Annotated in this window: 55 protein-coding genes, 2 pseudogenes and 1 riboswitch (1 of these 58 running past the window's edge); of the genes and pseudogenes, 35 read left to right on the top strand and 22 right to left on the bottom strand. The window is 41.6% G+C overall.

Annotated elements, in window-relative coordinates; translation table 11 throughout:
* From J7J00_RS03735 to J7J00_RS03710, 5 genes and pseudogenes are all read left to right on the top strand, one after another.
* Window positions 1–14, top strand: the final stretch of a protein-coding gene (locus J7J00_RS03735) for a DUF1700 domain-containing protein (protein ID WP_214787557.1). Its footprint begins 541 nt before the window's first position; 14 of the gene's 555 nt are visible here — the last part of the coding sequence; its start codon lies off the left edge, out of view; the stop codon is at window positions 12–14.
* Entirely contained in the window at window positions 7–801 is a 795-nt protein-coding gene (locus tag J7J00_RS03730; RefSeq protein ID WP_214787555.1) for a DUF4097 family beta strand repeat-containing protein, read from the top strand. The genes J7J00_RS03735 and J7J00_RS03730 overlap by 8 nt, the downstream gene beginning before the upstream one ends.
* 371 nt (window positions 802–1,172) lie before the next feature.
* A pseudogene (locus tag J7J00_RS27855) lies at window positions 1,173–2,173 on the top strand (sensor domain-containing diguanylate cyclase).
* A 329-nt stretch (window positions 2,174–2,502) separates the two neighbouring features.
* Window positions 2,503–3,708 carry an MFS transporter gene (locus J7J00_RS03715; protein WP_214787541.1) on the top strand — a complete coding sequence of 402 codons (1,206 nt, stop codon included), beginning with the start codon at window positions 2,503–2,505 and terminating at the stop codon, window positions 3,706–3,708.
* Window positions 3,709–3,881: 173 nt separating this feature from the next.
* Window positions 3,882–8,552 carry a hypothetical protein gene (locus J7J00_RS03710; protein WP_214787540.1) on the top strand — a complete coding sequence of 1,557 codons (4,671 nt, stop codon included), beginning with the start codon at window positions 3,882–3,884 and terminating at the stop codon, window positions 8,550–8,552.
* Window positions 8,553–8,745: 193 nt separating this feature from the next.
* Here J7J00_RS03710 and J7J00_RS03705 read toward each other — a convergent pair whose 3' ends face one another.
* Window positions 8,746–9,672, bottom strand: a complete 927-nt coding sequence (locus J7J00_RS03705; RefSeq protein WP_214787539.1) for a glycine-rich domain-containing protein — start codon at window positions 9,670–9,672, stop codon at window positions 8,746–8,748.
* Window positions 9,673–9,922: 250 nt separating this feature from the next.
* Here J7J00_RS03705 and J7J00_RS03700 point away from each other — a divergent pair, with 250 nt between their 5' ends.
* From J7J00_RS03700 to J7J00_RS03680, 5 genes are all read left to right on the top strand, one after another.
* Window positions 9,923–10,153 (top strand): excisionase family DNA-binding protein, encoded by a 231-nt coding sequence (locus J7J00_RS03700; RefSeq protein WP_048687214.1) that lies wholly within the window; start codon window positions 9,923–9,925, stop codon window positions 10,151–10,153.
* 220 nt (window positions 10,154–10,373) lie between these two features.
* Complete coding sequence (locus J7J00_RS03695; protein WP_309487131.1) at window positions 10,374–11,393, top strand: AI-2E family transporter; 1,020 nt, start codon at window positions 10,374–10,376, stop codon at window positions 11,391–11,393.
* A 339-nt stretch (window positions 11,394–11,732) separates the two neighbouring features.
* Window positions 11,733–12,554: a basic amino acid ABC transporter substrate-binding protein gene (locus J7J00_RS03690; protein ID WP_214787538.1), complete on the top strand. Its 822-nt coding sequence runs from the start codon at window positions 11,733–11,735 to the stop codon at window positions 12,552–12,554.
* Window positions 12,555–12,632: 78 nt separating this feature from the next.
* Window positions 12,633–13,289, top strand: coding sequence for an amino acid ABC transporter permease (locus J7J00_RS03685; protein WP_214787537.1), 657 nt, complete (start codon window positions 12,633–12,635; stop codon window positions 13,287–13,289).
* The gene (locus J7J00_RS03680) at window positions 13,286–14,008 is read left to right on the top strand and encodes an amino acid ABC transporter ATP-binding protein (protein ID WP_214787535.1); all 723 of its coding nucleotides are present in this window, start codon (window positions 13,286–13,288) and stop codon (window positions 14,006–14,008) included. The genes J7J00_RS03685 and J7J00_RS03680 overlap by 4 nt, the downstream gene beginning before the upstream one ends.
* A 63-nt stretch (window positions 14,009–14,071) precedes the next feature.
* Here the strand turns inward: J7J00_RS03680 and J7J00_RS03675 are convergent, their stop codons facing one another.
* The 3 genes from J7J00_RS03675 to J7J00_RS03665 form a co-directional block, all read right to left on the bottom strand.
* Window positions 14,072–14,443, bottom strand: coding sequence for a hypothetical protein (locus J7J00_RS03675; RefSeq protein ID WP_214787533.1), 372 nt, complete (start codon window positions 14,441–14,443; stop codon window positions 14,072–14,074).
* A 162-nt stretch (window positions 14,444–14,605) separates the two neighbouring features.
* Window positions 14,606–15,487, bottom strand: a complete 882-nt coding sequence (cidR, locus tag J7J00_RS03670) for a cidABC operon transcriptional activator CidR (RefSeq protein WP_214788237.1) — start codon at window positions 15,485–15,487, stop codon at window positions 14,606–14,608.
* Window positions 15,488–15,650: 163 nt separating this feature from the next.
* Window positions 15,651–16,076 (bottom strand): universal stress protein, encoded by a 426-nt coding sequence (locus J7J00_RS03665; protein WP_214787531.1) that lies wholly within the window; start codon window positions 16,074–16,076, stop codon window positions 15,651–15,653.
* A gap of 165 nt (window positions 16,077–16,241) precedes the next feature.
* On the opposite strand from J7J00_RS03665, the gene J7J00_RS03660 reads away from it, so the two are divergent.
* From J7J00_RS03660 to J7J00_RS03640, 5 genes are all read left to right on the top strand, one after another.
* Window positions 16,242–16,637, top strand: coding sequence for a MerR family transcriptional regulator (locus J7J00_RS03660; protein WP_098370602.1), 396 nt, complete (start codon window positions 16,242–16,244; stop codon window positions 16,635–16,637).
* A gap of 74 nt (window positions 16,638–16,711) precedes the next feature.
* Entirely contained in the window at window positions 16,712–17,479 is a 768-nt protein-coding gene (locus J7J00_RS03655) for a 3-hydroxyacyl-CoA dehydrogenase (RefSeq protein ID WP_214787529.1), read from the top strand.
* A 79-nt stretch (window positions 17,480–17,558) separates the two neighbouring features.
* Window positions 17,559–18,704 carry an acyl-CoA dehydrogenase family protein gene (locus tag J7J00_RS03650; protein WP_214787527.1) on the top strand — a complete coding sequence of 382 codons (1,146 nt, stop codon included), beginning with the start codon at window positions 17,559–17,561 and terminating at the stop codon, window positions 18,702–18,704.
* 27 nt (window positions 18,705–18,731) lie between these two features.
* Window positions 18,732–19,883 (top strand): thiolase family protein, encoded by a 1,152-nt coding sequence (locus J7J00_RS03645; RefSeq protein WP_214787525.1) that lies wholly within the window; start codon window positions 18,732–18,734, stop codon window positions 19,881–19,883.
* A 132-nt stretch (window positions 19,884–20,015) separates the two neighbouring features.
* On the top strand, window positions 20,016–21,596 hold the full coding sequence (locus J7J00_RS03640; protein WP_214787523.1) for a fatty acid--CoA ligase: 1,581 nt from the start codon (window positions 20,016–20,018) through the stop codon (window positions 21,594–21,596).
* Window positions 21,597–22,005: 409 nt separating this feature from the next.
* Here J7J00_RS03640 and J7J00_RS03635 read toward each other — a convergent pair whose 3' ends face one another.
* From J7J00_RS03635 to J7J00_RS03625, 3 genes are all read right to left on the bottom strand, one after another.
* A complete protein-coding gene (locus J7J00_RS03635) occupies window positions 22,006–22,188 on the bottom strand; it encodes a YfhD family protein (protein WP_214787521.1) in 183 nt (60 codons plus the stop codon).
* A 103-nt stretch (window positions 22,189–22,291) separates the two neighbouring features.
* Window positions 22,292–22,414, bottom strand: coding sequence for a YfhE family protein (locus J7J00_RS03630; RefSeq protein ID WP_214787519.1), 123 nt, complete (start codon window positions 22,412–22,414; stop codon window positions 22,292–22,294).
* Window positions 22,415–22,467: 53 nt separating this feature from the next.
* Window positions 22,468–23,388, bottom strand: coding sequence for a TIGR01777 family oxidoreductase (locus tag J7J00_RS03625; protein ID WP_214788234.1), 921 nt, complete (start codon window positions 23,386–23,388; stop codon window positions 22,468–22,470).
* 125 nt (window positions 23,389–23,513) lie between these two features.
* Between J7J00_RS03625 and recX the strand changes: the two genes are divergently transcribed.
* Window positions 23,514–24,311: a recombination regulator RecX gene (recX, locus tag J7J00_RS03620; RefSeq protein WP_141994498.1), complete on the top strand. Its 798-nt coding sequence runs from the start codon at window positions 23,514–23,516 to the stop codon at window positions 24,309–24,311.
* 75 nt (window positions 24,312–24,386) lie between these two features.
* A complete protein-coding gene (locus J7J00_RS03615; protein WP_034305394.1) occupies window positions 24,387–24,698 on the top strand; it encodes a YfhH family protein in 312 nt (103 codons plus the stop codon).
* A gap of 42 nt (window positions 24,699–24,740) precedes the next feature.
* Here J7J00_RS03615 and J7J00_RS03610 read toward each other — a convergent pair whose 3' ends face one another.
* Window positions 24,741–24,896, bottom strand: coding sequence for a small, acid-soluble spore protein K (locus J7J00_RS03610; protein ID WP_034305387.1), 156 nt, complete (start codon window positions 24,894–24,896; stop codon window positions 24,741–24,743).
* Between the two features lie 113 nt (window positions 24,897–25,009).
* Here J7J00_RS03610 and J7J00_RS03605 point away from each other — a divergent pair, with 113 nt between their 5' ends.
* The gene (locus J7J00_RS03605) at window positions 25,010–25,276 is read left to right on the top strand and encodes a YfhJ family protein (RefSeq protein ID WP_214787517.1); all 267 of its coding nucleotides are present in this window, start codon (window positions 25,010–25,012) and stop codon (window positions 25,274–25,276) included.
* A gap of 55 nt (window positions 25,277–25,331) precedes the next feature.
* On the opposite strand, the gene J7J00_RS03600 is transcribed toward J7J00_RS03605, so the two are convergent.
* Complete coding sequence (locus tag J7J00_RS03600) at window positions 25,332–26,309, bottom strand: metal-dependent hydrolase (RefSeq protein ID WP_076371135.1); 978 nt, start codon at window positions 26,307–26,309, stop codon at window positions 25,332–25,334.
* Between the two features lie 206 nt (window positions 26,310–26,515).
* On the opposite strand from J7J00_RS03600, the gene mutY reads away from it, so the two are divergent.
* The gene (gene mutY / locus J7J00_RS03595; RefSeq protein ID WP_214787515.1) at window positions 26,516–27,634 is read left to right on the top strand and encodes an A/G-specific adenine glycosylase; all 1,119 of its coding nucleotides are present in this window, start codon (window positions 26,516–26,518) and stop codon (window positions 27,632–27,634) included.
* Between the two features lie 33 nt (window positions 27,635–27,667).
* Window positions 27,668–27,937, top strand: a complete 270-nt coding sequence (locus J7J00_RS03590; protein WP_214787513.1) for a hypothetical protein — start codon at window positions 27,668–27,670, stop codon at window positions 27,935–27,937.
* An 81-nt stretch (window positions 27,938–28,018) separates the two neighbouring features.
* Here J7J00_RS03590 and J7J00_RS03585 read toward each other — a convergent pair whose 3' ends face one another.
* Entirely contained in the window at window positions 28,019–28,243 is a 225-nt protein-coding gene (locus tag J7J00_RS03585) for a hypothetical protein (protein ID WP_214787511.1), read from the bottom strand.
* A 66-nt stretch (window positions 28,244–28,309) separates the two neighbouring features.
* Here J7J00_RS03585 and fabL point away from each other — a divergent pair, with 66 nt between their 5' ends.
* The 5 genes from fabL (at window position 28,310) to J7J00_RS03560 (ending at window position 32,600) form a co-directional block, all read left to right on the top strand.
* Window positions 28,310–29,059 carry an enoyl-[acyl-carrier-protein] reductase FabL gene (gene fabL, locus J7J00_RS03580; protein WP_214787509.1) on the top strand — a complete coding sequence of 250 codons (750 nt, stop codon included), beginning with the start codon at window positions 28,310–28,312 and terminating at the stop codon, window positions 29,057–29,059.
* Between the two features lie 81 nt (window positions 29,060–29,140).
* Window positions 29,141–29,416, top strand: coding sequence for a gamma-type small acid-soluble spore protein (locus J7J00_RS03575; RefSeq protein WP_214787507.1), 276 nt, complete (start codon window positions 29,141–29,143; stop codon window positions 29,414–29,416).
* 161 nt (window positions 29,417–29,577) lie between these two features.
* Window positions 29,578–29,832 carry a YgaB family protein gene (locus tag J7J00_RS03570; protein WP_098370614.1) on the top strand — a complete coding sequence of 85 codons (255 nt, stop codon included), beginning with the start codon at window positions 29,578–29,580 and terminating at the stop codon, window positions 29,830–29,832.
* Window positions 29,833–30,066: 234 nt separating this feature from the next.
* Entirely contained in the window at window positions 30,067–30,597 is a 531-nt protein-coding gene (gene ntdP / locus J7J00_RS03565; RefSeq protein ID WP_063234823.1) for a nucleoside tri-diphosphate phosphatase, read from the top strand.
* A gap of 254 nt (window positions 30,598–30,851) precedes the next feature.
* Entirely contained in the window at window positions 30,852–32,600 is a 1,749-nt protein-coding gene (locus J7J00_RS03560) for an ABC transporter ATP-binding protein (protein WP_309487130.1), read from the top strand.
* A gap of 88 nt (window positions 32,601–32,688) precedes the next feature.
* Here J7J00_RS03560 and J7J00_RS03555 read toward each other — a convergent pair whose 3' ends face one another.
* The 5 genes from J7J00_RS03555 to J7J00_RS03535 form a co-directional block, all read right to left on the bottom strand.
* Window positions 32,689–33,609: an EamA family transporter gene (locus J7J00_RS03555; protein ID WP_214787503.1), complete on the bottom strand. Its 921-nt coding sequence runs from the start codon at window positions 33,607–33,609 to the stop codon at window positions 32,689–32,691.
* A gap of 283 nt (window positions 33,610–33,892) precedes the next feature.
* On the bottom strand, window positions 33,893–34,237 hold the full coding sequence (locus J7J00_RS03550; protein ID WP_214787501.1) for a hypothetical protein: 345 nt from the start codon (window positions 34,235–34,237) through the stop codon (window positions 33,893–33,895).
* Between the two features lie 13 nt (window positions 34,238–34,250).
* Entirely contained in the window at window positions 34,251–34,781 is a 531-nt protein-coding gene (locus J7J00_RS03545; RefSeq protein ID WP_214787499.1) for an NAD(P)H-dependent oxidoreductase, read from the bottom strand.
* An 18-nt stretch (window positions 34,782–34,799) separates the two neighbouring features.
* A complete protein-coding gene (locus tag J7J00_RS03540) occupies window positions 34,800–36,419 on the bottom strand; it encodes a DHA2 family efflux MFS transporter permease subunit (protein ID WP_214787497.1) in 1,620 nt (539 codons plus the stop codon).
* Between the two features lie 39 nt (window positions 36,420–36,458).
* Window positions 36,459–37,097, bottom strand: coding sequence for a biotin/lipoyl-containing protein (locus J7J00_RS03535; RefSeq protein WP_214787495.1), 639 nt, complete (start codon window positions 37,095–37,097; stop codon window positions 36,459–36,461).
* Window positions 37,098–37,474: 377 nt separating this feature from the next.
* Between J7J00_RS03535 and J7J00_RS03530 the strand changes: the two genes are divergently transcribed.
* A complete protein-coding gene (locus J7J00_RS03530; protein WP_076371209.1) occupies window positions 37,475–37,888 on the top strand; it encodes a MarR family winged helix-turn-helix transcriptional regulator in 414 nt (137 codons plus the stop codon).
* 57 nt (window positions 37,889–37,945) lie between these two features.
* Here J7J00_RS03530 and J7J00_RS03525 read toward each other — a convergent pair whose 3' ends face one another.
* The 4 genes from J7J00_RS03525 to J7J00_RS03510 all read right to left on the bottom strand — a co-directional run bounded on the left by J7J00_RS03525 (window position 37,946) and on the right by J7J00_RS03510 (window position 45,923).
* On the bottom strand, window positions 37,946–39,037 hold the full coding sequence (locus J7J00_RS03525; RefSeq protein ID WP_144527982.1) for an FUSC family protein: 1,092 nt from the start codon (window positions 39,035–39,037) through the stop codon (window positions 37,946–37,948).
* A gap of 330 nt (window positions 39,038–39,367) precedes the next feature.
* Window positions 39,368–43,840 carry a glutamate synthase-related protein gene (locus tag J7J00_RS03520; RefSeq protein WP_214787493.1) on the bottom strand — a complete coding sequence of 1,491 codons (4,473 nt, stop codon included), beginning with the start codon at window positions 43,838–43,840 and terminating at the stop codon, window positions 39,368–39,370.
* A 329-nt stretch (window positions 43,841–44,169) separates the two neighbouring features.
* On the bottom strand, window positions 44,170–45,459 hold the full coding sequence (locus J7J00_RS03515) for a glutamate-1-semialdehyde 2,1-aminomutase (RefSeq protein WP_214787491.1): 1,290 nt from the start codon (window positions 45,457–45,459) through the stop codon (window positions 44,170–44,172).
* Between the two features lie 143 nt (window positions 45,460–45,602).
* Entirely contained in the window at window positions 45,603–45,923 is a 321-nt protein-coding gene (locus J7J00_RS03510) for a hypothetical protein (protein ID WP_214787489.1), read from the bottom strand.
* Between the two features lie 151 nt (window positions 45,924–46,074).
* Here J7J00_RS03510 and J7J00_RS03505 point away from each other — a divergent pair, with 151 nt between their 5' ends.
* Genes J7J00_RS03505 through J7J00_RS03495 form a run of 3 tightly spaced genes read left to right on the top strand, consistent with a single transcriptional unit; the run spans window position 46,075 to window position 48,712 of the window.
* Complete coding sequence (locus J7J00_RS03505; RefSeq protein ID WP_214787487.1) at window positions 46,075–47,082, top strand: ABC transporter ATP-binding protein; 1,008 nt, start codon at window positions 46,075–46,077, stop codon at window positions 47,080–47,082.
* 48 nt (window positions 47,083–47,130) lie between these two features.
* A complete protein-coding gene (locus J7J00_RS03500) occupies window positions 47,131–47,922 on the top strand; it encodes an ABC transporter permease (RefSeq protein ID WP_214787485.1) in 792 nt (263 codons plus the stop codon).
* A gap of 4 nt (window positions 47,923–47,926) precedes the next feature.
* Window positions 47,927–48,712 carry an ABC transporter permease gene (locus J7J00_RS03495; RefSeq protein ID WP_048678294.1) on the top strand — a complete coding sequence of 262 codons (786 nt, stop codon included), beginning with the start codon at window positions 47,927–47,929 and terminating at the stop codon, window positions 48,710–48,712.
* Window positions 48,713–48,753: 41 nt separating this feature from the next.
* Here J7J00_RS03495 and J7J00_RS03490 read toward each other — a convergent pair.
* Together J7J00_RS03490 and metE are read right to left on the bottom strand one after the other, a co-directional pair.
* Window positions 48,754–49,206 (bottom strand): annotated as a pseudogene (locus J7J00_RS03490) (acyl-CoA thioesterase); the annotation flags it as partial.
* Window positions 49,207–49,225: 19 nt separating this feature from the next.
* Entirely contained in the window at window positions 49,226–51,532 is a 2,307-nt protein-coding gene (gene metE, locus J7J00_RS03485) for a 5-methyltetrahydropteroyltriglutamate--homocysteine S-methyltransferase (RefSeq protein WP_214787483.1), read from the bottom strand.
* Window positions 51,533–51,677: 145 nt separating this feature from the next.
* A riboswitch (cobalamin riboswitch) is annotated at window positions 51,678–51,870 on the bottom strand.
* A 245-nt stretch (window positions 51,871–52,115) separates the two neighbouring features.
* Between metE and J7J00_RS03480 the strand changes: the two genes are divergently transcribed.
* From J7J00_RS03480 to perR, 5 genes are all read left to right on the top strand, one after another.
* Window positions 52,116–52,535 carry a potassium channel family protein gene (locus tag J7J00_RS03480; RefSeq protein WP_034305333.1) on the top strand — a complete coding sequence of 140 codons (420 nt, stop codon included), beginning with the start codon at window positions 52,116–52,118 and terminating at the stop codon, window positions 52,533–52,535.
* Between the two features lie 62 nt (window positions 52,536–52,597).
* Complete coding sequence (gene bcp, locus J7J00_RS03475) at window positions 52,598–53,068, top strand: thioredoxin-dependent thiol peroxidase (protein WP_191929754.1); 471 nt, start codon at window positions 52,598–52,600, stop codon at window positions 53,066–53,068.
* Between the two features lie 11 nt (window positions 53,069–53,079).
* Window positions 53,080–54,189, top strand: coding sequence for an aminopeptidase (locus J7J00_RS03470; RefSeq protein ID WP_214787481.1), 1,110 nt, complete (start codon window positions 53,080–53,082; stop codon window positions 54,187–54,189).
* Between the two features lie 148 nt (window positions 54,190–54,337).
* Window positions 54,338–55,282, top strand: a complete 945-nt coding sequence (locus J7J00_RS03465) for a D-2-hydroxyacid dehydrogenase (RefSeq protein ID WP_214787479.1) — start codon at window positions 54,338–54,340, stop codon at window positions 55,280–55,282.
* Between the two features lie 156 nt (window positions 55,283–55,438).
* Window positions 55,439–55,882: a peroxide-responsive transcriptional repressor PerR gene (gene perR, locus J7J00_RS03460; RefSeq protein WP_076371177.1), complete on the top strand. Its 444-nt coding sequence runs from the start codon at window positions 55,439–55,441 to the stop codon at window positions 55,880–55,882.
* Window positions 55,883–55,980: 98 nt separating this feature from the next.
* Here the strand turns inward: perR and J7J00_RS03455 are convergent, their stop codons facing one another.
* Window positions 55,981–56,334: a YgzB family protein gene (locus J7J00_RS03455; protein ID WP_214787476.1), complete on the bottom strand. Its 354-nt coding sequence runs from the start codon at window positions 56,332–56,334 to the stop codon at window positions 55,981–55,983.
* A 175-nt stretch (window positions 56,335–56,509) separates the two neighbouring features.
* On the opposite strand from J7J00_RS03455, the gene J7J00_RS03450 reads away from it, so the two are divergent.
* The gene (locus J7J00_RS03450; protein WP_141994507.1) at window positions 56,510–57,385 is read left to right on the top strand and encodes a nucleotidyltransferase-like protein; all 876 of its coding nucleotides are present in this window, start codon (window positions 56,510–56,512) and stop codon (window positions 57,383–57,385) included.
* The last annotated feature ends 286 nt before the right edge of the window (window positions 57,386–57,671 follow it).

The raw sequence follows: 57,671 nt of genomic DNA, 5'->3' as shown, positions 1-57,671 counted from the left end.
TGAAAAATGATTAATGTAAAAAAATTATCGATCATTGCACTTATATTGTTACTGGTCGGAGTAATAGGAAGTCTGTTTACGTTTTCCCAAGTGACGAATAAGGAAACGACTACAAAGGAAAAAACGATTTCGGAGATTGTGACGGACATTCAGATCGACACTGACAATGCAGCTGTAGAAATTGTTCCAACGAAGGATAAGGAGACCAGGATAGAATTGGTTTCAAAAGGGATGGATGTTTCCAAGTTGGATTTCACTGCCGATGTGGAAGGAAAGCAGCTTTCGGTACAATTAAAAGATCGACGTACCTTTAGCTTTGGTTTTCATATTCAATCCATACATTTAAAGGTGTATGTGCCTGATGAATCTTATAAATCCTTTGTCGTCGAATCCGATAATGGGAAATTGCAATTATCAGGACTAAAAAGTGAAAATCTGAATGTGAAATCTCAAAATGGCCGGGTAGAATTAAATGATATAATAACCGAAAAAGTTGATGTGAAATCTGCTAATGGAAAAGTGGATCTTAATAATGTGGAGGGAAAACTGGTTGGGTCATCGAATAACGGTAAAATTACATTGGTCACGAAAGACTTGGATAGGGAGATCGACTTCGAAAGTAATAATGGTAAAATCATGATCAAAACGGAGAATGAACCGACAAATACAACTTTCGATGTTCATGTTGACAATGGGAGAGTGGATATCCTCGGTAAGTATGAGGGCGATACTGTCATTGGCAAAGGTGAAAACTTAGTTAAATTGGAAGCGAATAATGGGAAAATCGAGATAACGAAATAGTCGTGAAGCATGAAAAAGCCGATCCAATTGTGATCGGCTTTTTTCAATTATGAGGCCATTTCATCTTCATGAGCAACAGGTGTTTAATAATAATGCCAATTTAGAAATGAGCCATAAACAGAAGCCAATATTTGTTGGAACAAAGGACTGACCGGCTGGAGAGGAATAGACGAGTTTCCGATAATAGAGAAGATGCCAGTGGTTCTTCTGTTTTTCATTTTATCATGGTAAATCGGTGGAAGTGGTCCGCTTTCTATGAAAATATATTTATAGTTTTTCCTTTTAGTTGTTTAGAATTATAATATGGAAAGGATAATTATGTTAATAGTAATGAGTGTAAGTCCGCCATCAAATCTAAGGAAAAGATTTTAATGAAAATGACTTCAAAGTATGGGGGCTGTAGAATGAAATTCAATAAGTTGTCATTAGATATATTTAAATGTATGATCTTCACTCGCAAGAAAAGGGAAAAGGACTATCTGAAGAAAGGATTCGAAGAGCAAAAAAAGGTTTTTAATATAGTGGAAAGTTCTAAGGATATTATCTACTGCTACGAATCAATCCCGAGTTCCAAGTTCAGGTATCTAAGTCCGTCCATCAATACACTTCTAGGTCAAGGCGTCTTGGAAGAAGCATACAATGACCCTTCCTCGCCTTTTGAAAGGATTCATCCTGAGGATTTTGATATCCTAAATGAAAAGGTATACGTTGGGATTGATTATACTAAGCCGGTCATTCAACGCTGGAGAGATATCGAGGGGAATTATTGGTGGTTCGAGGAATATGCTACACCTATATATGAAAAAGAGCAATTGGTAGCCGTTCAAGGAATCATTCGGAATATTGATGAAAGAGTGAGATTCATACAGGATATTGAGTATCAAATGTCCCATGACCCATTAACGAATATCCATAATCGACAGTTTTTCGATAAAATATCTGCCAAATCCAATCTTGATTTTGACACTCCGGTTGCCATGATATTGTGTGATCTAGATGAGCTGAAATTTATGAATGATGCGTATGGTCATAAGAAAGGGGATGAATTGATTAAGAAGCGGCCAATCTATTGAAACGGACTTTCTCAGACATCGCTGTTGTAGCGAGAGTGGGTGGAGATGAGTTTGCCATTCTGCTGATTGATAGAAGCAAGCGAGAAGTAGAATCCCTTTGTGAATTATTAAAGGAAGAAATCCTTCTGCAAAACTCCCTAAAAAAAGGCCCTCACATCAGTATGTCATTCGGGCATGCTTACCGTTCGCATTCCAAAGGGAATATGGATAGCTTATTCAAGGAAGCGGATCAAAAAATGTTTCAAGATAAACGGCAAGAAAAGAACAGAAACTGGTTCGGGCGGGTAGATGAAACATAGGGAATACAATAAGCTAGGGCAAGGGCAATACCACCATTCCTCACTAGCAGAATGGGTGATACCTGGGTGGTTTAATGGAATTTTGAACTAAAACAATTCGCTGTAAGAATGATGAATAGAAAGCCTGGCAAACATAAATCGTTAGTTTGCATAAGGAAGGTAAGTGGACGGAAACGAACATATTGCATTTCGTTATGAAGGGGGAGCCAAGTGTCATACTGGGCTTTTATTTATATATATATATTTAGGTATACGAAATAAATCATTCGCTTATTTTAACCAATTTTAGTAAACTGGCAATGACTATTTTAATTAGAAGGTGAAGGGATATGAGGGAAAGCTTAGTGGATGAACGGGTAAGAGGCACTGATAAAATCTGGACACGTGATTTCATCATGATCTGTTTGGCAAATATGTGCATCTTCATGGGGTTTCAAATGACGATGCCGACCCTCCCGCTGTTTGTTGAGAAGCTTGGCGGTGATGACCGCCTGGTGGGGGCTGTCCTTGGAATCTTCACTTTTTCGGCCTTGCTTGTTCGGCCAATTGCCGGCAGATTATTGGAGACGAAGGGAAGACGCATCGTTTTTTCTGCCGGGTTAGCCATTTTTGCATTGTCCGTGGGTTCATTCGGGTTTATGGGGAGCATCGGTCTGTTATTCATGATGCGGATTGTACAGGGCGTCGGATGGGGATTTTCTTCAACGGCATCAGGAACGATTGCTTCCGATATAATCCCTGCGAAACGGCGTGGCGAGGGGATGGGGTATTATGGATTATCGGGTAACTTAGCACTGGCATTCGGGCCATCATTGGGTCTTTTTCTAGTTACCGTCATTCCGTTTCAAGAGTTGTTTTTGATCAGCTCATTATTAGGTGTGTTTGCCATCATTGCAGCATCACTTATTCGGTATCAAAAAGTGGAAAGTGATCCTTCGGCGGCTGTCAGAGCCAAAAGGTTTGATATATATGAAAAAAGTGCCCTTCAGCCATCTTTGCTCATTTTCTTCATCTCCGTTACATTCGGTGGAATTGCAACCTTCCTTCCCCTATATACAGCGGAAAAAGGTGTAGATGGCATTCAGTGGTACTTTTTAATATATGCAATGGCCCTCATGGTCACGAGATTATTCGCGGGTCGATTATATGACCGAAGAGGACATCGAGCCATATTCGTGCCCTCAACATTACTCATCATGGCTGGGATGCTGTTGCTTGCGTGGATGCCGAGTGAAGCGGTCCTTTACATTGCGGCAGCGCTTTATGGATTTGGATTCGGTTCTGTCCAGCCGGCGCTGCAGGCATGGTCAATTGAAAAAACGGCACCCAATCGGAAGGCGATGGCGAATGCAACATACTTTTCATTTTTCGATCTTGGCGTGGGCATAGGTGCCATCGTGTTCGGGCAAATAGGCTTCCTCTTCGGCTATAGGAGCATCTATATCACGGCAGCCGCCTCGATTTTCATTTCAATGATCGTTTATTTGTGCATCATCAGGAGCGAGGATAAAGTAAAATCAATGGAAAGACGTTGAATGGCTTCAATAGAAGTCATTCTTTTTTTTGAGTCAGGAGGAACACCACTGGCTTCCTTGTTTCATTAGCGTATCATCCTTAATGTATAAAAAATGGAAAAACTTTGTTATTATCGAAAAGAGAATATACATAAGATGATAGAAGGTCTATTTGAAGGAAGGGGAATCTAGGGATGAATGATTCTTCAAACGAAGAAATGACATTAGAAAGAAGAAAGCGTATTTTCCAACAAGAGCTGGATGTTTTATGGGAAAGGCGGCTCATCCCTAAATCAGAATATATCCGGATTAGCAGGGCATATAATCGGCATTTCCAATTAGCCCTCCATAAACAAAAGCGCTTAGAGCATGAAAAAAAGAAATCCACCCAAGGACATGAAACGATTATCGGTAAAAGTGCCGAGGTGAGGGTACACGATAGCCTGATTGAAGAATCTTCATTGAAATTACGTGAATCTAGTGGAGTGAACGAAACGATAACGAAAGATGAGAAGACCTCGTATGAAACTAAGAAATCAGCTTTTGAGGAAAGTCTTGAACCGGTCAAGGAGATCACTGACAGGACACCTGTTATTCAAAAGCAGGCCATCAAGCGGGAGAAACAGGTAAAACCGGCAAAGCCGAAGAAAACACCTGAGCAAATCAGGGAACGGAATATCTCAGTCATCCTGCTCACCGGGGTCATATTGCTTCTGTTCGGCGGGTTGATTTTAGCAACTTCCTCATGGGGGGATCTAAATGCGGTCCTGAAAGTTTTCTTCATTGGAATGGTATCCGTCATTTTTGCAGGGATGGCCTTCATCGCTTCGAAGCTGAAAATTGAACAAACAGCTTTTGCATTCCTGACGCTAGCGGGTTTATTCATTCCGATTACGATTTTATCAGCTTCATATTATCGGATTTTTGGAGAGTACCTTTCACTTAATGGTGGGGGGCGGGGGCTACTGGGGTTTCTTGGGGGATTACTTTGTTTAGCGATTTATTGTAAGATTGCTGACTACTTTAAGTCGAAAATATTCATTTTCATTTCGATATTCACGTTCGGCATTACCTGCTATTTCGGATTGGCCTTTGTGACGCCGACTATCGAGTGGATGTTTTTGGCGATTGGAATTCTTAATTTAATACTATTATGGAATATCGAGCAATTGAAAAATCAAAAAGCATTAACGTTATTCAAACCATTCATTTTTCAATTCATTCAGTTTAAGATCATCGTGGAAGCATTTGTGATCCTGACGTTATTTTCAAGTAACTTGGTGTACTCGCTAACGTTGATGGTCTTTTCTGTGTTGTTTTTAATTTTTTCGGTCAAGTTCCAAAAAAAATATTATGAAATGGCTTTTAGCGCCGTTTTCACGTATGGATATATCCATTTTGTTTTTAACTCATTTTTAAGTGAATACATGGTCATTGCTTTTGCACTTGTACCAATCATTTTTACTATGCTATCGAAATATCTGGCTAAATCCAAAGTGACTAAGCTTTCCAAGAACTTCATGTTCACCAGTTTGATTGAGAGCGGGATCGTTTTTTTATATAGTAACGCGATGGTGTACCAGGAGAACTATGCTCAAATATTCATCGCGCTCATGATAATATCCGCTCAGCTTGTCCATGTTTCCCTTCATTCGAGAAATCCAAGCTTCACGTACCCGGCTGTTGTTGTTTTCGACTTAGCGTTCCTGTATCTTTTCTTTGCCATGCCAGTCTCTTTTTCTACCATTTTAAATCTGTTTTTCGTTCTTCAGGTCATTCAATATGTTGGAGTATATTTATATAACCGTCACCCAAGGTACAGCCTATTTAAGAAGAGTAACTTACTTATCTCCCCAATGATCATGTTAGTGATACTGACCATTAAATTCAGCGAAATGGATTGGCTTGCAGTTAGTGCCGCGCTCGCCATGATCTCGGGGCTATTCTTCATCACATATATAAAAGACGAATCAAAGCATATGAAGGAAAACGCCATATACGGGTTTCCAATCACCTTCGTACTGGCTTTGGTTGCTTTCTATCCATATTTGTTGGAGAGTTTAGGGTGGGTCCGGTCAAATATAACGCTCAGCGTCTATTTAATGGGGGTTTCACTGATTTCCATCGGTGCAGCTTACACATTTAAAAAGGGATATCATAAATTTTTTCCTGTTTTTGCATATAGCGCACAGATACTCTCCTTCCTTTCCTTGGTATCGATTCCAATCGATTCACTGAAGCCTTTGGAGGAAAGCGGAGTCATTGCGATAGCTACGGCAATAAACGGCTGGTCCGTCCATATACATCGGAAGCACATATTCTGGGTTCCTGTCGTGATTACAAGTGCAGGCCTATATGCTTCACTCTACGATGTTTTTGATTTGAGTTCAATGGTGTTGAAGATTGCGTTTGTGCTGCTAGGTCCTATTATCTTTTTCCTTTTAGGAGAATGGCTTGGGAAATATTCGGAAAAAGCGAAATTGTACTTCCAATATACAAGTCACCTTGCCAATTTGCTGGCGATTCCCGTTGGATATTTGCTCATTGTTAATACGGAAAGTTCACCGTTCCTATATGCTGCACAACTGTTGATTTATTTTTTGAGTGTTTTAAGGGCACATGTGAAATGGGAAAAATACGTCTTTACCTACCTAGGGTTTTCGAACCTTTTCCTGCAGGTCCATTTATTTTTTGCAAACGTGGGCCAAATAGAGTTCATTACCTCAATATCCATGATGATAACAGCAGGACTCATAACCATTTTGTGGTCGGTTACCAATAAGAATTGGAAAGGCATCATGGAGTATTATCTTATTCCATTCATTCATTTAGGGATAAGCATATCCATATTGGAAACGGCAATCCGGGATTTTCCGCTTAACAGGGAACTGGTCTGGGTAGGAGTGATGACCGTACAGTTCTTGTTTGCCTGGTATCTGCTCATGAAAAGGAATTGGCGGAACTATGTTGTCGTTCCTCTAAGCCTGGCGTTCATCTTCTATAATATGTATGTAAATACATTACCTTTGGTTATGGCGATTATCGTATTGCTTGTATGCATGACTGTGATGGTGATCGCTAGCAGACGCCATTTCAAAGGATTGGTCAACCAAGAGGGAACGAAGAGAGTCATTGATTATTATCGGATTTTTGGCTTGTTATATCTGTGCACTCTGAATCTGGAAGTGTTTATGAGCGATACAGGTTCTGCAATTTTGGGGATTTTTGTTTCCCTGCTGTTGCCTGGCTACTTCATCCTTATGGAAAGATTCACGATCCATTCGAAAGAAAAAAGCATTTATTCGGGAATAGCGGCCATCATCGGACTTTTCCCGTTCATCAATATCATGGACTTTGCCCATGCACTCCCAATCATCACGAGTTTGGCCGTTCTTTTTGGCTGTATGGCAGGAATGCTATTGTTAAGCAGGCTGTATTCCAGCCGGTTACTCAAGAAAAACGGATCAGGCATCGTCAGCTTTGATCCTTTCAGGATCTATGGTTTATTCTTTTTGATCGATATGAATGTGGAGGTTTTTAATGATACTAAACATCAGTTACTCCAAGTCTTTGTATCGCTACTGTTAACCGCTTATTTCATTGTCCTGAGAGGCTTGACAGCGGAAAAACCAGAAAGGAAAATCTATTCCAATATTGCTGCACTAGTCAGTCTGTATCCCTTCCTAGTCATCGTCGGCTATGCCGACAGCCTATCGGTTGTAATGGGAATGATGTTCCTTTTCGGCTGTATGTCAGCGATGCTGCTTTTAAGCCGGCGTTATTTCGATGGTTTAATCAAAAAGGAAGAAACAGGTATAACCATCGATGCATACAGGATATATGGCCTGCTGTTTTTACTTGCCATGAATAGGGGAATTCCAGTAACTGAAACATCAAGCCAGTTACTCGAGGTTTTCGTCTCGCTCTTGATCACGGTTTACTTCATCTTGATTGGAAGTTTCACAAAGGATGTAAAAGAAAAGGGCATCTACGTTTGGCTGACGGGAATTCTCAGTTTGTATCCGTATTGGACCATCATCATGTACGCGGGCACATTACAGCCTTTCGTTGGAGCGGCAGTCCTTTTTGGGTGTGCGTCCATAATGGTACTGCTAAGCAGGAAATTCTTTAAAGGCTTGCTGTATAAAGGCGGGGCAGGACTTCAATTGGATTTTTACAGAGTCTATGGTCTGCTGTTTCTACTTGCCATGAACATGGATGTTTTGACGGGGGGACCAGCACATTTCATTTTGGAAATCTTCGTGGCACTTCTGATTCCGGCCTATTTCATTTTGATGAGAAGCACGACTACAGGGATACTTGAAAGAAAATCCCAGTTGGCTGCAGCGATATTGTTCAGTTTATATCCGTATTGGGTCATTGTCGATCAGCTCACGATACCTCCTGTACTTGAGGAGGAGGTGAATATTCTGCCGCTGTTCATTGTCAGCACCACTCTGCTGAGGAAAATCTTTGTTAAAGGCAAAATCACACAATATATCGAAAGTGGTATTGTTTTCCTCTTGTTTTCAGCCTTGATCATTGATGCAATGGCAGGAAACACCTTATATGATGCGCTCATTATCGGCACGGTGTCATTAGCAGCAATGCTCTTTGGATTCATGATGAAATACAAATCCTATTTCATCGCTGGAACAGGGACCATTTTATTCAATGTCTATATGAATACCAATTCGATGTGGGGCGAGATGCCATGGTGGCTGTATTTAATCATCGGCGGAGGGCTGCTTATCGGAATTGCATCTTTCTTTGAATGGAAAAAACAAAAAGACAACCGGACATCGAAGGAGGTACTTGAGAAAAATAAACAAAGGATAAAGAATTGGTTCAATCGGTGGAATTAATGAAGAAGGAATGAAATGCGTCATACCCAATCTCTTAACCTTGGACGAAAATTCAAAGGAAATCTCAAAAAAGGGTTCGGAATTTATAAATTCCGAACCCTTTTTGTCTACAAACTGAGAGCACTTACTTAGCTTCAACAATCCATTATCAAGTCTATATGCTTGTGGATACAGACTGTAACGCTTTAGAATCTCAAGACGAACAAGAACTGCATGAAGAACAGCTTGAAGAGGAATCAGAACTGCTGTCATGGGAACCGTTATGACCACCATGATCGGCATGGCCGGATCCAGAGGAAACTGTGTTCGATTCATTCCCGAAAATATCTTTAAATTCGCTATCAAAATCATCGGCGCTTGCATAAGTGAAATAAGCAGGAGCTGCGTAGTCCGTCTGGTCGTACGTTTTCCGCCAATTCAATTCTGTCATGGGGCGATTTTCTTTAAATTGGGATGTGAAAGATTCAAAGGTCCGTTCCGCTTGCATACTTGTCGGTTTCCGCATATATTTCTCTTTTAACTGCTCCAGCTCCAACGTTTCAAAATCGCGGAGAAGCGTTTGCCCTTTATCATGTTTGAAAAATTTGCCCCATTTTTGAATGGAATGGGAATCCACGGTAAATAGCTGTACATAGTAAAAGTCAAAAAGAGTGCGCTCATCGGGTTTGAAAACAGGTTCTGAATGAGGATGGTGCTGAATGGTCCTCCCGATGAAAGCCTGGCAAAACACATCATATTCCCGTCTATATTTCAGCATGATATGCCACAACTCATCGATGACTGGATTAAACATTTCAACTTTTCCAAACACTGCAGCCATAATCAAGTAGCGTTTCAATTCACGCCAAGCCTGATTGACCTTTATCTGTGAGTACCGTGGATGCTTCAGGCGGAATTCAGCATTGACCTTTTCCATATAATTGAAATCTAGTGCTTTATTAAGCTTTTCTATCAATGCTTCTGAAACGATTTCCGTTGCATGCAGATTTAAAGCTTCAGCATGGTATTTACGGAATTCATTTTGATAGCGTTCTAATTTAGCCGGTTCACTTAGCCCTTTAACGAAATTGACCAGTAAAACAGCAAAAATTGCCGCAAGAATGACATAAAAGAAAGTCATTTTTGTCCACTCCTCTAAATACATCGATACATTACTTTAACATTATCTTACATGTTCTTGGAAGGGATTGTGAGTTCTTTTGACCAAAATGTTCCATTGATGGAAATCGATTAAGCTGTTGAGGCTGCATGTCAAAACCCTGAAATGGTTTCATCCTTTGCTTGTCGTGCAAGTGATTTTCAATCAAAAACCAAGCACTTCAAATAATGCCTCATATCTAGTATAGTTAGAGAGGAAAAGGGGTGAAGGCATGTACTTGACAGTAAAAGAGACTGCGGAATATCTATCGATGCCGGAATCTTATATAGAAAGTTTGATCGTTCAAAATAAAATTCGTACCGTTCATGATGGTGAGCAGCATTTGATTTTTAAAGATCAGTTTAATATGCATCTTGAACAGATGGAGAAGTATAAGAAGGATTTAGCGGATTATTATAACGAACCCATCCCCGAAGATATCGATGTGAAGGATGAAGATTAGCATCTGCCGATTTGGCAGATGTTTTTTCATGCAGAAATGGCTTGGGGTAAGAGATCGAATTTTCTGAAAAGGTCTTAGCGGCGTCTCCATCATGGGTTTTACTGATCATTCAAATAATTTTGTTGTCAATGGAAGGTAATTGTAGTAGAATTCCTCAATTACGTGTAAAATAAAAGGTAAAGGAATTATCACGGCAGAATGGTAGTTAGGAGATAGGTAAGTGGTAAAAGAGTATTTGCAAAGCGAAGGTTTTTCAAGGTTAATTACATTAATTGTGTTAGTCCTCTTTTTAATTAGCATCGGTAGTATGGTTAATATCGTGTTATTCACATTTGTTTTCACTTTCTTGATGGGAAGGGTGGAGCAAATTATCATGATTCGGCTGAATAAAGTGATGCATATCAACTCCAAGGTTGTTATAAGCTTTTTATATGCAGTCGTCATTTCTTGTTTAGCCATCGTTCTTTATAAATATCTACCGGTCATTACGCTGCAATTCACGGAATTAGTGACACAGATCGTTTTCTTCTTTCAACATCCACCAGATAGTAGGGTCATTCAATATGCCATTAATATAATGAACGAGCTGAAGTCTCCGCTCGATCTTCAAACACAGATGAATACACTCTATCTTTATATATCCGATTTCGGTAAACTGGCATTTCAAATTTTCATTTCCATGTTGCTCAGTCTATTTTTCTTATTGGAAAAAGATAAGATCATTCGCTTCACTTCTAAATTCAAGCGGGCCAAATTTAAATCTTTCTTTATAAACTTAAGCCACTTTGGCGTCAAATTCATCAATTCATTCGGAAAGGTGATTGAGGTTCAGTTCTTGATAGCCATCACGAATGCTGTCCTATCTGTAACTTTCTTATGGATTCTTGGCTTCCCGCAGTTGCTCGGTCTAGGGATCATGATTTTCTTCCTGGGTTTGATTCCGGTTGCAGGGGTCATCATCTCCCTCATTCCACTTAGCATGATTGCCTATAGTATCGGCGGCATGCCCAAAGTGATTGCTGTATTAATCATGATTGTTGTGATCCATTCAATTGAAAGCTATATTTTAAATCCGAAATTCATGTCGGCAAAAACAAATCTTCCAACATTTTTCACCTTCATCATCCTATTGTTTTCCGAGCATTTCCTTGGGATATGGGGATTGATCATCGGAATACCGATCTTCATCTTCCTGTTGGATATGTTGGATATTGAAGAGGGGAATAAGGAAGTCCCATAATAATCATTCGAGCAGCGGCCACGCTAATATGGCCGCTGCTTATTTTTGTTCAATTGAACCTTTTGAAAGATGGCGCTAACTGTTTTCAATATAATATCCATTAATTCGAGTAAAGGGGAAAAGGGTGCATCTTTCCCTATTAGAGCATAGTTGCGTTTTTGATTTACCGAGTTAATTGATTAAAATTTTATTTTACTAAAGTTATTTACCGACTTTTTATTGCATAAAAAAACAAATAAACGTATAATATTCTTAAAAGAATATACTGAATGTTCTCTAAAGTTAGATTTATCTGTTTTTTTAAAAAAGAGAGTTTACGAGAGAGAAGAGGGGATTATTTTGAAAAAGATTTCTTTTTTAGTGTTTGCCATGGTTGCTTCTTTGTTACTAGTCTTGACAGGATGCGGGAAGGATAAGGAAGTCTCGACAACTGGTAAAGAAGAAGAGTCCAATGGGAAAACACTCAGGATCGTGACGGACGCCAACTATGCTCCATTTGAATATCTTGAAGGAGATAAGATTGTAGGATTCGATGTTGATTTCATCAATGCCGTTGCAAAAGAAGCGGGTTATGAAGTTAAAGTGGAAACTGTTGGTTGGGATCCGATTTTTGTTGAAATCGAAGGTAAAAGAGCGGATGTCGCCATATCTGCGATTACAGTGAATGACGAAAGAAAACAATCTTATGACTTCTCTGTTCCGTATTTCTTATCCACAAATAAGATTCTCGTTCCTGAGAATAGTGATATAAAATCAGGAGATGAATTGAAAGGAAACGTCATTGCCGTTCAGACTGGTACTACTGGACAGGAAGCGGTAGAGAAACTCCTTGGAAAGAATCACAAGGATATCAAAAAATTCGAAAACAATAACCTGGCCATTCAGGAATTACTAAAAGGCGGAGCTTCGGCTGTCGTAGCTGATAATACGGTTGTTGAAGAATATGTGAAAAATAACCCCGATCAAAAACTGAAAGTCGTTGAAGATAGCAAAAGCTTCAATGAGGAGTTTTATGGTCTTATGTTCCCAAAAGGCAGTGAATTGAAATCGGAGTTCGATAAAGCCGTGAATGCCATTTATGAAAATGGGAAATATGCAGAAATCTATAAAGAGTGGTTTGGTACTGATCCAGATATTGAAACATTGAAAACACAACAATAAAAACAAATGGATAGTAAAAGATTGCGTAACTTTACGTGTGAAGTTACGCAGTTTTTTTGGTCTTAGGAGGGAAACAAAATGAGTTTTCGCTGGGATATTATTTTTGAATATGCTCCTTTCTTATTAAAAGGAACATTGCTTACAATAGGGCTGTCGGTTTCCTCCATTCTCATCGGAACTTTTTTGGGGTTATTTATCGGTTTAGGGAAACTCATGAGAAACAAAATGCTTGCCTTTCCATTTTACTGTTATGTCACGGTTTTTCGCGGAACACCGCTTTTAGTTCAAATTTTTTTAATCCATTTTGGAATTGTGCCCTTTTTCACTGGGGAAACGAATGCAGTGACTGCCGGTGTCATTGCTTTATCTTTAAATGCAGCCGCATATATTGCCGAAATTTTCCGGGCGGGCATTCAATCCATCGATAAAGGGCAAATGGAAGGGGCGCGTTCTTTGGGAATGACCCATATCCAAACAATGAAACATGTTGTATTGCCCCAAGCTTTCAAACGAATGATTCCTCCGTTAGGAAATGAATTCATCGTATTATTGAAGGATTCATCCCTGCTTTGTGTCATTGCTGCCCCAGAATTGATGTACTGGGGGAAAGCGATGGGGAGTCAGTACTTTAAAGTGTGGGAGCCATACTTGGCGTGTGCCTTCATCTATTTATTCCTGACCCTCATTTTAAGTTTCGTATTAAATAGACTCGAAAGAAGGTTGAAAACAGAATGATCAAGGTGGAGAATCTAAAGAAGTCATTTGGAGAAAATGATGTATTGAAAAATATCAATGCAATCGTTTCCCCTCGGGAAGTAGTCGTGGTGATTGGTCCTTCTGGGTCGGGTAAATCAACTTTCCTCAGGTGTATAAATCAACTTGAAACGATAACGGGAGGCCATATTTTCATTGAAGGGCTTGATACGACAGACAAGAAGGTCAATATCAATAAAGTCCGGACGGAAGTTGGCATGGTATTTCAGCATTTTAACTTATTTCCACATAAGACTGTTCTTGAGAATATAATGCTTGCGCCTATAAAGGTCCGCAAGATCTCCAAAGAACGGGCTTCCCAAAGAGGGATGGAGCTGCTTAAGAAAGTGGGACTTTCCGAGAAAGCGAACGCATATCCGGATTCATTATCGGGGGGACAAAAGCAACGCGTCGCAATTGCCAGGGCGTTGGCGATGGAACCTAAAATCATGCTATTCGACGAGCCAACTTCCGCTCTAGATCCGGAAATGGTCGGTGAAGTTCTTGAGGTCATGAAGCAACTGGCTAAGGAAGGCATGACCATGGTTGTTGTGACCCATGAGATGGGGTTTGCAAAAGAAGTTGGAGATCGCGTAATTTTCATGGACGAAGGTTATATTATTGAAGAAAATATTCCAAACGAGATTTTTAATAATCCCCAGCAGGAAAGAACGAAAGCCTTTTTGAGTAAAGTGCTTTAATTACACGTAAAGAAAAAAACCTTCCATTAAGGGAGGTTTTTTTTCGGAGCATATAAGGGGGCTTCATTTGATATATGAAGCGCCTAAAAGCGATTCAGGGCTTTTACCGAGCACGAGCATACTGATTTTGGCATATCCAATATTTTTAATTTGGGAGAAGGTCTGAAGTAATACCTGGATATTCGGATCATCCTTTAACTTTTGAACTTCCTCTATATATAATCCGATAACGGAGGGCATAACGAATTCAGGGGTGTATTCGTTAGGGTTTTCATCCATGATTAATGTGCCCATAAATTGATATTTAAATTGAAGAGCCCGTGTTAAGGCAACGACATGGAGCAGTTTATTAAATAGTTCGGGGTATGAATATTTAATCTTCTCCAGAGCTGCTTCTGTTGCCTTTAACTCATCGACACTAGATAAAGTGATCATGAATATCTCCTTTTTAGAATATATTGAATCCATCAGCATTTACCGTGCCTTTTACTTATACTAGTCTACCCCCGCGGTAACGCCTTGTAAAATGGTTAGATGTTATCATGTGCATAACCCAAATCTATGATAGTGCTTACATCAATCATGCTAGATAATTCGCTACTTATGAGACAACGCTTCCCTCGTATATTTCAGCCATTCTTTTGCTGCATATGAAAGGTAATGGTCCTTACTCCAGATAAATCCCAAATTCCAACTGATGGAGGGGTTTTTAACCTTGATTGTCTTTACTCGCTCATCATGACGGCATAAACTTTCCGGTAATAGAGCAACGCCAAGTTTACAGTAGACCATTTCCTCAATAAAATCCCAGCGTGAGCTTTCAGTAACGATATGTGGAGAAAAACCAGCTTCATTACAGGATGAAATGATGAGATCACGAAGGACGTAATCTTTATTGAATAAGATGAAAGATTCGTTTTCAAGGTCGGCCAAATCGATTTCTTCCTTAAAAGCATGCGGATGGGTGGGATGAACAATCAAGTTGATGTCTTCTTCCAAAAAAGCAAAATGATGAAAATGTGCGGCGTTGGTTGGCAGGACTATTACTCCTATATCAATTAAGTCATTTTGGACGGATTCTTCTATTTTCTTTGAACCATCCTCTACTAATTGAAAGGTAATATTGGGATAGTCCTCGTGAAAACGGCTAAGAATTCGGGGGAAGAAAGAAGCGTCGATGATTGGCGGCAGCCCGATACGTATATGTCCCTTTTTTAAACCTAATAAATTGTCCATTTCCGTTTCTAAATTGTGAAAGGCCTTATCAATCAATTTTGCCTGCTCTAAGACAACCCTGCCTGCATCGGTCAAGATCAGTTGCTTACGTGAACGATCAAAAAGCTCAACACCTAGCTCGGTTTCCAGGTTTTTAATCATCTTGCTGATGGTCGGCTGGGTAATGAATAAATGGTCGGCAGCCCGAGTGAAGCTATTGAAATTGGTTACCTCTATAAAGTATTGCAAATGTTTAATATCCATTGCGTCACCTGTCTCGTTTAAAATTAGTTTCATTTTACCCGTAAACGGAAGTGTTTGTAAAACATGATAAGCTTTGCTGGGGTTTCATGCACGCATAAATAAGCTGGACTCCAAAGGGGAACCCAGTTTATGAAAGGGCCGGCAAGAGTATCTGCCGTAAATTTTATTTGACCAACAAGACGGGCACTGGGGCATGTTGAACGATGTAGTGGCTCACGCTGCCTAAGAATTCCTTGAAGCCGCTCAATCCGCGGCTGCCCATGATGATAAGGTCACAATTCTGGGATTTTGCATGTTCCAATAAAGTCGTGATGGCTGAACCCTCTACGACAAATGTCTGGGATGCATTCGGGATTTCGGATAAAAGCGCTTCCGCTTTTTTAATCACTTCCTTGCCATATTTGAGCATGGATTCTTCGATTTCCTGAAAGGCATTGCCGTATATATTTGGTTTGATCGGCAGCGTTACAGCGTGAAGTACCTGGATTTCGATAGCGGGATCCAGCTTCGCTAATTCAATCGCTTTTTCTAAAGATTTAAGAGCCAATTCAGATTCATCATAAGCAACTAATATTTTTGAACATATCATTGATCGATCATTCCCTTCTTTTAAAAGAATATACCCATAGTATATCAATATAAATCTTTCATGCAGTTTTATATATTATAAATTTTGTGAATATTTATTGAAGTTTACGTTAACGTCAATGTTAAAATAAAGGTAAATAATCCCTTTGCAAAGTGTGGTTTTAACATGTACACCATTTCTGAGTTAGCAAAAGAATTCGGATTGACGACAAGGACCCTCCGATATTATGAGGAACTGGGTATGCTTAGGCCAAAGCGTACCGAATCGGGAAAAAGAGTTTATGGAAAGAAAGAATATGCACAGCTCAAAATCATAATGCGCGGTAAGAAATATGGTTTTTCGTTAGTGGAAATAAAGGATATAGTCCTTTTATTCGATAAGGATAGGACAGGCATTAAGCAATTGGAAAAAACGATTGAAACTGCAGGACAGAAATTAAACGAAATTAATGAACGCATTAAAGAGCTGGATGGGTTGAAGCAGGATTTTGAACAGGTAATCAAAGGCTTTACCGAAACCCTTCATGACTTGAAAGTGAACGATGAAACAGGCAAGCGGTGAAATTAATCTTGAAAATAGGTCTTGAGGATAGTGAGAGATGAATATATATTCTAGAAAACAAATGGGGTGGGAATTTGGAAATTCAAGAAACCATTGCAGTTGTGACAGGCGGGGCTTCTGGTCTGGGAGCTGCGACAGTAAGAAACATCATTAAAAAAGGTGGAAAAGCGGTCATATTTGACCTCTCGGAAGAAAACGGCACTAAAATGGCTCAGGAATTGGGAGATTCAGTGCTGTTTATTAAAACGGATGTAACTAGTGAGGAAAGCGTATCGGTAGCATTGGATGAAGGAATGAAAAAATTCGGGAGCATCAATACGGTCATCAACTGTGCAGGCATTGCGATTGCAGAGAAGGTCATAGGCAGAAAAGGTATACATAAATTGAAAGCGTTCTCAAGTGTCGTGCAGATCAATTTGATCGGTACGTTTAACGTAATCCGGCTTACGGCGGAAAAAATGGTCGAAAATGAACCGAACCAAGAGGGGGAGCGTGGAGTCATTATCAATACAGCTTCGGTAGCTGCCTTTGAAGGACAAATCGGACAAGCCGCATATAGTGCTTCTAAGGGGGGGATTGTTGCTATGACTTTGCCGATCGCAAGGGAACTTGCCACTAAAGGGATACGTGTCGTATCGATTGCACCCGGTCTATTCCATACTCCGATGTTCGATTCATTGCCTGAAGAAGCTAGGACGTCATTAGGTAAAACCGTGCCATTCCCACCAAGGCTCGGGTATCCCGAAGAGTACGCTAAACTAACGGAAAGCATCATAACGAATCCAATGCTGAATGGGGAAACCATCAGACTTGATGGGGCCATTAGAATGTCCCCCAGGTAAGTTGTTAATTCCTTCAGGCAATCCATTGTAAATCTGGAAAAAGAGCCTCCGACAAAGAAAAGGAGAGGAGAGAAAACAGATGAAGCATCCATACCTAAGTGACGATCATGAAATTTTCCGTAAGTCATTCCGAAAGTTTTTAGAGAAAGAAGCAGTTCCCAACTATGAACGATGGGAAGAAGAGAGGATCATTCCCCGGTCATTCTGGGTGAAGATGGGGGAACAGGGTTTTTTATGTCCGGACCTTGGCGAAGATTATGGGGGGGCCGGGGTAGATTGGGGCTTTGCTGTCATAATTAATGAAGAATTGGAAAGAGTCGGTTCTGGTTTCATTGGTTTCGGACTTCACAGTGACATCACCGTTCCGTATATTTCCGCATACGGAAATGAGTCGCAGAAACAGCGCTGGCTTCCTAAATGTACGACAGGGGAAATCATTACAGCCATTGCCATGACAGAGCCTGGCACAGGTTCGGATTTGGCCAATATTAAAACGACTGCCATTTTGGATGGAGATCATTACATAATAAATGGCCAAAAGACATTCATCACAAATGGCATTCATTCGGATTTGGTCATCGTTGCCTGTAAAACGGATCCAAGCGCCGTTCCGAAACATAAAGGCGTTAGCTTAGTCGTGGTCGAAAGGGATACACCCGGATTTTCCAGGGGGCGAAAACTGAAGAAACTTGGCTTGCACTGTCAGGATACAGCAGAACTCATCTTCGAGGATTGCCGTGTTCCAAAGGAAAACCTGCTTGGTGAAGAAGGCAAGGGGTTTACTTACTTAATGGAAAAACTGCAGCAGGAACGTCTTGTGGTGGCAATTTGTGCTCAAACCGCATCAGAGGATATGCTGGCCGATACGATTGAGTACGTGAAGGGCAGGGAAGCGTTCGGAAAATCCATAAGTCAGTTTCAAAATACTCAATTCAAAATCGCGGAAATGGCTACGGAAATCAAAATGGGGCGTGCCTTCCTAGATCAATTGATAGCCAAGCATATGGCTGGTGAACAGGTTGTAACAGAAGTTTCGATGGCAAAATGGCGTTTGACGGAGACTGCCAGAAAAATATCCATTGAATGCATGCAGCTCCATGGCGGCTATGGATTTATGGAGGAATACAAGATTGCCAGAAGGTATCGGGATGTTCCGGTAGCAAGCATCTATGCCGGGACAAATGAAATCATGAAGAAAATCATCGCTAAGAATCTGGGTCTATAAAAAAAGGATGAGAAGGGGAGAGAGTATATGCGGGAAGTGGTTATCGTTGAAGGGATCCGCACGCCAGTAGGCAGAAGGAACGGTGTCTTGAAAGACGTTCGCCCTGATGATCTGGCAGGGGAAGTATTGAAGAAGCTGATTGAAAAGGCGGGCATCGATCCGGCTATTGTCGATGATGTCATTTTAGGTTGTGTTTCACAGTCGGGCGAACAGGCCGGTGATATAGCAAGGGTTGCTGCACTGATTGCCGGATTTCCGATTGAAGTGCCGGGAACGACGATTGATCGTCAATGCGGATCAAGTCAGCAGGCAGTCCATTTCGCTTCCCAGGCCATCTTGTCAGGTGATATGGATGTGGTAGTGGCCGGTGGTGTGGAAAACATGTCACGAGTTCCCATGGGGTCTAATTATCAAGGTGCTGTAACAAGCCAAAAGTATTTGGACTCGTATGAGGTGATCAACCAAGGTTTGTCAGCTGAGAGAATTGCCGATAAGTGGGGAATAACACGGGAAGATTGTGATCAGTTTTCCGTTGAGAGTCATGCCAAGGCAATACGTGCTCAAAAAGAAGGACATTTTATCCGTGAAATGATATCAGTAACGGGTACTGATAAAGAAGGAAATCAAATCGAAGTTATGGAAGATCAAGGCCCAAGGAGTGGAACTACGCTTGAAGTACTTGCTGGATTGAAACCGGTTTTTCAAGTAGGCGGTTTAATCCATGCAGGAAACTCAAGTCAGATCAGTGACGGTGCTGCCGCTTTATTATTGATGGAACGCAGTAAAGCCGAAGAACTTGGATTGAAACCGCGCTTTAAAGTGCATACACGGGTTGTTGTCGGGTCAGATCCCACCCTGATGCTTACGGGACCGATTCCCGCCACCCAAAAAGCTTTGGCAAAAGCAGGACTTACAATTGATGATATCGATATCTTTGAAGTGAATGAGGCTTTCGCCCCTGTACCGATTGCCTGGCTAAAAGAAACGGGGGCAGACCCTAAAAAGATGAATCCAAATGGCGGGGCGATTGCCTTGGGTCATCCTCTTGGCGGAAGCGGGGCCCGATTGATGGTGTCGATGATCCATGAGTTAGAAAGGACGGGCGGCCGTTATGGTCTGCAAACAATGTGTGAAGGCCACGGCATGGCAAATGCAACCATCATTGAAAGATTGGACTGAAGCCGGACTATTCATTTATGAACATTCGTAATTCGCACGAAAGTAAAAGCTGAAAAAGGGATGAAGCCGACCATCGGCAGGCTTTGCCTAAACTCTTCCTGTTGATGGTGGTTACTTGAGGAGGAACATGATATGTCAGTAACGATTAAAAATATCTTTGATCAGACGGTTCAGAAATTCCCCATTAAAGAAGCTATATACGACGTGAGAAGAAATGTCCGCTATACGTACATTCAATGGAATGAGCAGGTGAATAGGTTGGCGGCGGCCCTTCAAGCGGAAGGGGTGCGAAAAGGGGACAGGGTCTCTACGTACCTTTACAACAATGAAGAGCTTGCAACAGCATTCTTTGCCTGTGCAAAAATCGGTGCAATCTTTAACCCAATCAACTTCCGTTTAATGCCGGAAGAGTTGGCCTTCATCCTGAACGACGCTGCTCCAAAGGTCGTTTTATTCGAACACGAACTGGAAACGATCGTTGCCGCGGTTGAAAAGCGATTTCCGGAAACGGCTTTTTGGTATATTGATGATGATGTGCCTGGATATGCAAAAGGTTACCGCCAGAAAATGGCCAGTATCTCATCAAAGCCAGATGAAGTGGACGTTCACGAAGATGATATCTATGCCATCATGTATACGAGCGGGACAACCGGACGCCCAAAAGGGGTCATTCACCTTCATAAAGACATGGTCAAACAAGCCGAGATTTTAATAGAGGCCATGAAGTATGAACGCTCTGATATCGGTTTGATCACTGCACCGATGTTTCATTGTGCTGAACTGCACTGTTCCTTTTTACCTCGTATACAGGTCGGTGCCGCAAATGTCATATTACATCAGTTTAATCCCAAAAAGGTCATGGAGCTGATTGAATCCGAAGGGGTTACCAAGTTTTTTGCTGCACCTACGATGTGGAACATGCTCATCCAGGAAAAATTGGATGAGTACAAATTCCAGAGTTTGAAGCTTGGGCTTTATGGAGCAGCCCCGATGGCTCCAACACTTGTACGTGCCTGTCAGGAGAGACTCGGCATCCAGTTCATCCAAGCTTATGGAATGACTGAAATGGGTCCTGCCATCACTCTCCTATTGGAGGAAGATCAAATTAGGAAAGCGGGTTCTGCCGGCAAGGCATGTTCCGATCATGAAATCATCATTGCCCGTCCGAATGACGAAGGGCCATCGGATCCCGAGGATAGGCTGGAACCTGGGGAAACAGGGGAAATCCTTGTGAAGGGTCCGTGTATCATGAAGGGTTACTTTCAAAAAGATAGAGAGACCGAAAAGGCGCTTTACAAAGGCTGGTACCATTCCGGTGACATCGGTTTCCTGGATGAAGATGGATATCTGTGGGTCAAGGACCGGATGGACGACATGATTATTTCTGGAGGGGAAAATATTTATCCACGTGAAGTGGAAGATACACTATATGAGCACCAAGGAGTTCTCGACTGTGCAGTACTGGGACAGCCGGATGATCAATGGGGGGAAATGGTGACGGCCTTCATCGTAGCCAAAGACCCTTCGCTAGCGGAAACAGATTTAGAAACCTGGTGTAAAAACAGTGTTACACTAGCGAACTATAAACGTCCAAGAAGATATATCTTCTGTAATGAGCTGCCTCGAAACGCAAGCGGGAAGATACAAAAATTCTTGCTTCGTAAACAGTTGGAAGAAAATGTTGATGGCAAGAGTTTGGGGAACCTTCTTTAATGCCGGGGTCAGTAGCCGATACAACCACTGCAAATAAGGGGTGGAAAAGTCATATAGTATTGCTTCGCATGCGATAATACTTGGAAGGAAGAAATTTAATAAAGACCGTAAAAGATATAGATGAACTATTATATAAATAATAATCCTGTGGAACAAATCAAGTAGAGAGAATAGTTATCCACAATAAAAATGCAGCGTGATTAGCATAACATCCCATTTATCCACATAATCCACAGGGTTATCCAGAAATAACATTATTTTCATGTTAATAAGGTGAGTTATTGTACTTGTTGTTTATCAGTATTTTCAGAATATATCCACAATATGCACAGGGTTGTGGATAAGCTATGTAAATATAGAAAACATAAGGGGCTGATATACAGCCCCTTGGTTTGGTTTATCCTGCTTATTAACGGCGATTATGAGCTCGGCGGTCAGCCGCATTTGCCCGGGCTTGTGCCTCGATGTCTTCCTGGTCAGCCAGTTCGGAAGAATATTCAACGTCAAGTCCGTCACTTTTCAGGTTTTTAGGAACCTGAGGAAGTTTCTGTTTGTTCTTTTCTCGATTATGGTGTATGTTATTGCGTCCCATGTTAGCGCCCCCTAGAATACAAAATAAGCTGGAGATGAATTTTCATCTCCAGCTTATTTTGTGTTGAGTGACTGTTCAAAATGTACGGGAAAAAACTCCAAGCTTAACGACGGGATCTCTTCTCGGTAAATCCACCAGCTCGATCTGCTTTTTTAAATTCGCGGGCATAAAGAATCGCTTGGGTACTAGTTAAGTTACTTTTCTCTTTTTCGTGTTTTTTGGACAATTAGATCATCTCCATTTCACTTAATATCCCTATTTTTTCCTAAAATGATCCTTTCATACGTGAGAATCTTCTTTTAAGATATTTTGTAAAGCTTCTTTAAGGGTTGGAAAGGAGAAGGTGAATCCTACCTCTTTTAGTTTAGTGGGAAGGACATTTTGTCCTTCAAGCACAAGTATGCTCATTTCCCCCAGCAGTTTCTTGAGGAAGAAGGGAGGTACGGGTAACCAATGGGGTCGGTGCAGGACAGCTCCTATCGTTTTCCCGAATGTATCCATTTGAACGGGGTTCGGTGCCGTAAAGTTGACTGGACCTTCTATCCGTTGATCGTTCATGCAAAAGATGATTGCACGGACCACGTCATGGATATGAATCCAGGAAAGCCACTGATTCCCTTTGCCCATCTTTCCACCGCCGAGAAGTTTATAAGGGAGAACCATCATTGGCAGTGCGCCGTCTTTTTCTCCCAGAATCACCCCGAATCTTGTTAGGACCAACCTTTTACTGTAAGAGCGTGATTTAGCCGCTTCCTTTTCCCATAGCTGAACAGTACGGGCCAAGAAATCATCACCAATGGATTCAGAGGTTTCGGTAAAGGTCTCATCTTCCGAAATACCATAATATCCGATTGCACTTGCATTAATAATGACGGACACTTTATCGGGCAGTATGGAAATGATCCGGTTCATCTCTTTGGAGGCTTCGACCCTGCTCTCGACAATCCGGCGTTTTCGTTCAGGTGTCCAACGCCCGCTGTTCAGGGATTCACCAGCAAGGTTTATGAAAGCGTCAAGCCCCGCCAAGTGCTTTTCCGGCTTTGCGTCCTTGGTCAACCAGCCGATATATGTCAAATTAGTCTGTTTTTTAAATTTTTCGGGATGACGTGTCAAAATATATATATCATGATTTTCTTTTGATAATTCATCAATAAGGGCTGTGCCGACAAAACCGCTTCCACCAGCAATGGCAATTTTCATGAAAACCACTTCCTTTCCCTTTCTTTCCTTCACTTTAACATGCCCATGTTCTTTTTTCATTTTTAGACATGCTATATATAGAAATGGTAAACGTAAAGGGGTAAAGTAGGGGTGGGGGTGGATTTATGCCAAACATAACAAAAATAACAACCCAAAAGAAACGTAAAGATCGTTATAACATTTTCGTTGACGAAAAATATGCCTTCAGTGTAGATGAAGAAGTGCTATTGAAATTTCATTTGAAAAAGGGTATGGAACTTGATGACCTGATTTTGGCTGAAATACAATTCCATGATGAAATCCAAAAAGCATTTACCGATGCACTTAATTATTTATCATACCGAATGCGCTCGGAATCGGAAATTCGCCTTTACTTAAAAAAGAAGGAGACGGAAGAGCCGATCATTAAAGAAGCGATACATAAACTATACAGCTTTAACTATTTAGACGACCTTGAATTTGCCAAGGCTTACGTACGGACCCATGTGAATGGAGGCAATAAAGGGCCCACTACCCTTAAGCTCGAGCTTAAGGAAAAAGGGGTGCAAGACAAGTTGGTTGTCGAGGCATTGAAGGAATACCCCTATGATATTCAGATTGAACATTCAAGGAAACTTGCTGGAAAAGCGGTCAAAAAGGAAAAAAACATTTCCGAACGAGCTTTAAGGCTGAAAGTTGAACAAACCTTGTTACGGAAAGGTTTCCCTAGAGATGTCATCCATGAAGCACTTGAAGATGTGACGGTTGAAAAGGATGAAGATGAACAATGGGATTCTCTTTGCCACCATGCCGAAAAAATGCAACGCCGATATAAAAACCATGAAGGCTTCGAATATGAACAAAAAATGAAGCAGGCATTATACCGAAAAGGTTTTCCAATAGAATTGATTGAGCGATATCTTTCCAATCCTGATGGGGATTAAGTGCATCGATAGCCAAATCACTAAATTTTGTTTAATATAGAAGTAAATTAATATTTCATTTAAGGAGTCATTTATATGAGCGACGTAAGATACAGCAAGTTGTCCGCCTATGAACTACAACAGGAAATTGCAGCGTTGACTGAAAAAGCGAGAAAAGCAGAGCAATTGGGAATGGTTAATGAATACTCCGTATTGGAACGAAAAGTGACGATGGCCAAGGCCTATTTGTTAAATCCGGATGATTTCAAAAAAGGTGAAATATATCAAATTGACGGAGATCCCGGAGTCTATTTCAAAATTGATTATATGAACGGCGTATTCGCCTGGGGTTACCGCTTAGGTGGTAGCGGTAAGGAAGAAGCACTTCCGATTTCAATGCTGAAATAAAAAGGAACCGGGGAAGAAACCCGATTCCTTCTGGTGTACCTGTTAATTCGATCGCTCGTTTGATGCTTTCATTCTTTCTTGAGGGTGTGTATTAATACTGCCATCTGCACGCTTTGAAGCATATCTTGCCTTTGCACGAGGCTCGCCTTGGAATTTATTATTGTTTTGGTTGGGGAATCCTTTTTGTTTATTTCGCAAATTTTTCTCCTCCAAGCATCAGATTAAAGAAAGAAGCGTTTCCGCTTACAACTAGTATGGGTATGGGACAGTATAGTTCATTCTGTAAAAATATTGGCAATGAGGTGGTTCTAATGAATGATTACCATGAAAGATTAACCAAGATACTGCTTGAGAAAAATGAACACATCACGTATGAGCAAGCTTTGACTTGGGTGGAATTATTATGGGAAGATTTCGAAGCGACCTATGCAAAGGCTGGGCATGAATATGCCGGAGAAGAAATGACATCGCGCGTTGTAAGGACCTGGATTGATAACTACGGTGAGCAATTCCACGAATTCATTGCAGAGAACCCTAAATATCGACAGTTATTAAATCAGCAGAATCGACTGCATTAAAAAAGCTGATTCCAGAGGGGTTCCCTGGAATCAGCTCTTTTTCAATATACAGCGACTACAAAATAATATTCAATTTCTTCTGCAGTTTCGCTTCGCTGAAGATCCAGCCGGTATAAGAATTCAAGATATTCAATTCGCTGTCTAAATGGACCACTGCCACAAACGGGTAATATCCATTGCTTCGGTATCTTAAATCGATAAAACGGACTTCATAATATTCTTTTATCTGTTCAATTTCAAAGCGGTAAACCGGGGAAAAGGACAGAAAGGCTGCCAAGTTGATATCCTTCTTGGCGGCTTCGAGAATTTCACTTTCAGGTAAGGGCACTCGATCGAACGTATCAAGAATCGTCACATATCCATTATCGGCTCGTGCCACATAATAATTCTTTTCGGTAATAACCGCAATTTTCCAGCGGTGAAAACGCATGGTCGGTGATAAAAGAATTTTCCTTGCTCCAGGAATTTGCCGTTTGACCACTTTTTTTATAAAAGCTTGTTCCCTGAATCTGGAAATGTAGTAAATGACGAGTATTCCGTAAATGGAAAGAAATAAATAGCCTGGAGGAAATCCAAAGCCCCATAATATCAGGCCGGCAACATGTATTCCAAAAATGAACGGATCAAATGTATTGATGACCCCTAAAGCTACCCACTTTGATGAAATTGGTCTAAGAGCCTGGGTCCCATAAGCATTGAATATATCCACGAATACATGAAGGAATACAGCTAAAAAGGTCCAAAGCCAAAGATGAAGGTAATTTGCTTCAGGTATGATGGCGAAAAGTGCTCCGCTGATAATCAAGGGCCAAAGTAAAACAGCGGGAATGGAATGCGTGATTCCACGATGATTTCGAATATATACAGCGTTATTCCTTAATTTTAAAACCGTGTCAATGTCTGGAGCTTGTGATCCCAATATTGTACCTGCTATGACTGCACTTGCAGTGACTGGGCTCTGCGCAATGACAGGATCTAATGTGGCAAGACCTCCAAGAGCAATTCCCATGACAAAGTGAGTACCTGTATCCAAAAAACTAACCTCCCTGCCACAATTTGAAAAAAATGGTCTTCTCTCATCATACCGTATTTATATATTAACCATCAAATGAATAAAATTTTTACTTTTTTTCGTGCCCGTTACAAATAAATGGATATGAACATGATATTAAAAAAAGAATGACCTACTATAGGTATTCCCATTTTTGATAAGAGTTTAACATCTTTGGAGGAACTGATGTGAAAGAAATAACGATCCCGACAATAGAAAAAATAAAAATCGAAGAATTTCAAAAAGATTTGGTTTCCTGGTTTCTTGAAGAACAAAGAGAATTGCCATGGAGGGAAAATAAGGATCCATACCGTGTTTGGGTTTCTGAAATAATGCTGCAGCAAACGAGAGTGGACACGGTGATTCCTTATTTCAACCGATTTGTGGAATGGTTCCCAACACTCGAGGATTTTGCCAATGCCGATGAAGAGAAAATCCTAAAAGCATGGGAAGGGCTGGGATATTACTCACGTGTAAGGAATCTGCATAGTGCCGTTCAGGTAGTGAAGGCATCCTATAATGGAATCGTACCGGATGATCCCGAGGAAATTTCAAAATTGAAAGGTGTCGGCCCTTATACAGCTGGTGCGATTCTTAGTATCGCATACGGCAAGCCTGAGCCAGCTGTTGATGGAAACGTCATGCGTGTTTTATCAAGGATATTGATGATATATGAAGACATAGCAAAGCCAAAGACAAGAAAAACATTCGAGGCTGCCGTCAGAAGGCTGATCGATCATGAACATACCTCTGCCTTCAATCAAGCCTTGATGGAACTTGGAGCATTAATCTGCACACCAGGTAAGCCAGCCTGCCTATTATGTCCCGTTCAAAGTCATTGTCTAGCATTTGAATCCGGGGTTCAGTCGGAATTGCCGGTGAAAATCCAAAAGAAAAAAACGCGGGATGTACCAATTGTAGCGGCCGTTTTAACGAATGAAAAAGGTGAATTTTTAATTCACAAGCGAGCATCAGAAGGATTGCTTGCAAATCTTTGGGAATATCCGAACTTCGAAAACCATTCATCCCTTTTGCATAAGCGCGATTTCTTCGAGAGTCGGTTTCAGGAAATGTATGGCGTCAAACCTGAAATCACTGAATCACTTGTGAGAATTGAACATGTTTTCTCACATCTCGTTTGGAAAGTGGACACATATATCGGAGTGGTCAAAGAGGCCATCAGTGAAGAGACACTTAGAGAACAGCAACTTAAGTGGGTGAGTGAAGCAGAGATGGAGGAGTTGGCATTTCCGGTTTCCCACCAAAAAATGATGAAGGCGTATAAAGAAAAAGAACGTATTGAATAAAGGCTCTCATTTGGTTATGTGGGGGGCATGGAAATGAGGATAGTCATTCAAGCATTCATGGGTTCAATCATCATTCATGCTTTATATTTTGGGAGTGCGGTAATGGTGGGGTCCATAAAAACGAGCCGATATAAACCGAACATTGAAAATGCATGGGAACAAGCAGGGGCGCTCCAGAATGAAGCGGTATTCGGTAAGGTAATTTCACCTTCTTTATATTCGTTAACATTCTTGGGGACAGCCCTGATTTGCGCAATGGCTATAACGTCTTATAATAAAATTGTGATTAAAAAAAGGCGCTAGTGATATTGGGAGCATGAAAGAGGATATCCACTAAGATATCCTCTTCCTTTTGTTGATTTTCAAAGCCATATCCGTATAGAATCAATCGTAAAGGGTTTTCGTTCCATGAGTATAATCGGCTTCTTGCCTGTTAAGTCCGCCTCTATTTTCAATTTCTTTGACGATTTCGCTATGGATACTCTGTCCTTCTTGGTTTAAATAAGGTACCATTTGTTGAAGGGAGTGATGAAAATAGGCAAGTTCGCTATTTTCCCAATCCGATTTTTTCATCATCGACAACTTTGTCATATCACGTCCAACATACATAACAGTAACACTCCTTAAAAAATGATTTTAATACTCGGTGTTTACTCAGAAAGGATGAATAAACGAATGGAACAAAAAGTGGCACTCGTTACAGGTAGCAGTAAAGGTTTAGGCAGAAGCACGGCAATAAAGCTTGCAGAGGAAGGTTACGACCTCGTTATTAATTATGCCCGGAGCAAGTCAAAAGCATTAGAAGTAGCAGCCGAAATTGAAGCGTTAGGGCGTAAAGCTCTTGTAGTTAAGGCAAATGTCGGTGACGTTGCGAAAGTGAAAAGCATGTTCGCGGAAATCGATGCTTATTATGGACGTTTGGATATTTTCATCAATAATGCAGCTTCAGGAGTGCAGCGTCCGTTGATGGAGTTGGAGGAATCCCATTGGAACTGGACCATGGACATCAATACAAAAGCCCTCCTTTTCTGTGCACAGGAAGCGGCGAAATTAATGGAGAGGAACGGCGGGGGGAAAATCGTCAGCATCAGTTCACTAGGGTCCATTCGCTATTTGAAAAATTATACAGCTGTTGGAGTTTCCAAAGCTGCGCTTGAAGCCCTGACAAGATATTTAGCGGTCGAATTGGCTGCAAAAAATATTTGTGTCAATGCCGTTTCAGGCGGTGTGATCGATACAGATGCCCTGAAGTCTTTCCCGAATCGGGATGAAATGCTTGCCGAGGCGGCAGAACAGACTCCGGCTGGACGGATGGTCGAGGTGGAAGATATGGTGAATACCATCCTGTTTTTAATTTCCGATGGAGCGAGAATGATTCGTGGACAAACCGTAATAGTTGATGGAGGCATTTCATTGCTTGTTTAATGTAACTGGAAAAATTTAAATGTTATTAGTTGGATAACACTCCTGGATAATGGTTATCTTATTATCGTGGAGGTGATATCAATGGCTAAAAACATGAATAAATCACAAGCAGGTACTAATGTTCAACAAGTGAGACAACAAAACGCGCAATCTCAACAAGGTCAAGGCCAATTCGGTACAGAATTTGCTTCTGAAACTAACGTTCAAGAAGTGAAACAACAAAACGCGCAATCTCAGCAAAAAAAAGGTCAAGGTCAAGCACAAGGCCAATACGGTACAGAGTTTGCTTCTGAAACTAACGTTCAAGAAGTGAAACAACAAAACCAAAAATCTCAAAGCAATAAAAGCCAAGGCTAATCGCCGATGAAAAGCATCCTTCTTTATGAAGGGTGCTTTTTTTTGCCTTTCATTGGATTCGACAAATGTTTCGTTGTGTTTACATTTTATGTCAAAGGAAAAAACGGATAAAAATAGAATATACATACTATAGAAAAAATACAGATTAGGAAGGTGCATTCATGGAGGAATTTAACCGGCTTATAAACAACCAGTTGAAAACGATGGATAAGCTTTTACTTTTACAATCCGAAATCGAAAGATGCCAAGATATAGAGAAGCAACTCCTTGCCCTGGAAGAGGAGAGTGAAGCAGTCACCATTCAGGAAGATATTCAACTCAAAAAGCAGGAATTGAAAAGTATCCATGATATGTTCGAGAAGCAAACGGAAGAAGTCATCCGTTATTTTCAGCAAGGACAGGCTGCCATACGATGAATAACCGGCTAATTTCTTAGTTAAAATGGGTGGATGGTCAGACTTTTTCGACTTATTTACACATTTTCACTGGGAGATTAGCCACTTTTGTTTTAAATTTATGAATAAATCGCTATAATATAGGAATATAGGGTAAATGGAAAAAAGTATATATTTTTAAATACACACAACAACTGCAAACGGAATAGGGCACAGTACGCTGTCAGGGTGTCTATAGAAAGTAGGGAGAGATAAATGGGGATTGTTCCTGCCGAAGGAGGAAAAATCCAAATCCATAGCTATAAACATAATGGACATATCCATCGTATCTGGGAAGAAACGACCGTTTTAAAAGGGACCCAAAATCTGGTGATAGCAGCGAATGACCGTACTATGGTAACGGAATCAGATGGAAGGACCTGGATTACGAGAGAGCCGGCGATTTGCTATTTTCATTCAAAGTATTGGTTTAATGTTATTGGTATGTTGAGAGAGGACGGGGTTTATTATTATTGCAATATCAGTTCGCCGTTCACATACGAATCGGGAGCATTGAAATACATTGACTATGACCTGGACATTAAAGTATTCCCAGATATGACGTTTAATTTGCTGGATGAGGATGAATATGAAAGGCATCGGAAAGAAATGAATTACCCGGATGCCATCGATTCAATATTGAAACAGAACGTAGACTATTTGATTTATATGATACGCCAGCGAAAAGGACCATTCTCCGCAGAGTTTATTGATAGTTGGTATGAACGCTTTTTAACCTATCGATGATAGAAAAGGCCTGCTGCATAATTGGCAGGCTTTTTCATTATGTATCGTGCCTACACATCTGATTCAATCTTTCAAGTATGCAGGAACCATTAAACCTCCTATAAATGTTTATGAAAGTTAGTGAATGAAAATCCTTTTGATAGTTAATCATCGAAAAGGAAAATATAATTGCATATAAGATATAAGATTCCAAATTGACTGTTATGGACTATTTTTATCATTTGGATTTAATGATTCAGAAAAGGAGGAAATCCGTGGGGAGCATTAAGAGATATTTGCAATTCGTCAAACCATATAAATGGCAGATAATCGGGACGGTACTGATTGGATTGCTAAAGTTCGCGATTCCGCTTTTGCTTCCATTGCTCAGTAAGTATATAGTGGATGACATCATCGGAAATGGTGACCTGTCCAAAGCCGTGAAGTCCGAACGCCTTTTATGGGCAATGGCCATCATGATATTCATTTTCGTTGCAGTCAGACCGCCGATTGAGTATTACCGTCAATATTTCGCTCAATGGACCGGAACGAAAATCTTATATGATATTCGTAATGATTTATTTACTCATATACAGAAACTGAGTTTTAAATATTATTCCAATACAAGGGTGGGCGAGGTCATTTCAAGGATGATCACGGATGTGGAACAAACGAAGAACTTTGTCATCACCGGTCTGATGAACCTTTGGCTCGATATCGCAACGATCATCATAGTGATAATCATCATGTTTACGATGGACGTGAAGTTAACCATTGTATCCATCATCATGCTTCCATTTTACGCATTTTCGATTAAGCATTTCTTCGGCAAGCTGAGAACCTATACAAGGATTCGGTCCCAAGCGTTAGCGGATGTACAGAGTCACCTTCATGAACGGGTTTCAGGGATGTCAGTCATCAAAAGCTTTGCGATAGAGGACAGGGAACAGGAATTGTTTGCGAAGCAGAACAAGAATTTCCTCGATAAGGCCCTAAAGCATACGAGCTGGAATGCTAAGTCATTTGCTGTCGTGAATACGATCACGGATATTGCCCCCCTGCTCGTGATAGGCTTTGCCGGCTATCAGGTCATTCATGAACAATTGTCACTGGGTACCATGGTTGCTTTCGTCGGTTTCATAGACCGGCTATATAATCCCCTTAGACGTTTAGTTAACTCTTCGACGACAATGACACAGACATTGGCGTCCATGGACAGGGTTTTTGAGTTTGTGGATGAGAAGTATGATATCGATGACGAACCAGGAGCGAAAGAGCTGAAGCATGTGGATGGCCGAATAACCTTTCAGGATGTATCGTTTGCTTATGACGAGAAAGAGGCACCCGTTTTGAAACATATAAATTTGGATGTTAAACCAGGGGAAACCATTGCACTTGTCGGGATGAGCGGCGGCGGGAAATCCTCCATCGTCAGTTTGATTTCCCGTTTCTATGATGTAACGGAGGGAAGGGTATTATTGGATGGGACGGATATCCGTAAATATCAAGTCCGCAGCCTAAGAGATAAAATAGGAATGGTTCTACAGGATAATATCTTATTTAGTGAATCGGTTAAGGCCAACATCCTTATGGGACGGCCTGATGCAACTGATGAAGAAGTATTTGAAGCGGCAAAGGCGGCGAATGCCCATGACTTCATCATGGGTTTAAAAGAAGGATATGAAACGAAAGTCGGGGAGCGGGGAGTTAAATTATCCGGAGGCCAAAAGCAACGGGTGGCCATTGCGAGGGTATTTTTGAAAAACCCGCCAATCCTTGTTCTCGACGAAGCCACATCCGCATTGGATTTGGAAAGTGAACACTATATACAGGAGGCGCTGGATATTTTGGCGAAAAACCGGACCACCATCATCGTGGCCCATCGGCTATCAACCATCACCCATGCCGATCGGATCGTTCATATCGATAATGGGGAAATTACGGAAATGGGAACACACGAAGAACTTATGAAAAAGCAAGGGCATTACTACAACCTATTTCAAGTGCAACAATTGGATGCTTAAGGAGAAAAGGAAAAACAATATACAAAAGAAGACCATTCCGCTAACGGGAATGGTCTTTCTTATTCTTATCCGAACCGTTGGATAAACGTTATGAAATCCTTTTTTCATGCAGCGTTTTTTTTCTGTCAGGAAGGAATTGCGGCAGATGCTTTATTCCCTCAGGCAAGGCGATGCCGAAGATGATCAAGCACATCCCGAACCATTGCAGTGACGTAACTTGTTCATTCAAGAAGATGACGGAAACGACCATCGCTGAAGGCAGCTCTGCCGCACAAAGAATCGTTCCAAGCCCGACACCCACTTTCGGCAAACTGACAGCAAAGAAAAAGAAAGGAACAAGAACACCCAACGTCCCGAGCAACAATCCGTAGTACCAGAGGTTCGTTTGGACAAGGTTCGTAACAAGTGTGACGGGGTTTGTCGTGAACACAGCAGTGAGCATTGCACCTGTTGCAATGTAAAACAACCGTTTCATGGAAGATTCCCCAACTGCGAATTGAGAGTTGCAAAACATATAAAGAGCAAAAAGCAGCGCAGATAATAATCCGAACAGTACACCTTTTAGGCTTAATGCAGAGAGCGGCTGACCAAAAATCGCCCCTGCAAATAATGTACCGATGAAGAGAACGAAAATGGCAATGAGTTTATTTTTATCCGGGCGTCTTTTATTTAAGAAACTTTCGATAAGGACGCCTATCCAGGTAAATTGAAATAAAAAGACAACGGCTATCGAAGCGGGAAGTTCTGATACGGAAACGGCATAGGCCTTTCCGACGAAAGTGGACATCATGCCTGTTATAAAAAGTAATCCGGCACTTTTCCATGAAACTTTATATTTAAACGAAAAAAGAAATAAAACAGATACAATCAACCAGCCGATGAGGTATTGACTGCCGACCAGTTCACCAGAAGAATGGCCATCCATAAATCCAAACTTCATCATGGTGGATAATGTGCCATATGAGATTGAACCAATTAACACCATTAAGGAATACTTCAAAAGTTGCATGTTTTTCCCCCCTATAAAAATAAAAATCGCCACCTGCCGAATAGGCAAGTGACGAACGAAAAAAGGAAATCCTTTTAAAATTCCGTCTCTCAACAAAAGCTGAGTTTAAAAAATTGTTTGTGTTGCATTCCCTTAGCTTAAAGTCTTTCTGAATCATTGTCAACTAAAAAAATAAGTAAATCCGTCTCGTGATCGTTAAGAAAAGGCGGCAATGATCCCTTTCATGACATATAAAAACAAAACCCCCCCCAAAAGGCAAATATGCCAAAGAGGGAGCTGGATTTCAATCACGATTCTGTTGGAAATCTTCCAATGAACCACGGTATTCTTCGTCTTTCATTTTACGAAGGTTAGGCTTTTTTTCTACAGCTGGCTCATCGTTTGGCTTTTGATTGTGAAGCTTGGAAAGCGCCAAACGATAATCCTGATCTTTCATTTTCAATTCATCATTGTCTGTCGGGACGATGATTTCGGTAACAGAATCATCATTTGAAGAGGGAGCGGACTCTTCAAACGAGTTCGCTTCCTCGACAACCGGCTTATCTTCAGGTGATAAGGCTTTGACATTGAATGTGATCAAGCACGTAACCGCTAAAATGGCAACGATGATAATTAGAATGATGCCCATTGAATCAAGCCTCCTAGAGCTCGTTTATGAATGAACGGGTGACATGGGCTACCCGTTTTCCTAATGCTTCTCCAAGCTGCAAGTCATTTTTGGTGATGTTGTCATCCACACCGGGCGGGCAGCTTATTCCTACACCATAGTAGGATCCATACAAGGCGTTTTCAGGGACAGTGCCGGGTAAGCCGACAATGATCATGCCTTGATGAAGCATAGGGGTGATTAAGTTCAACATGGTTGCCTCGAGTCCACCATGTACGGTGGCGGTCGTACAGAATACAGCCCCCACTTTATTGATTAGTGCACCTTCCGCCCATAGATATCCAAGTTTATCAATCCAAGTTTTCAAACTCGAACTGATTGTGCCGAAATGGCCCGGACAGCCCCAAATGATGGCATCCATTTCCTGAAGCTTATAAACATCAGCCTCGTTTACATGGTCAATGAGAACCTCGGCGCCAGGAACCGCAGCGGCACCGTGTGCTATTGATTCGGCAAGTGCCTTCGTATGATTGCCTTCACTATCGTATACAACATAGATCTTCATTCTTATTCCCCCATTTAGTTAAACCGATTTTTTTACAGGTGAAGGGAGCAAAGGTACATCCAATTTTTCTTGCTTAACTTGTTTGATGGCTTTGTCTTTCCGAACGTCACGTAAAAACAGTGAGAGAACGATACCGACAATTGCGAAACCAGTTGCCCAGAAGAATGCATCATTGATTCCCATTACATTTGCTTGACCCTGGATTTGGGACGAAATCAGTGACATTGCAGTTTCCTGTGCCTGCTCACTAGTTTGATTCATTGAACTCATGATGGATTGAACGATTGATTGGAAGTTCTGAACAAAGCCGGGATCACTCGTACTCATTTCCGTTCCTAAAGCCGTTCCATGGAAAGAAGCACGGGTTGTATAAATGGTCGTCACGAAGCTCGTACCGATTGCCCCGGTTACTTGTTTCAGCGTATTGCTCATCGCCGTACCATGTGTATTCAAATGCTTCGGAAGCTGATTCATCCCAGCTGTCATGATCGGCATCATCAGTAAAGCCATACCAAGTGAACGGATGGCATAGATGATGACCAAAGTCGAATAGGTCGTTTCTGTAGTCAATTTAGCGAATTCGAAGGTTGTAATAGCGGTGATCGCTAAACCAAACAATGCTAATGGACGAGGTCCGATTTTGTCGAATAAGGCTCCAGAGACGGGTGACATCACCATCATCACTAGGGCACCAGGTAACATCAATAGACCTGATTGAACAGGTGTGAATCCTCTTAGTGTCTGTAAATAAATAGGCAATAAGAAAATCCCTGTAAACATGGCAACTGTAACAATGGCCGAAATGATATTTGATAATACGAACATATCATATTTAAATACACGGAAGTCGAGCATCGGTGTATCCGATTTTAGCTGTTGAACTACAAATAGGGTGAGGAGGATAAGCCCTACGATGATGGTTCCCAGAACGATGATATCCGTCCAGCCTTTGGAACCTGCTTCACTGACACCGTATAGTAGTGAAGCAACACCTATCAAGGATAAAAAGGCGCCCATCAAATCCAATTTGATTTTCTTTGGTTCTGCTACATTCCGCATATTAAAAAAGGCAAGTGTCATGATAATCAAGCCTAATGGCACCATTGCGTAGAACATGACCCGCCAGCTATATTCCTGAATGACCCAACCTGATAAAGTCGGTCCGATGGCAGGAGCAAACATGATGGCCAGCCCAAAGATCCCCATTCCTTTCCCGCGCATTTCAGGTGGGAAGATAAAAAGAATGATCGTCATGACCAATGGCTGCAAGATCCCGCCGCCAGCAGCCTGAATCAATCGACCTGTAAGGATGACCGGGAAATTTGGTGAGATGCCGCAGATGAAGGTCCCAACCGTGAATAAAAACATGGCAGTAAGGAATAACATCCGCGTGCCAAACCGTTCTATTAAAAAAGCGGAAAGTGGAATCAAAGCTCCATTTACGAGCATGAAACCAGTTGATAACCATTGAATCGTAGTCGCAGCTACATTAAATTCAGCCATCATCCTTGGCATGGCGACACTGAGCAAGGTTTGATTCAAAATGACCATGAACAAACCTAGCATTAAGATAATTAACATGGGGGCAAACTGTTTCATTCCCTTGTTTTCGTTTACTGAGATTGTTTGAGAAGCCATTTAAGGAAAGCCTCCTTTCTGTATAACTGTGTAGCCGGTTTATTTTGTTGAAATTTTCACTTCTGCGTTCATTCCAGGCAGAACTTTATCGGATGGTGCTTTAATGGAAATTTTAACGGGAACTTTTTGCGTGACTTTTGTATAGTTTCCGCTGCTGTTCTGATTGCCCATTACTGAAAAGACAGACGTTGTAGCATAACCGATTTGTTCCAATGTTCCTTCAAAAACGGTATCGGGATCTCCATCGATGATAATATCGACGCTGTCACCTTTTTCAATATTCTTCAATTTATTTTCTTCAATATTAGCCGTTATGGATAGATCACCCATATTGATGGTCTGGGCAAGAGTTTGACCCGCTTGTACAAGTTGTTCATCATGCACTTGTGTTTTAACGATTGTACCTTGTGCTGCTGTTTTTACAGCTTCTTTTCCATCTAAAGAAGTTACGTTAGCCACATTATCATTCTTGTTGACACTGTCGCCTTCGTGTAAGTCCCAATCTGATAATTTACCGGCAGCAGGGGCAACGATGGTATATAGATCTCCTGTCACTTTTGCTTCATCCGTTTTAATGAAATTCGTGCTTTCATAATAGTAATAACCCCCACCGGCTACTACCGCCAATATAATAACCAAACCAATAACATTAATTAAAACTAAACGTCCTCTATTCACTTGTTTCGCCTCCAAAAAATATTGATGATTGATTCTTGTAGTCCTTTAAAATGCTTCATTGTTTTGTTAAAAGACACCAGCCTCCTATATCCAATGTTTATTTGTTAATTTAAATAAATATTAACTTTTGTAAGTATTAATATTATAAGTAAAGAGTTTAACAGTTTAATTAATTTTTGTCATGTAATTTATTCGGAAAATTAGTGGGAAATAAATACATATAAATAGTAAAAAAATGAATTTTTTTAAGTTTTAAGGATATTTGGCAAGTAAATTTGACAATGGAATGTCATTTAATTAAATTTAAGAGGTAGGATTGTCCTATATAAGGAGTGAGAAGGCTGGATTTTAAATGGGAACTAACCAATAGTATAGAAATGCAGATTTTTAGGATTAGGAAGAAACTTAGGGCTATCGTAGCGAAAAATCTTCAGCCTTATGGATTAACGTCGCCTCAGTTTTTCATATTATTGATATTGAAAAAAGAGGGGTCGATCAAATCGACCAAGCTGGCTGACTTCTTAACAGTAAAGCCAAGTGCGATTACCGTTTTTGTAGATAAGCTGGTCGAAATGGATTATGTGAAACGGCAGCCCTCTGAAAAGGATCGCAGGGTCATCAATCTTGAATTGAAAGAGGCAGGGGAAGCGATTTTGGGGAGAGTCCTTGCGGATCATAACCAATTGATGGGCAAGAACTTCAACTCATTCTCGGAAGATGAGCTGCAGGATCTTTTGCAGAAATTGGATACGATTGAAAAGGCTGCTGATAAGAACCTTTTGGATGATTGAATGAGGGGCCTGCTCGAAATAGAGACGAAAAAAGACGGTTCCCGGGAACCGTCTTTTTTAATCTTCTTCATACTGGACAGATAATTCGTTATCTTCCTTATGGAAGGACTGGAAGCTAACGATCAGCTTTTCAAGATGCTCCAATTGTTCGTCATATTCTATGACTGCAGAAATCAATGGTACAAGGCGGGCAGAGAGATGGCCCAGATTATCATGCATTTCGTCCACTTGATTTTGCTGTTCGAAAAAGTGAGCGAGCAGCTCTTTACGACTTAGACAATCCTGGTCCCAATCTTCAATCTCGTCGATGGACTTGATTTTTTCGATATGCAGTAATATCAATTGTTCATGCTTGCGGATCAAGGAATCAAGCTGCTGTAAGATGCTCCGTTGGAAATCTTCAGGCATTTGATATACTTCATTCTCGAATTTATGGACTCTCTTCAAGGTTTCAAACGCTTTTTTTGTCGTTATGATCATCTGCCGATAAACGACAAGCTTTCTTGCTTTAGCTACACTGTTCTTCTTGAAATATTCCCGTTCCTCTTTGTACATGGAATAGATATGTTCCAGATCGAGTAACTCCGCCTTCAATCGGCTGATGTCTTTTTTCAATAAAGTGTGTTCTGTAGCATGCCTTGTGCTGATTCTGATCCATTTCAAAATGTCTTCCGTTACATCTGTAATGCGTGTATAAAGCTTTGCTTCGTACTTTGGAGGAATGAAAACCAGATTCACGATGAACGAAGAAACGATTCCAAGCAAAACGGATGAGAGACGAATAAAGGCAAAATTCAGGAATTCCCCGTCCTGGCTTTCCATGATGGCAATGACCGTCACGATGGAAAGGACAATCGTTTTATCCATTTTCAGTTTTAAATTGATGGTTATGACAACCATTACGGCAAGACCGATTATAAAAATATCATTTCCGAACAACAAAACGAAGGAGACAGCAACCAATGCGCCGATGATATTTCCTTGAACTTGCTCCAACACCGTTTGATATGAACGGTAAATGGTCGGCTGTATTGCAAAAATTGCAGCAATCCCAGAAAGGACAGGAGCAGGAAGATTAAGCAGTTCCGATAGATAAAGCGCTAAAACAATTGCTATTCCTGTTTTGAGAATGCGGGCACCAAACTTCATATATGAGTTAATCCTTTCTTTGTGTTGTAATGGATCGTGGTAAGAAGAGGCTCTATTTATATATAGGCTTTTGCTTAAAGTTGTATTCTAACTTATTTGTTAGTACTTTACACTAAAATAAGAAGATGTAAACAAAAAGTAATATACAGGATTTTCCTAAGAGTTACAATAGTTAAAATCAAGTTTAATATATAAAGAAACGATAGGCAATTTCTTGATTGCTTTCAACTGTGTTTTTCCATCGTTTAAAGACTATTCTAGAGGTATATGACTGGAAAAGGCTGATGCTCGAATTGAAGAGCATCAGCCTTTATTAATATATCTTCGGCATCACTCCGTGGATACGGCAGGATCCGCCTGTTCTTTAACTGGAACGACCTGAAGGAAGTGCTCTCCAGGATTTTGAAGCAGTGTCTCTAAAGAGGCCGCTTCTTCGGGTTGGCCATGATCTTTCAAGAGGGCCGTGTATTTGCCCAGAAGTTCAGCCACATCCTGCAGGCCTTTTGCGGATAGGGGATCAATGGAAATCTTTGCCCCTTTCGCAACCCGTTTCTTAATGACCTCTTTGGTTAATCCAGATTCGGGCTGTTGCCGTAAATAAACGACACCGCCTGTCATCCCTGCGCAAATCCATGGACCGGGATCACCCAGAACTAAACCTCTTCCATTTGTCATGTATTCAAAAGCGAATCCCTTAATATTGGAAGTTACCGCAATATTACCGTTTTCCTTTTCAGGAAGCGGTTGTTTCAATAATCCCCCAATGATCATATCCGCTCCGGAAAGCCGGATTCCCGCCCTGGCATCGGCATCGCCTTGGGCAATGAGGAGACCATGCTGTGCACCGTAACCAAAGCCCTTACCGACGGAGCCATTGTAGAACTTCCCATCTTTTCCTGGAGATTTAAAGATGGCAATATTACCGCCAATCGATGTTTTGCCAATGCCATCCTGGGCACCGCCATTCACGCTGATTGAAATTCCCTCCGTATTGTATGCCCCAAGTCCATTACCCGGGATGGAACCATCCTGGTAGGATAGGTGAACGGGAGGAAGTTTTTTGTATGATCCATCCAATCTGCCCCTAACGCGGTGACAGGACACCCTGCTGCCGAGTACACGCTGCTCGGAAGTGATCGAGCTATAGCTACGGGATTGCTGCAGATCATCTACATGCGAATCAAGATATTCAGCGCCAACAGCTACCTGCATGGAGCCTTCATTCAAATATGCCGCCGTTTCTTTATGGGAGAACGGTGTTATATCCAGGTTTTTCAATAAATAGGTTAAATCCAATGATTGTTGACCTTTAACTTGCTGTAGCAAATCGGAACGTCCGACGATATCCTGAAGATTCTTCACCCCAAGTGACCCGGTCAAAGATTTGAGTTCTTTTGCAAATGCACTGAACATATTCGTTAAACCTTGAACGGCTAAATCAAATTTTCGTGGAACAAAACGGCGCAGCCCATGTTCTTTCGCCTGCGCTTCCGATTCAATTTGGGTGGCGATTCCCACATGGCAAGTATCAAGGTGACATCCGCGGCACGTCGTACAGCCGACGGCAATCATCGAAAGGGTCCCAAAACCTACACGGTTTGCACCAAGCAGCATTACCTTCAATACATCCATCGAGCTTTTTAACCCACCGTCAGCCCAAATTTCAACATTCTGTCGGATACCTGACTCAAGCAGCGCATTATGGGCCGCTTTAACACCAATCTCAACTGGTAGCCCGACATGTGCGAGTGCATGGATCCTGGCAGCACCCGTTCCGCCATCAAAACCAGAAAGCGTTATGATATCGGCCCCCGCTTTTGCGACACCGACAGCAATCGTACCAATGTTTGGAACGACTGGTACTTTGACGGCAACTTTCGCTTTGTCATTTGCCGTTTTTAGCTCATGGATCATTTGGGCCAAATCTTCAATTGAGTATATATCATGGTTATTGGAAGGGGAGATCAAATCGGAACCGATTGTTGCATTTCGGGCTTCTGCGATTTTCGCTGTGACCTTGGAACCGGGAAGGTGACCGCCTTCACCAGGTTTTGCCCCTTGCCCAATTTTAATTTCCAATAGATTTGAAGAGTTCAAGAGTTCTGCATTGACACCGAAACGGCCGGAAGCGATTTGCTGTCCGCGGGATTTCGGGTACTTGCCCAGCATATCCTTTATTTCCCCGCCTTCACCATTCATGCTGATCATGCCTAACCTCTCGGCAGCTTCCGCATAGGCCCGGAAAGCAATCTCATTTTGTGATCCAAAGGACATGGATGCTATGACGAACGGCAATTCCTGTTCGCCGACCGAAAGACTGACTTCTTCAGAAGGGATGGAAGCATCCGAAGTTTTTAATGATGTCAAGTGGCGGATCGTCGTAGGATTGGATTCTTCCTGTTCGGTAATCTTTTCGCGATACGCATCATAGTCACCGGTTGAAGCAACTTCTCCAATAGACTTCCAAATCCTAGGGAACAGATGGAAGGTCTTACCCATCCGTTCTTTTTCATTTCCGTAATCTTCCGCCCGCTGGATGGCATCTGCCTTGATTTTATCAAAATTATAGTCCAGATCATTGGATCCGAAGAAGTTAGCCACATTTAAATATTTCGCGATTTCCTCATGTAAACCGATGCTTGAGAAAAGTCTTCCATAGCCGCGCAGCTCATGAATGCCAATGGTCGATATGACTTTCTCAAGCCCTTTCGTCAAGGAGTTATATAGGTTGGTAACCCCCTTGATGTCATCTGAAGATAAGGAAAGGAACATATAATAGGGGCTGATTAAGTTTGCCCCAAGACCATAAGAAACGATGATATCATGCAGTGACCTTAGCGATGCTGAACGTAAAAGGATGGAACAATCACGGCGCTTGCCTGTGCGGACCAACGCTTGGTCGACGGCTGAAGTGACAAGGTGGGGATCAAGCCAAAGGTTGCCGTTTTGATGGGCAAGGGCATCATCCAGAACGAGCAGCGTTTTTCCTTCATCCACTGCATTGATACTTTCATCCGTTATCCTGGTCAAGGCATCCGTGATGTTTTCAGCCTCATTGAACGTGCTTGAAATGAAGTGCACGAGTTTTTGATCTTGGTTATATTTAATGAACTGATCATAGCTTGGCTGCGATACGATTGACGAGCACCCATAACCCGTTGATCCTTCAATCAATAACGGAGTCAGCAGCTCCGTGACATTTCCAGCATTATTCGCTTCGAATAGGGAAGGACGTTTTCCGATGATGGTTCTTGTTGAGAAGTGCTCAGTTTCCCGGTCCCGGTCGATCGCTGGGTTAGTTACAACGGCCACACTTTCCTTGATGAAATCAGCGATGTTGGTCCGCTGGGCATTAAGTGCTGCCAGCGGCGCATCGTGACCAAGTGAACGAATAGGCTCAGCGCCTTTTTCGGCCATCTGTTCCACTAATTGTACATGCTCCCTTTCCCACCCAAAGGCTTTATATTGACCATTATGAATGGCTTGCGTGTTTGTCATGGAGATAACCTTTTCAAAAACTTGGGGCTGTAAGCGGACTCGGTCATTGGAAAGGACGAAACGATCATTGAAGAGTTCAAATACTTTATCCTGATAATCTTTGTATGTGTACAATTCAATACGGTCGCCGTTCCACTTCAAACCGATTTTTTCCCCTGGACCCATCGGTTTCGGATCTCCGGTATATTCACTGGAAGGGATGATTCCTGGTTCGGAAGTGAACATATAGGATGATTCCGTTTCAATGTTCCAAAGTGGGCGCAAGCCTAAAGAGTCGACAGAGAACACGGCTTCATCGCCGAAACGGGAGATGATGCCTGCCGGACCTTGTGCAAAATGACCCCATGCTTCCCTTAAATACGTATATAAGTCTTGTAAGTGCTCGGGATATTCCTTGATTTCATTGATGATTGGCGGAAACATAAGATCGACAGATTCAAATAAAGAGTAGCCATGACGGCAGATGAAAGTCTCGATCGTCTTGTTTAAATCCTGTGAGTCGCTTCCATCTTTAGCGATGGGAACTCCGATCATTTTCGCTTCATCACGCAATTTGGCGATGGTATTGATTTCGCCATTATGACCAAGTACACTGAAAGGCTGGACCCGGAAGAAGCTTGAGAGAGTATTAGTTGAAAAACGATTATGTCCCAGTGTCATGGTGGAGGCAGCCAAAGGGTCTGCAAGATCAAGATAATAGGCAGGGAGCGTATCCCCCGCACCCATCACTTTGTATACCGCATGATGCTGGCTTAATGATGCAACATGGATGAAATCACTTTTTTCGATGTCGGAAGTCAGCTCAAAAAGAACATTTGAGAGCTCCTGGTTATTATTGATGGTGGAGGAACAGGCAAATTGCCAGAACACTGGGTCTTCTTGAATGGCAATCGGTCCCAATGCCTCGGAGCGGTAGGTTTTATCCGTTTCGAATATCAATGAGAGACCATGCTGGAGCAGTTTCTCCTTGACTTCGATTTTTAAGTCGTTAGCTTCTGTTTTTTTGCTTAAAAATAAGTGGCCGACAATGAAGGAATCTTGATCGACGATGCTTGAATCGACATTTACCGCTTCAAGCTTCTTTTTCCAAAGAGCCCGGGGAATATCGATATGGATGCCGGCGCCATCGCCCTCACCATTGATGAAGCCGCAGCGATGGTTCATTTTAACCAAGGCGTCGATACAGGCAAAGATGTTTTCGTTAGTAGGGATTTTCTTTTTTTCGATGCAGGAAACGATACCGCAGGCATCATGTTCTTCCTTGTGAAATTCTTTGAATGTAGCAGGTGTCCATTGTTGGGCCATATATGTGGCTTGAATAAGGTTTCCCTTATTCTCTGCCTTTCACCTCCTGTAGCATGTGTTTAATGGGGGAAATATTAGTAAACCCGAACAATAGTCCAAGTTTTGATAGATTGAAAGAAAGTGTATAAATGTATCCATATCATATCATTTAAATATTCAGAAATCAATTTTTTATACAATGGGATGGATGCTGGGAATGATGGGATTTATGTGGGAAGTGGCCTCAAATGCCAATGTTAAAGATTTATTACAGGGAAATAAGAAACCCCCAAGATTGATGTACATCCTGAGGGTGTATAAAAAATGCATAATTATGCTGATTCGATTTATTATATTAGGTTTTTGAATGCATGTTCAACCGCTTTTAGAGTATAAGCGATATCGTCATCCGTGTGGGCAATTGTCAAGAACCAGGCTTCGTATTTGGACGGTGCCAAATTGATTCCCTGATTGAGCATGAGTTTGAAGAACTTAGCGAACATTTCGCCATCCGTATTTTCCGCCTGCTCATAGTTTACGATCTTTTCTGTGGTGAAATAGATCGTCAATGCCCCTTTAAGGCGGTTGATGGTGATCGGTACATTATATTGGCGGGCCGCTTTCAGGATACCTTCTTCAAGGATTTTACCCAGCCGGTCAAGCTCTTCGTACAGACCCTCTTCTTTAAGTACTTCTAAGCAAGCTATCCCGGAAAGCATGGAAGCAGGATTTCCTGCCATCGTACCAGCTTGATAGGCAGGTCCCAGCGGGGCGACAGAATCCATGATTTCTTTTTTACCGCCATAGGCACCAATAGGAAGCCCGCCCCCGATGATTTTTCCGAGCGCGGTCAAATCGGGTTGAATTCCCAAGTAGTCCTGTGCCCCTCCATACATGAAGCGGAACGCTGTGATGACCTCGTCGAAAATGACGATTGATCCGGCTCCGTGCGATAATGAAATGACTTCTTCCAAGAAGCCAGGGCTTGGTTCCACGATTCCAAAGTTGCCGACGATCGGTTCTACCAGCACGCCTGCAATTTCAGTGCCCCATTTATCCAGTGCTTCTTTAAATGACTCGATATCATTGAAAGGTACCGTGATGACTTCTTGTGCGATGCTTTTTGGAACGCCGGCAGAGTCCGGTGTACCTAAAGTGGACGGGCCGGAACCTGCAGCGACAAGAACGAGGTCGGAGTGTCCATGGTAACAGCCTGCAAACTTGATGATCTTATCCCGTCCTGTGTAAGCGCGGGCAACGCGGATGGTGGACATGACGGACTCGGTTCCTGAATTGGTGAAGCGGACTTTATCCATGGATGGTATGGCTTCTTTCAACATTTTGGCAAATTTGACTTCATGTTTTGTCGGTGTGCCGTATAAAACGCCCGTTTCTGCAGCTTTAACGATGGCCTCCGTAATGTGTGGATGCGCATGACCTGTGATGATTGGGCCATATGCAGCTAAATAATCGATATATTTATTGCCATCAACATCCCAGAAATAAGCACCTTTGGCATGATCCATCGCAACCGGTGAACCGCCGCCTACAGCTTTGTAAGAACGGGATGGACTGTTTACCCCGCCAACGATATGTTCTAATGCCTCTTTATGTAAAAGTTCCGAATTACTAAAATCCAATCTTAAAACCTCCTAAAAATATAAACATATTTCCTCTTTATCATAGCACTTTTCCGTCCGTAAATCTGGGATGGAAGGCTAGGAAATGTGATTAGTTCCCTGGTGGAAACGCTGCAGCCCTAGAACATCAGGATTCCGGGCCATCATTTTGTTCCGGAAATGGGCGCGGATCCCAAAACTCCGGTTATGAAAGTAAGAATGGCCAAGATGGTGTCAGGGTTTTCGATGTCGAATGATTGGCGGTTCATTTCGCCCTGGGCTTGGTAATAGATTAGATGGCCGGTTCCTTTCTCTTCATTAATGCAAAGATGGAAACTGATGGGTGTGCTTTCGATCGACCCGCTGGAATCTCTTTGGATGACCTGGCATAATAATTCACCGTACTCATCTTCATAAAGGAAGTCATATCGAAGGTCGAAAACGACCTTTTCAATTTGGGATAGTAATAATTTTTTGATATTCATAGCATACTCGTCTCCTTTATTATATGTATCTGATACAATGATCATTTCGCCCTGAAAATGGTATTTGGCATCCGAGCATTTTTATTGTCTAAAAAGGTTAGGTTGGATAAACTAATTCATTAGGACAAGAGATTACGGAGGATGTAACAGGATGAGTGATGCAATTCAAGTGAAACAGCTTCGGAAGGAATTTAAGTCGGCATCAAGCCGTTCTGGTCTAAAGGGTGCCTTCCGGGATTTACTTACAAGAAATTATAAGATCGTCCCTGCCGTCAATGATATCAATTTTACTGTAAAAAAGGGTGAGATGGTAGCTTATATCGGTGAAAATGGTGCAGGGAAATCGACCACGATCAAAATGCTGACAGGTATTTTGGAACCGACAGCAGGTGAAATCACGGTCAATGGAATGAATCCACATAAAGAAAGGGAAAAGTTCACTCAGACAATAGGAGTCGTATTCGGTCAGCGCTCACAGCTTTGGTGGGATATTGCAGTTCAAGAATCCTTTAGGCTGCTAAAAAAGGTCTATAAGGTAACGGATGAACAATATAACGATCATATGGAACATGTCATCAAGACGCTCGATATCGGACCTTTGCTGGACAAGCCAGTGCGTAAACTTTCACTTGGTCAGCGGATGCGCTGCGAGCTTGCGGCAGCCTTGATCCATAATCCGCCTTTGCTGTTCCTGGATGAGCCGACGATTGGACTTGATGTACTCGTGAAAATGAAGATTCGTGAGTTCCTGAAAGAAATCAATGAGAAATATAATACGACGATCCTTTTGACTACCCATGATTTAGGTGATATTGAAGCATTATGTGAGCGCGTAATCATGCTTGATGAAGGACAGATCATTTATGATGGGGAATTACAGAGTTTGAAAGATAACTGGGCTGAGGAAAAACAAATCCATTTTCAATTCATCGAGCCGATCGCATTGAAGGAATTGCAATCATTGGCGCTCCCATTTAGTGCCAACTGGGTTTATGATGAGAAAAATCAAACATACATTGCCTTGTTGAAAGAAGAAAGTGATCATATTTCACAGCTTGTTTCGGCTGTTGTAGCTCATTTTAAAATAAAGGACATCAAAATCCATGAAACGTCCATTGAAGAGATTGTTCGCAACATTTACGAAGAAGGCACTGTCTGACTCTCTTATCATTAAGAAACAACGTGTCTATCAAGAAGGGGGAGGGCCATGGGAAAGTATCTTGCAATGATTCGCATGCGTTTTTTGATGATGCTTGCGTATCGAACGGATTATTATACCGGCATTTTAATTTATAGCATTAATATCGGTGCCTATTATTTCTTATGGAATGCGATATATGGAGAAAAAAGTTCCATCGAAGGACTTTCAAGTATGCAAATGACAACCTATGTCGCGGTTGCATGGATGGCGCGCGCTTTTTATTTCAATAATATTGACCGCGAAATCGCCACTGAAATTAAAGACGGCAAGGTCGCCATTGAAATGATCCGGCCGTATAACTATTTAGGCATGAAAACGATGCAAGGACTTGGGGAAGGGATATTCCGTTTCTTCTTCTTCTCGATTCCAGGAATGCTGCTGGTAGCTTTCATTTTTCCTATAGAATTACCGCACGAGCCGGCTACGTGGGGGATGTTCGGCATTTCCTTGCTGTTCAGCTTCATCATCAATACACAAATTAACTTATTGACGGGGATCACTACCTTTTTCTTATATAATAATGCCGGATTGATCCGGGCTAAAAGGGTTATCATTGATTTATTTTCCGGTCTGCTGCTGCCCATCAGTTTCTATCCGGTATGGGCGCAGGAAGTGATGAAATATTTACCCTTTCAAGGGATCAGCTATGTACCAAGCATGATTTTTACGAACGGGTACAGTTCAGGCGAAATTGGCATGGCGCTTTTACAGCAGATAATTTGGTGCATCATTCTCATAATACCGATTCAGCTTTTATGGATAGTCGCAAAAAAACAGCTGATTATTCAAGGAGGTTGACGGGATGTTTTATGTATCGATGTTTTTTCAATATGTGAGTCAATATATGAAAACCAGATTGCAATATAGAGCCGATTTCTTCATGGAAATCCTATCTGACCTGCTGAATCAGGTCGTGAATCTGGTATTTATCTTAGTCGTTTTTGGGCATACCCAATTTTTAAGCGGCTGGAGTCGTGAAGAAATCATATTCATTTATGGATTCTTCCTTATCCCATTTGCCCTTTTTTCTGCCTTTTTCAACATCTGGGATTTTAATGACCGCTATATCGTCAAAGGTGAAATGGATCGGATATTAACAAGACCGATACATAGCCTGTTTCAAGTCATTTTAGAAAGAATCGAACTAGAAGCGTTATTTGGTGTTGTGACCGGTTTGATCATTATATTCTATTCGGGGATTTCATTGGATCTTCAGCTTGCGTGGTATGACCCGATTCTTTTCATCATTTTTGCAATAGGCGGGGCCCTTGCTTATGCAGCCATATTCGTTGCGATAGCAAGTATTGGGTTCTGGTCGGATGCGAAAACATCCATCATGCCAATGATGTACAATATCGGGAACTACGGGCGCTATCCAGTTGATATTTATAATAAGGTCATCCGTTTTGTCCTTACATGGGTGCTGCCATTCGCGTTTGTTGGTGTCTATCCGGCATCTTATTTCCTAAGAAAAGAAGAGTGGTATGCATATGCATTTGCCACACCTGTAATCGGGGTTGCCTTTTTCGTGATATCCGTTTTCATATGGAATCAGGGAGTGAAGAGGTACCGCGGGGCAGGGAACTAAAAAAACCCCTTCAACAGCATTCATGTTGAAGGGGTTTTTTTTTAGTTCCGTTTTTTCTTTCTTTCAAAATATCTTACTTGTGCTTCAACATATTGCTGCTTATCCTCTTCCGTTTCCGGAATGACCTGAGGTACGTTTGTCGGTTTACCGTCTTCATCGATGGCCAGCATCGTTAAAAAAGCGCGTGCCGTAAGCTGTTTTTCACCGGTTAATAGATTCTCACGCTCCACTTTTACGAATACCTCCATTGATGTGCGATGAGCACAGGTGACATAAGCTTCAAGGTTGATCACATCCCCTGTCTTGATGGGTGCCAAAAAATCAAAAGAGTCGCTTGAAGCAGTCACAACGGGTTTTCGACAATGGCGCATAGCTGAAATGCAGGCTATTTTATCAACATATGCCATTACTTTTCCGCCAAAGATGGTATTGTGATGATTTGCATCCGGTGGAAAAACAAGGTCGGTTAAAAAAGTCCGTGACTGCTGTGTTGGATGGCAACGTTCTTTTCAATCATTGGCCTGTTGGTTTGGCTAAAAGGTTTTCACGGACGATTTTTGCTGCTTTGACCATGTTTTTCAGGGAAGCGACGGTTTCCGGGATACCCCTTGTTTTCAGGCCGCAGTCGGGATTGATCCAAAACTGGTCTTTATCCAATACCTTGATGCCCCGTTCAATCATATCGACCATTTCTTCCACTGCGGGCACACGCGGGCTGTGAATATCATAAACACCCAGGCCAATCCCTTTTTCATATGTTTTTTCCTCGAATGCGGAAGCAAGCTCCCCATGACTACGAGATGTTTCGATGGAAATTACATCAGCATCGAGGGAGGAGATGACATCCATGAAACTGTTGAAGTCGCAATAGCACATATGCGTATGAATTTGGGTTGTATCCTCCACGCTTGATGTGGATATCAAGAATGAATTCACAGCCCAGTTCAAATACTCGTCGCGATCGCTTTTTTTCAATGGCAGACCTTCTCTAAGTGCAGGCTCATCAACCTGAATCATTTTAATTCCAGCGGATTCCAATGCAATGACTTCCTTTTCCAAAGCGAGTGCCAGTTGATAACAAACATTCTCCCTTGAAATATCATCACGGACAAATGACCAATTCAAAATCGTAACAGGACCAGTAAGCATTCCCTTTACCGTCTTCTTCGTCAGTGATTGTGCGTATACACTTTCCCTGACTGTCATCGGTTCAATGAAATGGATGTCGCCGTAGATGACTGGTGGTTTCACGCAGCGGGATCCATAGGATTGTACCCAACCCTTTTCCAGAAAGACGAAACCGCCTAACTTATGGCCGAAGTATTCAACCATATCCGTCCGTTCGAATTCCCCATGAACGAGAACATCCAAACCGATTTCCTCTTGGATTTCGATCCACTTGCCGATTTCTTCGTTAACGAATGTTTCATATTGCTGAGCGGACCAATCTCCTCTTTTGAATTTCCCGCGAGCTTGTTTAACTTCAAGTGTCTGCGGAAAGCTACCGATCGTAGTCGAAGGAAGGAAAGGCAATTTGAAAAATTCCTGTTGTTTTTGGTAACGCTCTTTAAATGGAATGTGACGGCCGGCGGTCCTGGTTTTAACCTTTTCGACTTTCGATTGTACAGTTCCATGATTCCGTGCATTTGAACTTGCTAACGTTTGAACCGTAAATTTATTGGCATCGACTTTTTCGGCGATTGCTTCAAAGCCTTGATTATTCCCTTTGACCAAAAGTGTGATTTCCTCAAGTTTCTCATCAGCGAAAGCAAGGGCCTGTTTCACTTCTTTTGAAAGAACGGTTTCATTACGAACGGTCACTGGTACATGAAGCAGGGAACAAGAGGGCTGAAGCCAGATTCGGTCTTCGGCTACCTTTTTCTTAAGAGTCTCGATCAATTGAATTTTTTTCGATAAATCAGATAGCCAAATGTTTTTTCCGTCAATCACACCTGCAGCAAGCACTTTGTCCTTCGGGAAGCCGAATGCTTCAAGATTACTTAAATTCCTCCCTTTATCATGTACAAAATCAAGACCGATTCCTTGGACTTTTAATTCGATGACTTCTTGGTAGTGTTCAACGGCATCAAAGTATGTTTGTAGCATGATGTTCAGGTTAGGTGCTGCTTCGTTCAGCTTTTCATAGAGGTAAGTAACAGTTTGCATATCATCTTTGGAAATGGATGAAACAAGAGAAGGTTCGTCCATTTGTACCCACTTAACGCCTTCTTGCTCCAACTCCCGCAGGATTTGCGTGTATAGGGGAAGCAAGCTCAGGATGATACCAGGCGTCTCTTGTTTATTGAACCCTTTGGAAAGGGAGATGAAGGTAAAAGGTCCGATCAACACGGGCTTCGTTTCAATCCCTAGCTTTTCCTTGGCTTCCCGATATGCTGCAAGTGGTTTATTTTCTGTTAAAGTCAGCTGTGGCAGTTTTAATTCAGGGACAATATAGTGATAGTTCGTATTGAACCATTTCGTCATTTCGGAAGCGACTTCGTCATTGTTTCCGCGAGCCATTGAATAATATACGGAAAGGGGAATCCTACCGCCTTCATAGGCTGAATAACGTTCAGGAACAAGACCGAACATGACGGACATATCGAGCATTTGATCATAGAAAGTGAAGTCGTTGACAGGAATGATATCAATGCCCCGTTGCTTCTGTTTTTGTAAGTTGCCTAAACGGATTGCCTTTAGTTGTGCCGTAAATTCCGCTTCATCGATACTACCTGACCAGTAAGCTTCCAATGTACGTTTCCATTCACGATCTTCCCCGATTCGAGGGTAACCCAAACTACTGCTTTTCAAAATTCCCATCCTCCTACATTCATTTTATTGAACAATAAAAAAAGCATCCCCAACCTTCAAAAGAGAAAGTTAGAAATGCTTAAAATAAGAGGCATCCAGAATGCCCCTTACAATTATAAGGTCCCTAACACCTCCCTATCTCCCGTAGGTTAAAACAGTGTTGTCGAAATAGGCAGGTCTCCTGACTTAGGGATTATCATTAGCGGCGGGCCTTCCCGATCCTTTGATCAGTGGCATATTGGATGGCGCTAACACTCCCATTACAGTGGCGGGACCGTGCCGGAATTACACCGGGCTTCCCTTTTAATCCTAATTTAAAATTAGGAACCTATTTCCACATATGAAATTTTACAAAACCTGACTTTATAAACTGTTTGCGGGCTAAAGATTTATAAAATAAAAACTATTATAAAAATTTAGACAATCTTAACATATCCGACCAAAAGGGTCAACATGGAAAAAAGATTCGGGAAAAGTATCCGTTTATTGGGTGTGTGGGTGATAAGGATGAGGTCTGTACCTAAAAAAGAATATATTGTTTGGACAGGGAGTATGTATAGAGGGAGTGGCGTTTTGAAATGGGGCGTGGGGGATGACTTTCTACATCTTGATTGCAGGAATCATTTTTTGCATGGTGATGAGCATTCGTACGTTATTTCTTGTTGAGTCGGGAGGAAAGAAGTTTTCTCTGGAGGATATGCTGTGGCTTGGCAATTTATATGCGACGATATTGGTTGGATTTGCACTGATTTATTTATTATACGAGCTTCAGAATCATTCGGTGATTCTTGATATGGGCAATCGGTTGGATGGTACTTTCTATGAACAGTTGAAGACTTCCTTTTACTTCAGTGCGATGACGATGTTTTCTGTAGGGTATGGAGATATAGCCCCGATTGGCATGGGCAGGATGATAGCTACCATTCAGGCTTTCATCGGGTATACACTGCCGGCTGCGTTCGTGATTCGGACAGTTATCGATTTGGAGCAGAAAGATAGGAAGGATAAATGAAAGTTGTGTTTCTTTCGATTATTGGGTACTCTTACCATAATGAAAGAAATGGAGGGTTCACTATGACTGTTAAAATTGGAGAAAAAGCACCTGATTTCAAACTCCCTGCAAACAATGGTGAAATGGTTTCCCTATCGGATTTTAAGGGGAAAAACATTGTTTTGTATTTTTATCCAAAAGACATGACCCCAGGTTGCACGACGGAGGCCTGTGATTTCCGGGACCATAATGAGCAATTCGAGGAATTGAACGCGGTCATCATTGGTATTAGCCCAGATCCAGCGGCACGTCATGAAAAATTCATCGAAAAGCATGGATTGCCTTTTCTGCTGCTGGCTGACGAAAATCATGAAGCGGCCGAATCATTTGATGTGTGGCAATTGAAAAAGAACTTCGGCAAGGAGTATATGGGCATTGAACGTTCAACTTTCCTGATAGATAAGGCTGGTAAGGTAGTCAAAGAATGGCGTAAAGTAAAAGTCAAAGGCCACGTCGAAGAAGCGCTTGAAACTCTTCGCGACCTCGAAAAATAAGGGACAGGCAGATGAAGGATGAGCGAATAACGAAGCTTGCGGCCAGGCTGATTCATCATTCGATACAAATACAGCCAAAAGAGAGAATCCTCATACGAGGGCATATCAACACGAAACCATTATTGAAAGAGCTGATTGATGAAATATACAGAGTGGGTGCTTATCCATATGTAGAACTCGAAGACGATGAGATAAGCCGCCACCTGTTACAAGGGAATGTGAAGGAACAACTTGACACATCTTCGCAATGGGCTCTGAAAAAATATACGGATATCGATGCAGTCATCATCATTACAGGGGAAGAAAACGATGTGGAAATGACTGATGTTCCCATCGAGAGGCACCGTCTTCAAGGTGAGGCCATGAATTCCCCCACTCTTTTCTATGTAAACAACCGACGTTGGGTCTTACTTAATTATCCCACCAACGCATCAGCGCAAAAAGCAGGCATGACCTTCAACAGGTACCAAGACTTTCTGTTGAACGTATGCACCATGGATTACGGGAAAATGGAGGCGGCCTTGAAACCGTTAAAACAATTGATGGAACGGACTGACAAAGTCAGGATCGTTTCACCAGGGACAGATTTGACCTTTTCCATTAAAGGTATGCCGGCCATCATATGTGCCGGAAAAAAGAATTTACCGGATGGGGAAGTGTTTACGGCACCCATAAAAGATAGTCTCAATGGAAGGATATCCTTCAACACACCCACAACCTATGAAGGAATCACCTTTAGTGACATAGCATTAAACTTGGAAAAGGGAAAAATCATTAAAGCAACTTCCAATCGTGACTCTGAAATGAACCAAATTCTGAATATTGATGAAGGGTCCCGGTTTATCGGGGAGTTCGCAATTGGAATCAATCCATACATATTGGAACCTATGGACGATATATTGTTCGATGAGAAAATAAACGGGAGTCTGCACTTGGCTATTGGGCTTGCCTATGAAGAAGCGGATAATGGAAACCGATCATCGATACATTGGGATATGGTCTTGATTCAGCGTCCCGAATATGGGGGCGGTGACATCTATTTTGACGACGTCCCGATTAGAAGGGATGGCGTTTTCATTTTGCCGGAATTACATGCATTAAACCCAAATTCTTTAAAATAAAGCCTTTTTTAATAAGGGTAAGGCTTTTGTCCAACTCAAAAAGGGGACACCTGAATATGCTTTATTAAGGGAATACCTCCTCAGAGAAAGTTGCGCGGGACACATAGAGCCCGTGTTTTTTTATGTTAATTAAAAGGGAGAGATAAACATGTTAATACTTTCGACTGTCATTCCGAATGAAGGCATCCAAACGAAGATGATGGAAGCTTTTCCTGATTTGAACTTCATTTATCAAAAAGGATGGACGGATGGGCCGCTTCGTGAAGCGGAAATCCTAATTACATATGGTGAAGACTTAACTGAAGAAATCATTGGGAAAGCGGCGAACTTGAAATGGATCATGGTCATGAGCGCAGGGATGGAATTAATGCCATTTAAAGCCATTGAGGAACGTGGCATTCTGGTGACCAACGCAAGAGGCATTCATAAAATCCCGATGGCCGAGTATACGATAGGGATGCTTTTGCAATATGAAAAGAAATTGAAACTGCTTATGAAGAATGAAAAGGAAGAATTGTGGGATAGAAAGATTGAAGTAGGAGAATTGAATGGCAAGACTATGCTTGTTATTGGTGTCGGTGCAATTGGAGGAGAGGTGGCTCGTCTTGGGAGAGCCTTTGGGATGACGACTATGGGAGTGAACAGGAGCGGGAAGCCAGTGGAATCCATCGATCACCATTATACTCTGGATAATTTATTGGAAGCCATACCGGGAGCCGATTATATCGTATCCGTCCTGCCAAGTACTGATGAAACGAAGGGCCTTCTGGAAAAAGAGCACTTTAAAGCAATGAAAGAATCTGCAGTATTCGTGAATATTGGCCGCGGCGACCTGATTAACGATGAAGTGTTGATCGAAGCGCTGGATGCCGGGGAATTGTCTCATGCCATCTTGGATGTATTTGATCCGGAACCTTTGGGAAAAGGGCATCCGTTTTGGAGGATGGAGAATGTCACAGTCACACCGCATCTATCAAGTAAAAGCGGAGAATATTTACCAAGAACCTTTGCCATTTTCGAAAAAAACATGCGTGAATACTTGAAAGCTGGAAAAGGCTTCACCAACGTAATCGACTTAACTAGGGGATACTAAACTCAATGCAAAAATGGTAAAGATTCAATGTGTTCATGAATAAACTAAAAAAGAATGGTTAAGCCATTGAATTATTGACAAATTCAACGCATAAAAGGTACACTATTTATAAATATTATAATTTAAGAATTCATACTTAATGAGAAAAAGAGGTGGATGACGGTGTCTGAAGTTCAGTTAAAAGAAGCGTTGGATTCCTTAAAAGATACCGGTGTAAGAATAACTCCTCAACGCCATGCGATACTTGAGTATTTGATAAGCTCCATGTCCCACCCTACCGCGGATGATATATATAAAGCGCTGGAAGGCAAGTTTCCGAATATGAGTGTGGCAACGGTTTATAACAACCTGCGTGTGTTCCGTGAGGTAGGTTTGGTAAAAGAACTTACGTATGGTGATTCTTCTGCAAGGTTTGATTTTGTAACGACGAATCATTATCATGTAATTTGCCAAACTTGCGGGAAAATTGTGGATTTCGATTATCCTGCATTGGATGAAGTCGAGCATTTCGCTGCACAAGTCACCGGTTTCAATGTTAGTCATCATCGGATGGAAATCTACGGCGACTGTACGGATTGTGCGAAAAAAGAATCGCATTAAAAAAGTTCCTCCACTTGGTTGGAACTTTTTTTATGTTATCAAAAAATGATACAATTGTTAATGACTTCTTGAAAGGGAATTCAGCTAGCGGAATTCCTCTAGTCATGCAGGCTTTTCCGGTTGTATTTTTCGTTGAATTCTTCGCCTTCCAATTTTTTGTCAAGTGTCAATGGTTCTTCACAATGCATGCAAATATCTACACGCCCCAGTATTTTTGTATGTTTGCTGCAGTTAGGGCAGACAACCTGGATCGATTTTGTAGAAAGCATTCCAATCCAAAAATAAACCCCTGTGCTTGCGATGATGAATAAAAGGCCAAGCACCATGAAAATCGTCATGACAACAGGATTCGTTTTGAAGAAAAGCCCAAGGTACATTACGATAAAGCCAATGAAAATCAAACTCAAAGCAAAAGTACGTATTTTATTGATTTTGCTAGAATATTTAGCCATGGATTGTCCCTCCTAAAATATAACTTTAACTATAACATAAACAATGGATGGAACAAAAAAGAAATAAAGGATACATATTACTTTTAAGTTGAAATAGTTTGGGGTAAGGGAAATAAGCAGGAATTTGAAGAGTTTTGTCGAAAATCTAAAAAAAAAGGTTTTGGAGGAATTTATAATGGAAGATATCCTTCGCCCGATTTATCAAGAGCGAGCAAGTTTAAAATCTACACTTGGAATCTTGTTAATAGAAAAAAGAGATGATAATAGCCCGATTACCGATACATTTGACTACATCCTTTTTGTAATTGCAGACGAAGCCGAAGAGGCCGTGTTTTTAAAACATTACACTTACCAGGATAAAAAGGCAGCCTTGCATATCGTAAAGGAAGACCAGTTAAAAGAATGGCTCCTATTAGGCACGAACCGCAAAGTGGTTGACTGGATATATAACGGGAAGGTCCTTTTTGACCGGAATGAATATTTGGCTCGTTTGAAAACCGAGATCCGTGAGTTCCCCTTCTATGGAAGGAAGTTAAAGATGGGGATGGAATTCGCAAAGTTAATTCGCAGGTACATGGATGGGAAAAGCTTCTTTGAAAAAGGCCATCATCTTGAGGCATACAACCATATCGTTCATTCCCTGCATCACTTGGCCCGTTTGGAAATAATTGAACAAGGCTTTTATCCGGAGGTTACGGTCTGGAACCAAGTGAAGCATATGGAACCTGAAATCTTCAAGTTGTATAAAGAATTGATCAGCAGTGAGGAAACTCTCGAAAAAAGATTGGAGCTTCTATTCCTTGCGAGTGAGTTTCTTATTTATTCTAGGACGAATGCGGGTTCACAGCATTTGGTTGAAATAATGGGGACGAAAGAAGAACCGTGGACGATTGCGGAGCTAATGGAGCATCCGGAAGTAAAGTTTTATTCAGTCGACCTAGGTGTTTTATTGGAATATTTGATAGAGAAGAAGGTAATCGATGTCATCAAAGCGGAGACAAAAGGGCACGAGGTATATCATCGGTTTTATCGGGTATCAAAAAACTTTTAAAAAAATGCAATTTTATTGTTGACCATTAATAATATAGGTGTTATATTAATACATGTCGCTGCGGGACATCAGCTTTCGCAGCTTCATCAAAACGAAAATAACTTAAAAAAAATAAAAAAACATGTTGACAACGAAGTTGGAAACATGATAAGATGTAAAAGTCGCTTACGAAGTAAACGACAACGAAATTGCTCTTTGAAAACTGAACAAAACAAAGCGCCAACGTTAAATTTTAAGTGAGCACACACTATCAAAAAAGCAAATGAGCAAGTCAAACATTTCTTCG

Origin of the sequence: Bacillus sp. ISL-4 (assembly GCF_018613275.1) — a bacterium.
In the GTDB taxonomy this organism is placed as follows: Bacteria; Bacillota; Bacilli; order Bacillales; family DSM-1321; genus Peribacillus; species Peribacillus simplex_E.
This window is presented reverse-complemented; position numbering and strand designations above follow the sequence as displayed.

Coding starts and splice junctions, on each gene's coding strand:
- J7J00_RS03455 (WP_214787476.1), bottom strand. CDS start 56,334: ATGGCTAAATATTCTAGCAAAATCAATAAAATACGTACTTTTGCTTTG.
- perR (WP_076371177.1), top strand. CDS start 55,439: ATGACGGTGTCTGAAGTTCAGTTAAAAGAAGCGTTGGATTCCTTAAAA.
- J7J00_RS03550 (WP_214787501.1), bottom strand. CDS start 34,237: ATGGGCATCATTCTAATTATCATCGTTGCCATTTTAGCGGTTACGTGC.
- J7J00_RS03710 (WP_214787540.1), top strand. CDS start 3,882: ATGAATGATTCTTCAAACGAAGAAATGACATTAGAAAGAAGAAAGCGT.
- J7J00_RS03685 (WP_214787537.1), top strand. CDS start 12,633: ATGAGTTTTCGCTGGGATATTATTTTTGAATATGCTCCTTTCTTATTA.
- J7J00_RS03555 (WP_214787503.1), bottom strand. CDS start 33,609: ATGCAACTTTTGAAGTATTCCTTAATGGTGTTAATTGGTTCAATCTCA.
- J7J00_RS03625 (WP_214788234.1), bottom strand. CDS start 23,388: ATGAAAATTGCCATTGCTGGTGGAAGCGGTTTTGTCGGCACAGCCCTT.
- J7J00_RS03640 (WP_214787523.1), top strand. CDS start 20,016: ATGTCAGTAACGATTAAAAATATCTTTGATCAGACGGTTCAGAAATTC.
- J7J00_RS03525 (WP_144527982.1), bottom strand. CDS start 39,037: ATGAAGTTTGGTGCCCGCATTCTCAAAACAGGAATAGCAATTGTTTTA.
- J7J00_RS03705 (WP_214787539.1), bottom strand. CDS start 9,672: ATGACTTTCTTTTATGTCATTCTTGCGGCAATTTTTGCTGTTTTACTG.
- J7J00_RS03585 (WP_214787511.1), bottom strand. CDS start 28,243: ATGTATGTTGGACGTGATATGACAAAGTTGTCGATGATGAAAAAATCG.
- J7J00_RS03575 (WP_214787507.1), top strand. CDS start 29,141: ATGGCTAAAAACATGAATAAATCACAAGCAGGTACTAATGTTCAACAA.
- J7J00_RS03665 (WP_214787531.1), bottom strand. CDS start 16,076: ATGATATGTTCAAAAATATTAGTTGCTTATGATGAATCTGAATTGGCT.
- fabL (WP_214787509.1), top strand. CDS start 28,310: ATGGAACAAAAAGTGGCACTCGTTACAGGTAGCAGTAAAGGTTTAGGC.
- J7J00_RS03635 (WP_214787521.1), bottom strand. CDS start 22,188: ATGGGACGCAATAACATACACCATAATCGAGAAAAGAACAAACAGAAA.
- J7J00_RS03470 (WP_214787481.1), top strand. CDS start 53,080: ATGAAGGATGAGCGAATAACGAAGCTTGCGGCCAGGCTGATTCATCAT.
- J7J00_RS03495 (WP_048678294.1), top strand. CDS start 47,927: ATGTTTTATGTATCGATGTTTTTTCAATATGTGAGTCAATATATGAAA.
- recX (WP_141994498.1), top strand. CDS start 23,514: ATGCCAAACATAACAAAAATAACAACCCAAAAGAAACGTAAAGATCGT.
- J7J00_RS03650 (WP_214787527.1), top strand. CDS start 17,559: ATGAAGCATCCATACCTAAGTGACGATCATGAAATTTTCCGTAAGTCA.
- J7J00_RS03505 (WP_214787487.1), top strand. CDS start 46,075: ATGAGTGATGCAATTCAAGTGAAACAGCTTCGGAAGGAATTTAAGTCG.
- J7J00_RS03700 (WP_048687214.1), top strand. CDS start 9,923: ATGTACTTGACAGTAAAAGAGACTGCGGAATATCTATCGATGCCGGAA.
- J7J00_RS03605 (WP_214787517.1), top strand. CDS start 25,010: ATGAATGATTACCATGAAAGATTAACCAAGATACTGCTTGAGAAAAAT.
- J7J00_RS03675 (WP_214787533.1), bottom strand. CDS start 14,443: ATGATCACTTTATCTAGTGTCGATGAGTTAAAGGCAACAGAAGCAGCT.
- J7J00_RS03715 (WP_214787541.1), top strand. CDS start 2,503: ATGAGGGAAAGCTTAGTGGATGAACGGGTAAGAGGCACTGATAAAATC.
- ntdP (WP_063234823.1), top strand. CDS start 30,067: ATGGGGATTGTTCCTGCCGAAGGAGGAAAAATCCAAATCCATAGCTAT.
- J7J00_RS03730 (WP_214787555.1), top strand. CDS start 7: ATGATTAATGTAAAAAAATTATCGATCATTGCACTTATATTGTTACTG.
- J7J00_RS03450 (WP_141994507.1), top strand. CDS start 56,510: ATGGAAGATATCCTTCGCCCGATTTATCAAGAGCGAGCAAGTTTAAAA.
- J7J00_RS03465 (WP_214787479.1), top strand. CDS start 54,338: ATGTTAATACTTTCGACTGTCATTCCGAATGAAGGCATCCAAACGAAG.
- cidR (WP_214788237.1), bottom strand. CDS start 15,487: ATGGATATTAAACATTTGCAATACTTTATAGAGGTAACCAATTTCAAT.
- J7J00_RS03500 (WP_214787485.1), top strand. CDS start 47,131: ATGGGAAAGTATCTTGCAATGATTCGCATGCGTTTTTTGATGATGCTT.
- J7J00_RS03615 (WP_034305394.1), top strand. CDS start 24,387: ATGAGCGACGTAAGATACAGCAAGTTGTCCGCCTATGAACTACAACAG.
- J7J00_RS03540 (WP_214787497.1), bottom strand. CDS start 36,419: ATGGCTTCTCAAACAATCTCAGTAAACGAAAACAAGGGAATGAAACAG.
- metE (WP_214787483.1), bottom strand. CDS start 51,532: ATGGGAATTTTGAAAAGCAGTAGTTTGGGTTACCCTCGAATCGGGGAA.
- J7J00_RS03520 (WP_214787493.1), bottom strand. CDS start 43,840: ATGGCCCAACAATGGACACCTGCTACATTCAAAGAATTTCACAAGGAA.
- J7J00_RS03570 (WP_098370614.1), top strand. CDS start 29,578: ATGGAGGAATTTAACCGGCTTATAAACAACCAGTTGAAAACGATGGAT.
- J7J00_RS03510 (WP_214787489.1), bottom strand. CDS start 45,923: ATGAATATCAAAAAATTATTACTATCCCAAATTGAAAAGGTCGTTTTC.
- J7J00_RS03530 (WP_076371209.1), top strand. CDS start 37,475: ATGCAGATTTTTAGGATTAGGAAGAAACTTAGGGCTATCGTAGCGAAA.
- J7J00_RS03645 (WP_214787525.1), top strand. CDS start 18,732: ATGCGGGAAGTGGTTATCGTTGAAGGGATCCGCACGCCAGTAGGCAGA.
- bcp (WP_191929754.1), top strand. CDS start 52,598: ATGACTGTTAAAATTGGAGAAAAAGCACCTGATTTCAAACTCCCTGCA.
- J7J00_RS03660 (WP_098370602.1), top strand. CDS start 16,242: ATGTACACCATTTCTGAGTTAGCAAAAGAATTCGGATTGACGACAAGG.
- J7J00_RS03680 (WP_214787535.1), top strand. CDS start 13,286: ATGATCAAGGTGGAGAATCTAAAGAAGTCATTTGGAGAAAATGATGTA.
- J7J00_RS03545 (WP_214787499.1), bottom strand. CDS start 34,781: ATGAAGATCTATGTTGTATACGATAGTGAAGGCAATCATACGAAGGCA.
- J7J00_RS03590 (WP_214787513.1), top strand. CDS start 27,668: ATGAGGATAGTCATTCAAGCATTCATGGGTTCAATCATCATTCATGCT.
- J7J00_RS03480 (WP_034305333.1), top strand. CDS start 52,116: ATGACTTTCTACATCTTGATTGCAGGAATCATTTTTTGCATGGTGATG.